This window comes from Micromonospora echinospora (genome assembly GCF_900091495.1).
GTDB classification, from domain to species: domain Bacteria; phylum Actinomycetota; class Actinomycetes; order Mycobacteriales; family Micromonosporaceae; genus Micromonospora; species Micromonospora echinospora.
In genome coordinates this window covers 6,843,954-6,901,624 of record NZ_LT607413.1, presented here as the reverse complement: position 1 = coordinate 6,901,624, position 57,671 = coordinate 6,843,954, and the positions used below count along the sequence as shown (strand labels likewise).

The window sequence follows — 57,671 nt, the reverse complement described above, 5'->3', positions numbered from 1 at the left end:
GCCCACGGGTTGCCGAGGTCCCGGAGCACCAGGTCGATCAGGCCGGCCCGACGTGCCGGTCGGCTGGTGCGACGGACGGTGTACCCGCGTTCGTCGATCAGGGTCTGCACCTTCTGCCGGGTGGCCGCCGCGACGTCCGGGCGGCCGTTGAGGACCTTGGAGACGGTGGGTATCGACACGCCTGCGGCCTGCGCGATCTCCGCCAGCGTCGCCCGTTGCTGATCCACGGCATCTCCTCACCGGTCGGTCCGGCCGCAGCATATCCCGAAACTTTCGACGCTCACCGGTGCCCGGTTGGTCGGCGCGGCGGGTGGCGTCGGACGCGGGACGGCGCACACGCGAGGAACTCCCGGTGGGCGGGGGACCTCGGTCCCCGGACCGCCGGGAGTTCCGTCAGCAGCAAGGCGCCGGTGCCGCCGACCCTGCGACAGGGCCGGGTCCGGTCATGCGGTCAGTCGAAGGTGATCGTCCAGCTCTTGCCGTCGAAGACGGCGGTGGCGTCGGTTTCGCCGTCCGGGAACACCAGCGCGGTGGGACTGGTCAGGATGCTCTCGCTGACGACCGTGCCGGGCTTGTAGCTGCCGAACGCCAGGTAATAGGTCGGGGTGACGCTGAATCCGGCGCCGGTGTCCGACTGGGTGGGGACCACGAACGTTCCCGCCCCCGACATTCCGATGCCCACACTGCCCTGGTCGGGCGAGCCCGAACCGGGGACCGAGTCGTCCTGGTTGATGTCGAGTGATCCGCTGCCGGCCCCGGAGGTCGGCTTGCCGAATTCGAATCCGCCGTTGACGTAGGAGAGGGAAACGGTGTTTCCGTTGTCGAGGTCGGCGGGAATGATCTGCCCCGCGTCGTAGTTCACGCCGGGTTTGAGCGTGCCGGTCTGGCCCCAGACGAAGTTGTAGTCGATGGTCCACGAGAACGTGACCTCGGTGCCCGCGTGGCACATCTTCGACAGCCAGGCCAGGGAGTGGACGTCTGACGGCTGGTTCGGCTGCTGCTGGAACACGATCGCGTTCTCGTCGTCGATCTCGGACTTGTTGACGATCGTGACGCTGTACGCCGTACCGGCGGGAGCGGCGATGTCCCGGCCCTCTGGTGCCGTTTTTCCCGCAGCGTGCGCCGAGGGTGCCACCGCCGTGCCCAGCAGCGTCATGCCCAGGACCACGCCCAGGGCAGCGAGCCCTTTTCGCCGACTCGTCGACATTTCTTCCGTCATGCGTTTCTCCTGGAAACTCCGGGGCACCGCGGCGGTGCATGGGGAACGCAATCAACATCGTCGTCGACGGCTGCGTGGAGTCCTTATGCGGGACCGACCAAAATCCTAGGTGTGATTCATTGATGATCGCAATGGTAAGGCGCTCCGGTTGGTGAACAGCGGGAGAGTATTATGCAGGCTATTCTTGTTTTCAGTGCTGAAATAGCACAAATGAGTGAATTGCTGTCGGGTCGTGATCCGTACCCGTGGCCCCTGGCCGGGGGGTGTCGGGCGTCGCGGGTTCCGGCCCCCGGCGGAGGTCGAGTGCCGCAGGGGGCCGGTGGATCCGCTTGCCGCCGGCCCGGCATCCACCGGGCCGCGCGGCTCAGTCGACGTCGAAGACGCCCTGCCGGACCGCCTCGTTCCAGGTGACCTGGGCGATCTTGTTCTGCCCGCTGAGCGACGGGTGGAAGCCGTCGAGAATCGACAGGTCGGACGAGGTGAACGAGGTGTTGTGCACCGCGCCGTTGTCGTAGAACACGTTGCCGTGCTCCGCGGCGAGCTTGGCCAGCCGCTGGTTGTACTCGTCGACCCGGGCCTCGACCGCAGCGCGGCGTTCGTTCGCGGCGGAGGAGGTGTCGGTCGGGTTGGCCAGCATCACCGGGCAGATGCCGATCAGGGACCAGCGTGCCCGGATGAGGAAGTTGTCCCGGCCGATCCGGTAGAGCGACATCATGCTCGGCACCGAGGCCAACAGGACCCGCGTGTCCGGATTCTCGGCCCTGATGATGTCGAGCGCGCGCCGCACGTTCGCCTCGAAGGTGTCGGGCGAGGTGGTGCCGGCAGGAGTGGAGGCGTAGCAGATGTCGTTGCCGCCGATCAGGATGGTCACGTAGTCGGCGTCGGTGTTGGCAAGGGCGTTGGTCGCCTGGGTGGCCAGGTGCGTCGAGCGGTCGCCGCCCTTGGCGTAGTTGCCGCCGGTCATGTCGACCCCGTACGCCTCCAGCCGCCGCAGGTGCGAGTCGACAGCGGTGCTCGTACCGGTGGACCAGGAGTTCTGGGGTTGGGCGTTCTGGGTGCCGTCGGCGACGGCGGCCCGGGTGATCGAGTCGCCGAGCGCGACCATCCGTGCGCTGGTCGGCACTGCCGCGACCGCGGTCGACGGCACCAGCATCGTGGCGGTCGCGACCGTCACGATGCTGGCGAGGAGAGTCCGGTAGGACATCACGTGGGCTCCGGGGGTGATCGGAAGGGTTCGGACACCGGTGAGGGTAGAACTCGACGATCATCGTTGTCAGCAGTGGCGGATGAACGTTCGGAAACGTGGCGGACCGTCGACGACCGGGGCGTCCGCAGGGCCGGCGCGTTCGTCCCGGAGTGGTCACGGGCGGCCGGACGTCCGGTAACTCCGGTGCCTTCGGTGGCCGACCTCTGAGATGATCATCGGCGTGTCGCCCCAACCTGCCGCCCCGTCCGGTGGCCACGGCCCGGACGGTGCCCGATGACCGCCGGGTCGACCGACCGGCTCGTCGACGAGCACACGATCCTCCAGGTGGTCGTGGGCTCCCGTGCCTTCGGTCTGGCCACCACCGGCTCGGACACCGACCGGCGGGGCGTGTACGCGCTGCCGGCGGCGGCATTCTGGCCGCTGACCAAGCCGGCGACGCACCACGAGGGACCGCTGCCGGAGCAGCTCCGCTGGGAGGTCGAGCGGGTCTGCGTCCTCGGGCTGGCCGCCAACCCGAACGTCCTGGAGGTCCTGCACTCGCCCCTGGTGGAGACCTGCACCCCGCTCGGCGCGGAACTACGTGACCTCACCCCGGCGTTCCTGTCCCGCCGGGTCGCCGACACCTACCTGCGCTACGCCACCGCCCAGTTCGCCAAGGCGGAACGGGGCATCGAGCGGTCGGGCGCACCCGTGTGGCGGCACGTCATGCACCTGATCCGACTGCTGACCGCCGGCGGGCACCTGGTGCGGACCGGAGAGCTGGTGCTCGACGTGGGGGACGACCGGGACCGCCTGCTGGCGCTCAAGGCGGGGGAGCTGCCCTGGGACGAGGTCATGCGCTGGCGGGAGCTGCTCACCGACCGGCTGGTCGCCGGGCTGGAGCACAGCCCGCTGCCGGTCGAGCCCGACACCGACCGGGTGGACCGGTGGCTGGTCTCGGTGCGCCGCCGGTCCGTACGGGGGCTCGCGTGACCGGGCTGGCCGACGCCGGACTGCCCACCGGCGTGGACCTGGCGGCCGTGGTGGGGGAACAGCCGTACCCGCTGCTCTTCGCCACCGTCTCCGGCGCCCACCTGTACGGTTTCCCGTCCCAGGACTCCGACGTGGACTTGCGGGGCGTGCATCTGCTGCCGGTCGCCGACCTGATCGGTCTGGCCGAGCCGACGGAGACCCGGACCGCGATGTGGCACCGGGACGGCGTCGAACTGGACCTGGTCACCCACGACCTGCGCAAGTTCGTACGGTTGATGCTGCGCCGCAACGGCTACGTGCTGGAGCAACTGCTCTCCCCGCTGGTGGTGCACACCTCTCCGGCGCACGCGGCGTTGGTCGAGCTGGCACCGGCGGCGCTCACCCGGCACCACGGTCACCACTACCGTGGGTTCGCGGCCACCCAGCGACGGCTGTTCGACCGGACCGGCGAGCTGAAGCCGCTGCTGTACACCTTCCGGGCCCTGCTGACCGGCGTCCACCTGATGCGGGCCGGCCGGCTGCGCACCCACCTGCCGACCCTGTGGGAGGTCGAGTCGGCCCCGGCCTACCTGACCGACCTGGTCGCGGCGAAGCAGGCCGCCGAGCACGGCGCGCTCGGTGACGTCGTGCCGCGCGCCACGCTCGACCGGGACCTCGACGTGCTGACCGCCCGGCTGGAGCAGGCCCGGGAGGACAGCGCGCTGCCCGACCAGCCGTCCGGCACCCGGGACCTCGACGCCCTGGTGGTCGGGGCCCGGCTGGCGGCGTTCGCCGGATGACGCCGGTCCGGGCGACGTCGACCCGGACCCAGATCAAGGGCGACAACCACGGCATGGGGTCGCCGTCCGGCGGTCAGCGGTTCACCGCCGCGCCGGCCACACCCCGCCATCCTGGCGACCGTGTCGTCCGGCGAGCCGACAGCGGGTCACCACGCCGGGTCGACCGCGCGCAGGCACCGCGCCGCGTGGGCGCGCAGGGCGGTGGTGAGGTCGGGCGGTCCGTCGACCACCGTGAAGCCGACCCCCAGCGAGGTGACCATCCAGACCAGGTCGTTGGCGTTCTCCGCACCGACGTGCAGCCGGCAGCGGTGGGCGTCGACCGCCTCGACCACGCCCATGCCCGGCCAGATGCGCGCGGCGACCGTGGCGGCGGGCTCGTCCAGCACGACGGTGGCCCGCACCGGCCAGGCCCACGTCGACAGCCGCTGGTTCAGGTACGCCACCACGTCGCCGTCCGGGTCCGCGCGGGGAGCGAACCGGGGGCCGGTCGGCGTCCGGGGCTCCATCCGGTCCAGCCGGAAACAGCGCCAGTCGTCCCGGTCCACGTCCCAGGCGACCAGGTACCAGTGCCGGCCGTGGCTGACCAGGCGCTGCGGTTCGACCGACCGTACCGACACCTTCCCGTCCGCCCCGGTGTGGGCGAAGCGCAACCGCTCGTGGCGGTGGCAGGCCTCGGCGACGGCCAGCAGCGCGGCCGGGTCGACCCCCGCTCCGGCGCTGTCGGCCCGCACCGTGGTCCGGTGCAGCGCCGCCACCCGGTGACGCAGCCGGGCCGGCAGCACCTGTTCGAGCTTGCCCAGCGCCCGCAGCGAGGCCTCCTCCATCCCGGTCACCGAGCCGATCGCGGCGGTCCGCAGCCCGACGGCCACCGCGACCGCCTCCTCGTCGTCGAGCAGCAGTGGCGGCAACGCGCGACCCGCCCCGAGCCGGTACCCGGCCGTGCCCGGGGCGGCGTGCACCGGATATCCCAGCTCCCGCAGGCGGGTGACGTCCCGGCGCACGGTGCGGGTGGTGACGCCCAGCCGGGCGGCCAGCTCCGTGCCGGACCAGTCGCGTCGGGCCTGGAGCAGGGAGAGCAGGGCGAGGAGTCGGCCGGCACCGTCGATCACCCGGCCAAGCCTGCCAGCCGGCGCGGACCGGAGCTGTCCGCACCGGCTGGCAGCGTCCTGCGTCATGAGCACCGCACACGACGTCCGACCATTCCGCATCTCCGTCGCCCAGGAGCAGCTCGACGACCTCCGTCGACGGCTGGCCCAGGTCCACTGGCCCGTCGAGCCGACCGGCGTCGGCTGGTCCTACGGGGTGCCCGTGGACTACCTCCGGCGGCTCGTCGACCACTGGCGCACCGGCTACGACTGGCGTGCGGTGGAGACCCGCCTCAACGCCCTGCCGCAGTTCACCACCGCGATCCTCGGGCAGCCGGTGCACTTCCTGCACGTCCGTTCGCCCGAGCCGACGGCGCTGCCACTGGTGCTGTCGCACGGCTGGCCGGGGTCGTTCGTCGAGTTCCTCGACGTGCTCGGCCCGCTGGTCGATCCACGCGCCCACGGCGCCGACCCCGCCGACGCGTTCCATCTGGTCGTCCCGTCGCTGCCCGGGTTCGCCTTCTCCGGGCTGTCCGGCCGGGTGGGCGACGGCGGCACCGAGCACCACGCGGAGGTGGTGGCCGCGCTGCTGGACCGGCTCGGCTACCGGCGCTACGGCGTCCAGGGCGGTGACGCCGGTGGGTTCGTCTCCGCCCAGCTGGGCCGGATCGCCCCGGACCGGGTGGTCGGCGTCCACCTCAACGGCCCGTTCTTCTTCCCCTCCTGGGACGACGACCCCGGGGAGCAGGCGACGTGGTCCGCGACCGACCGGGAGCGCCTGGCGGTGCTGACCGACCCCGGTGGGGAACGCTTCGGGTACGCCGCGATGCAGTCGACCCGCCCGCAGACCCTGGCGTACGGGATGCACGACTCGCCGGTCGCCCTGCTGGCCTGGATCGTCGACCTGTTCCAGCAGTTCACCGACCCGTCCCGGGCGCTGCCCGAGGACGCCGTGGACCGGGACACGCTGCTGACCAACGTCACGCTCTACTGGCTGACCGGGACGTTCGCCTCGTCGGTCCGGCTGTACCGGGAGTCCGCGCAGTGGGGCGCCCAGCCGCCGAACTCCGGCGTGCCCACCGGATGCGCCGTGTTCCCGGGTGACCTGACCGTGCGGGCGCTCGCCGAACGGCAGCACACGATCGTGCACTGGTCGGAGTTCGACCGGGGCGGGCACTTCGCCGCGCTGGAGGCACCGGACCTCTTCGTCGCCGACGTCCGCGCGTTCTTCCGTCCGCTGCGCTGAGCCGGTCCGGTGCGCTGAGCCCGGTCCGGTGCCGCTGAGCGTGCCGCCGGGCTGAGCCCGTCCGGACACCGGGTCGGGCCCGGCGGCTCGCCCCGTCCCGGCGGACGCCACCCGCCGTCGCTTGAATGTCGCCGGGACGGGGTGGATGCTGTATCGATACTTAGCAATATCGATCAGCGGAGGTCCGCATGCGTCGTTCCCCGTTCCCCGTCCTCCTCGCGGCGGTGCTGCTCCTCGCCGCGCCGGCGGCCGCCCACGCCCGACCCGCCGCCCCCGACGCCGTCGAACCGGCCCGGGCGGCGGAGGTCCTGGCCGAGGTGCGCACCGCCGGCACGGCCTGGGGCCTCGACCCGGCCACCGGGCGGATGACCCTCACCGTCGACGACACCGTCGGCGCCGTGGAGGTGGCCGCGTTGCGCGCGACCGCCGCCCGGGCCGGTGCCGTGCTGCGCCACGAGCCGGGTCGGTTGACCACCCTGATCGCCGGTGGCGAGGCCGTCTACGCCGCAGGCGGCGGGCGCTGCTCGCTCGGCGCGAACGTCCGCAGTGGCACCACCTGGTACTTCGTCACCGCCGGACACTGCACCGCCACCGGCGCCACGTGGTACGCCAACGGCGGCCAGACCACGGTGCTGGGCAGCCGTACCGGCAGCAGCTTCCCGGGCAACGACTACGGCATCGTCCGGTACACCAACACCTCGATCCCGCACCCGAGCGCGGTCTACACCTACCCCGGCCTGCTTCCGATCAACGGCGTCGCCAGCGCCTACGTCGGTCAGCGGGTCTGCCGCACCGGTTCCACCACCGGGGTCCGGTGCGGCACCGTGCTCGCCCTGAACCAGACGGTGAACTACGCCCAGGGCTCGGTGTCCGGTCTGATCCGGACCAACGTCTGCGCCGAACCGGGCGACAGTGGTGGTCCGCTCTACGACCCGGCCACCGGGCGGATCCTCGGCATCCTCTCCGGGGGCAGCGGCAACTGCACCTCCGGCGGCACGACCTACTACCAGCCGATCATGGAGATCCTCGCCGCGTACGGCGTGACCCTGCCCTGACTGGTCCGCCCCGCTCCCCACGCGTCGGGAGCGGGGCGGCTCGTCAGCCGGTCAGCGTGGCCCGCAGGCCGGCGACCGGGAAGTCCGGCGCGTGCGGCGGGGCTGACGTTCCCGGGTCAGCAGAACCAGCCGTCCTGCACCCAGCCGCGCCGGTTGATGTCGCCGTAGGCGAAGCCGTAGACGTAGCCCCCGCTGCGGGGACCCTCGACGAGGAAGGTCTGTCCCCGGTAGAGGGTGCCCATCCAGGCGCCGACCGGCTGGGTGCGGACGAACAGGTCGTTGGCGCAGACCGTCTCCCGTACGCCGATGGTGCCGTTGGCGGCCGACGCGGTGGTGGGGGTGAGCGCGACCGCGGCGACCGCCACCGCGACGGACGCGCCGATCCGGCGGACGACCGGGTTCACCATGAGTCGTACCCTCCGATGCACTCGTGCCGCAGATAGCCCCAGTCGTTGGGGCCGAAGTCGAAGGAGGCGGCCCAGCCGTTGTAGACCGGGTGCGCGCCCGGGGTGTGGCCGATCTTGTTGCCGTAGTAGAGGGTGCGCTTGAGCCCGGTCGGCCCGCTCGCGGAGTCGTAGTTGGCGTAGAAGCTGGCGCTCTGGCACACCACGATCGCGTGCCGGGGCACCACCGGGTCGGCGTGGGCGGCGGTGGCGCCGAGCGGGATGGTCAGCGCGCCGGCTGTCAGCGCGGCGGCGAGTCGCAACGTCGGTCGTCTGTCCACGGGGCCTCCGATCAGCGGTGAACGGTGCGCCCAGGTTACCAATTAGATCGAGAAGTATAAATAGATACGGGTCGGTCCAGGAGCCGGCGACCGCCTCCGGGACCGACCCGTCCGGTCACGCGTCCCGTCCGGCCCCACGCGCCCGTCCCACCTGACGGCGGGCCTCCTGCCGGGCACGCGCCTGCCGCTCGGCCGCCGTCGGCCCGGCCGGCGTGGATCCGTTCGCCACGGCGGCCGGCGGGGCCAGGTGGGCGGCCATGTCCCGGATGGTCGGCAGACGGAAGAGGTCCACCACGTCGACGTCCCGGTCGAACGCCCGGCGGAGCACGCCACTCAACCTGATCATCAGGAGGGAGTCCCCGCCCGCGTCGAAGAAGTTGCGGTCGGCCTCGACCGGCCGTCCCAGCACCGTCGCCCAGGCCTGGGCCACCGTCCGTTCCGCCGCCAGCACCGGCTCGGCCCGATCGGACGTCCGCTCCACCTGCGCCGCCGGCGCGCGTTCCGCCCGGGTGACGGCGCCGAGCAGGGCCCGCCGGTTGACCTTGCCGGACGGCAGCAGCGGCAGCGCGTCCAGCAGGGCCACCCGGTCCGGCCGCAGCCGCGCCGGAAGCAGCCCGGCCAGGTGGGACCGCAACCCGTCGACCGTGGTCCCGGCACCCGGGACGGGCACCGCCGCCGCGACCAGGTCCCCGGCGGGGGAGCAGACCACGGCGGCGTCGGCGACCCCCGGGTGCCGGCGCAATGCGGCCTGGGCCTCGACCGGTGGGGTCGGCTCCCCGTCCCGCCGGGGACACTCGTCGACCCGGCCCACCCACCGCAGCACGCCGTCGGCGTCGCGGCGGACCAGGTCGTCGGTGGCGACCATCCGCCGGCCGGGCGTGGCGGTGAACGGGTCGGGCAGGTAGCGCTCCGCCGTCAAAGACGGCTGCCCGTGGTATCCCCGGGTCACCGCCCCGCCGCCCAGGTGCAGGCGACCGACCGCGCCCACCGGCACCGGCCGCAGCGCCTCGTCCAGCACGTGGACGGTGGTGTCCGGGCGGGGCTCGCCGAGCGCCCGGGCATCGTCTCCGACGCACGCGGCGGCCAGCGCCGGCCCGCCCACCTCGGCCGCGCTCCACGCCGACCAGCAGGCCGTCGCGGCCGGCACGGCGGTGAGCGGCCCGCCGGTGAGCAGCAGCGCGACCGCCTCCCCGCCCGGGGCGGGCGGCCCGATCCGGACGCTGGGGGCACCCCCTCCGCCGACGCCGGGCGCGTCGTCTCCGCGACCACCGGGGGCGTCGTCTCCGCCACCACCGGGGCGGCCGGCGGCGTCGCCACCGTGGGGTGGGCCGTCCACCAGCACCGTTCCCCCGACGGCCAGCGGCGCGAGGAGCTGGCAGAGGGCGACGTGCCCGTCCAGCGGCGCGTCGACCCGCACCGCGTCGAAGGTGTCCGCCGGCCAGCCGTCCACCAGCCACTCCACCAGGCCGGCGAGGTTGCCGTGGGTCACCACCACCGGTCTCGGCTCCTCCTCCACCCCGGCGGAGTGCACGACCACCGCGGCGCGCTCCGCGCACCAGTCGGGAGGCGGGACGGTGGCCGGAGCCGACGCCGCGTCGACCAGGGTCACGGGCACGCCGACCGACGCCACGCACTCGGCCGTCGTCGCCGTCGCCAGCACCGTCACCAGCTCCGCGTCCGCGGCCTGGAGACGCAACCGCATCCGTGCCGCCGCCGGGTCCAGCGGCACCGCCACCGCGCCCGCCCACAGCACCCCGAGCAGCGCCGCCACCAGCTCGGGCGAGCGGGGCAGGCAGACGCCCACCGGTGACTCGGCGGCCACCCCACGCTCCCGCAGCAACCCGGCGACCGCCCCGGCCCGGGTGGCCAGGTCGCCGTAGTTCAGGCACCCGGAGGCGTCGCGGACCGCCAGGGCGCGCGGCGTACGGTCGGCGTGGGCCGCGACACGGGCGAGCAGGCCCGGTCCGGTCGACGCGACCCGGCCCGGAGGCGTCGTCTGAGTCCCGCCGCCGGGGGCGCTGTCGCCGCCGGTCACCGGTCCCCGTCCCCGGGCGGCGTCGGCAGCTCCGCCATCGGTCGGTCGGGCGTCGCGACCGCCCCGTGGAGCAGCAGGTCCAACTGCTGCCACATCCGCTCGATGGTGGCGGCGTCGAAGAGGTCGGCGTTGTACTCGATCATGCCGTAGACGTGGTCCTGGTCGGCCTCGTCGAAGTAGCCGATGCTCAGGTCGATGGTGACGGTCTGCTTCTCCAGCATCAGCGGCTCCAGTTCGAGGCCCGCCATCGTCAGAGGGGCCTCGTGCCGGAAATCGACCATGATGAAGGCCGCCCGGTAGAGGGCGCCGAGCCCCACGCCCCGGCCGACGTTCAGCTCGTCGAGGATCACGCCGATCGGGATGTCGTGGTGGTCGAGGGCGCCGGTCATCGTCCGGCGCGTGGCCGCCACCAGCTCCCGGAACGTCAGCTCCGACCGGACGGTGGTCCGCAGCGGCAGCATCGTCAGGAAGAGCCCCATCAGCGGCTCGGTCTCCGCCCGCCGACGGGTGGACGAGTTGGTGCCCACCACCACGTCCTCCGCGCCGGTGAGCCGGTGCAGGAGGAACTTCCACACCGCGAGGAGCACCACGTTCAGCGTGGTCCGCTCCTCGTGGGCGAACCGGCGCAGCTCCTCGGTCAGCTCCGGCGACAGGCGGAAGTAGCGCTGCCCGGACCGGTTGGTGGCGCCCCGCCGCTCGGGGTGGTCGGTCGGCAGTTCCCGCGCCGGTGGCACGTCCGCCAACTGACGCCGCCAGTACGGCAGGTGCCGGACCCGGACCTCCCGCTCGATCCACTGCGGCTGCCACTCGGCGTAGTCGCCGTACTGGATGGGCAGCGGCGGCGGGTCGTACGTCCCACCCTCGACGTAGGCGCGGTAGAAGCCGGCCACCTCCTGCCCGAAGATGCCCATCGACGCCCGGTCCCAGATCATGTGGTCGAAGATGCGGACCAGCACCTGCTCGTCGTCGGCGAGCCGGATCAGCAGCATCCGCAGCAGCGGACCGACGCCCAGGTCGAACGGACGGTTGCCCTCGGCGCGCGCCTCCTGCCACATCCGCTCCTCCCGCTGGTCGGCGGGCAGGTCACGCAGGTCGATCACCGGGATGGTGAACGGCAGGTGCGGATGGACCACCTGCACCGGCTGGTCGCCGTCGAGTTCGTACGTGCTCCGCAGCACCTCGTGCCGGGCCATCACGGCGTACACCGCGCGGGTGAGGGCGTCGAGGTCCAGCCGGCCGCGCAGCCGCCACGCCGAGGGCACGTTGTGCGCCGGGTCGTCCGGCAGGCGCTGGCGGTGCAGCCAGACCCGCTCCTGCGCGTCGGTCAGCCGGGCCCGGTCCCGCCGCGCCCGACGGGGGATGGCCCCCACGCCCACCATGGCCTGCCGGTCGGCGAGCCGACGGTCCAGCAGGGCCCGCTGCGCGGGGGTGAGCCGCTCCAGCCGGGCCGACAGGTCAGTCATCCGTGGGTCCCTCCGAACTCTGGTAACGGTTGCGCAGGTCGGCGAGGTGGTGCAGACCGTCGCGCACGGTGTCGGGCGGCAGGCCGAAGTCGACCAGGCAGGCGATCTCGTCGACGCCGACGTCGACCAGGTCCTCCACCAGGGCCTCGCACTTGTCGGGCGTGCCGAGCAGCGCCAGCGACTGGAAGTAGCGTTCGAAGGTGGCGTCGAGCATCGCCGCGCGGGCGTCGTCGTCGAGCGCGCCGAACCCGCCCTCGATGCCCTGGTGCTGCCGCAGGAACGTGCCGAGGTAGTCGATCAACGGCTCCCGGACCAGCCCACGGACCTCCTCGTCGCTGGTGCCGAGGAAGGTGTGCACCATCGTGGTGACCGTGCCCGCGTCCGGGTCGTGCCCGCCCGCCGCCCGGGCCGCCCGGTACGCGGTGATCTTCTCGCCGAGCTCGACGAGCCGGTGCCCGATCACGCCGGTCAGGATGTTCGCCCCGATCGCGCCGGCCCGCTCGAACGTCTCCACCGAGCCGGCCGCCGACACCCACACGGGGAGTTTCGGCTGCAACGGCCGGGGCAGCGTACGGACCGCCCGGACGCTGCCGTCGGGACGGGACACGTCGATCGTCTCCCCGGCCCAGAGCCGCTGGACGGTCTCGATCGCCTCGAACATGGCGTCCTTGCGCCGGGGGAACCCGTCCGGCCCGCCCGGCGCGAGGACGAAGTCGTCCGGATGCCAGCCGGAGGCCGCCGAGATGGCCGCCCGCCCACCGGAGAGGTTGTCCACCACCGCCCACTCCTCGGCGACCCGCACCGGGTGGTGCAGCGGCAGGACGACGCTGCCGGCCCGCAGCTGCACCCGTCGGGTGGTCACCGCCAGCGCCGCCGCCAGCAGCGACGGGTTCGGGTACAGGCCACCGAAGTCGACGAAGTGCCGCTCGGGCACCCAGACCGCGGCGAAGCCCCGATCGTCGGCGAACCGGGCGCAGTCCAGCAGGAGCCGGTACTTCTCCCCGTCCTGCGTGGAGCCGTCCCCGGAGAAGAAGAACAGGCTGAACGCCATCCGGCTGGTCGGGCGTCGCCGCCGGCCCGGTTGGGCTGCGGCGCGGGTCGTCGGCGCGGCCAGCTCGGGCGGCAGGCTGACGGCACGGGCCCGCATCGCCTGCTCCAGGGCCGCCCGACGTTCCGGCGAGAGGGCGGCGAGCCGCCGGTTCAGGTCCGCCACCGAGGGACGCTCAGACATGGTCACCGCCTCCGACGCCGCCCACGGCCGGGGTGGCCTCGATCTCCGCCAACAGCGCCTCGAACTCGTCGAGCCCGATGCCCTCGCCCTGCCACACCCGGATCGCCGCGGCCAGGCCGGTCACGGTCGGCGCCTCGAAGATGACGCTCATCGGCAGGTCACCGAAGTGCTGCCGCAACCGGGCGATGATCTGCATGGCGAACAGCGAGTTGCCGCCGAGCTGGTAGAAGTCGTCCGCCAGCCCGAAGCCCGACACGCCCAGCACCTCCCGCCACACCTCGGCGACGGTCCGCTCGACCTCGTCCCCGGTCTGTGCGGCGTCCGGCGGCGGATCCCCGGCGGCGACCCCGTCCGGCACCGCGTCGCCGGCCACGTCCGTCGGCGGCGCGGCGACGACCACCTGCGGCACGCCGCCGGCGAGCGCCGCGCGGAGGACCGCCACCGGCCCCGCCGGGCCGTCCGGGTCGACCCCGGGGCGCAGGCGTACGGCCGTCGTGGCCCACCCGTCGGCGGTGCGTTGCTCGGCGAACGCCCCCACCGCGGACGCGACCGCCTCCTCGGTCAGCGGGTCGGCTCCGCCGAGACCGGTGACCAGCACCAGCATGTCGAGGTCGTCGCCGGCCAGCAGGTCGGTCAGGGCCCGGATCCGGTCGACCCGCCGACCGACCGGCTCCGGAACGGACGGTGGACCGGCGACGTGCACGACCCCGTGCAGCGGACCGAGCCGCTCCCGGGCCGTGTCGACCAGCCGGCGCAGCCCGTCGGCGTCGGCCGGGTCGGCCGGTACCCAACTCACCGCGTCCGGTCGGTCGGCGCGCAGCCGCGCCAGCTCCGCCGCGAGCGGGCCGGTGGCGTCCGGTCCGGTCGGATCGGGTGCTCCCGGACCGCCGGCCAGCACCACCCGGGCACCCGAGCGCGCCAGTTCGGCACCGAGGCGCAGCCCGGCCTCCCGGTCGGCCCCGGTCACCAGGTAGCCCCCGCCCGCCACGACACCGGCCGGTCCCGCCGGCACGGGCACGAGGGTCCGCCGGAACCGCCGCGCCCCCCGGTACGCCACGTGCGTGTCGTCCGCGTCCGCCGCCAGTTCGGCGAGCAGCCGGGCGCGCTGCCGGTCGCGGTCCGCGTCGCCGGTCACCGAACCGACGTCCACGACGTGGAAGCGCAGCGTCGGATACCGCGCGGCGAGCACGGCGACGACCCCGTCCAGCGCGGCCCGGTGCGGTGCCCGGATCCGGGCGCCGGCGACCTCCCGCAGGTCCTCGGTCAGCACGTCGACGCGGACCGGGTGGTCCGGCGTCGACGCGTGCAGGGCCCACGCGAGACCCACCAGCGACGCCACCGCGACGTCGACGTCGTCGTCCCCGGCGCACAGCACCCGGTCCACCGGCCCGTCGGCCGTCCGGTCCCGGACGAGGCGCTCCCAGGTCTCCGGTCGTACCGCGTCGGCCACGCCGTCGACGTCGGCCCGGGCGACCCGGCGCACCGGATGGCCGGCGGTGCGCAGCGCCTCCGCGACGTCGTCACCCCACCCGCACCCGTCGCCGAGGACCAGCCAGTCGCACCGGGCCGGCACGCGGGCCGCGTCGCGGGGCAGCGCCGCCGGGAACCAGACCGGCGTCCCGGCCGGCGACTCGGCCGGCCGCGCCGTCGCCACCCGGGGCAGCAGGAAGTCGGTACGGGTGAACGGGTACGTCGGCAGCGGGGTGCGCCGCCGGGGCACGCCGCCGTGTAGCGCCGCCCAGTCCACCTCGACACCGTGCTGCCACAGCTCGGCCAGGGCGGCGAGCACGCTCCGCTGCTCGTCGTGGGTTCCCGTCCCGCCGTGCCGCTCCGCCTCCCCGGGCGGCGGTGCCAGCAGCGCCACCACCGGTGGCCGACCCTCGTACGCGCCGGCCCGCACCAGGTTGCCGAGCCCTCGGCCCGGCCCCACCTCCACGAAGACCGGGTTCGGACACGCCGCCGCCACCGCGACCCCGGCCGCGAACCGCACCTGCCCACGGACGTGGGCCACCCAGTACTGCGGGTCGGTGGCCTGCTCGTCGGTGATCCACGTCCCGGTCAGGTTCGACAGGAAGCGGACCGTCGGCGGACGCAGCCGCACGGTGCGCAGCACGTCGGCGAACGCGCGCAGCGCCGGTTCGGTGTGGACGGTGTGGAAGGCCCGCCGCACCGGCAGGACCCGGGTCACCGCGCCGACCTCGGCGAGCCGCCGCTCGACCACCGCCATCTCCGCCTCGGTGCCCGCCACCACGCACGAGGAGGGCGCGTTGACCGCCGCGATCGTGCCGTGCCCGTCCAGCACCGCCCTCAGCCGGCTCTCGGCGAGGGCCACCGACACCATCCGCCCGGCCGGCAGCTCCTGCATCAACCGGGCCCGGGCCGCCACCACGCGCGCCGCGTCCGCCAGGTCGAACACCCCGGCCAGGCAGGCCGCCACCAGTTCGCCGAGGCTGTGGCCGACCATCGCGTCCGGCTCGACGCCCCAGGACCGCAGCAGCCTCGCGCAGGCGTAGTCGAGGCAGAACATGGCCGGTTGCGCGTAGCCGGTCTCCGCCGACGGGTCGTCGGGCAGTCCCGACGTGCCCCGCCCGACGAGCAGCGCCCCCAGGTCCCAGTCCAGATGCGGGGCGAACGCGGCGACGCACTCGTCGACCGCCGCGCGGAACACCGGCTCGCTCTCGTAGAGCCGCGCGCCGACGCCGGCGAACCGGGTGCCCTGGCCGGGCAGGAGGAACACCACGTGCGGCGGCCCGTCGACGACCGCTCCGGTCGACGCGGCCCGCAGCGCCGCCACGGCGTCGGCCGCGTCGGTGGCGACGACGGCACGCCGGTGTGGGAACCGGGCCCGCCCCACCTGGAGCGTCCACGCCGCGTCGGCCAGCTCGGCCGGGCCGGGCGCGGTGTCGGCCAGGTGGTCGGCCAGGCGCGTGGCGGCGGCGGTCAGCTCGTCGGCCGTCCGCGCCGCCAGGGGCAGCAACTGGACGGGACGGTTCGCGGCGGCGACCGGGCGGGACGGGGCCGCCTCCAACAGCACATGAGCGTTGGTGCCGCCCATGCCGAAGGAGCTGACGCCGGCCCGGGGCGGATGGTCGGTGACCGGCCACGGCTCGCCTTCGGCGGTGATCCGGAACGGGCTGTCGGGCTGCTCCAGGGCCGGGTTCAACTGCCGGAAGTGCAGCGTGCCCGGGACGAACCGGTGCTCGATCGCCAGCGTCGTCTTGATCAGACCGGCGACGCCGGCGGCGACGTCCAGGTGACCGATGCTGGACTTGACCGCCCCGACCCGGCAGGAGCCGGCGGGCACCGCGCCGAGCGCCTCCGCCAGCGCCCGCAGTTCGATCGGGTCGCCGAGCGCGGTGCCGGTTCCGTGCGCCTCGACGTAGTCGACGGTCTCCGGGGCGAAGCCGGCCACGGCCAGCGCGTCCCGGATCACCGCCACCTGACCCGTGGTGGACGGCGCGGTGATGCCCACCTTCGCGGACCCGTCGTTGTTGACCGCCGACCCCCGGATGACGGCGTGCACGTGGTCGCCGTCGGCGAGCGCGTCGGCGAGCCGCTTGAGCACCACCACCCCGACACCGTCACCGGCGACCGTGCCGGTGGCGTCGGCGTCGAAGGGCCGGCACCGCCCGTCCCGGGACAGGATGCCGCCCTCCTCGTGCCGGTAGCCGGTGGGATCGAGCTGCCGGACCGTCGCGCCGCCGGCGAGCGCCGTGTCGCACTCGTGGGTGAGCAGGCTCTGGCAGGCCAGGTGCACCGCCACCAGCGACGACGAGCACGCCGAGGAGACGGTGAGGGTCGGGCCGGTGAGGTTCAGCTTGTACGCGACCCGCAACGCGAGCATGCCCGCGTCGTTGCCGACCGCCACCTGCAACGGATGGGCGATGCGCGCGGCCCGCTCGGACGGCACGACCCGCTCGGCGAGATGCGTGCTCGCCGACGCGGCGGCGAAGACACCGACCCGACCGTGGTCCCCGCCCGGGGCCCGCCCGGCGTGTTCCATCGCGGTCCAGCAGCACTCCAGGAAGAGCCGGTGCTGCGGGTCGGTCACCTCCGCCTCGGCCGGACCGACGTCGAAGAACTCGGCGGCGAAGAGGCCGGGCGCGACGAGCGGGTAACCGATACGCACGTACGACGGGTCTGCGATCTCCGCCGCCGGCACGCCCGCCGCGGCGAGTTCCCCGTCCGCGTACGTGCGCGAGCCGTCGACCCCGGCAAACAGTCCCCGCCAGTACTCGTCGACGGAGTCGAACCCGGCCAGACGGCCACTCATGCCGATGATGGCCACGCTGTCGTGGACGGTGAACTCCTCGTCGTCGCTCATGTAGGGCCTCGCTCCGTGTGAGTAGGTGGATCGGAGGGGCTGCCGCCACGGTCGATGACGGCAGGTCCGGCGGGTGACAGGTCAGCTGTGTGCCGGCAGTCGCGCGTCCAGGGCGGCGACGGTGGGGTGGTCGACGAGAAGCTGGGCGTCCATGTCGACGCCGAGGATCGCGCGGACCCGGGTCGCCAGCCTCCCGGCGAGCCGCGCGTGGCCGCCGAGGTCGAAGAAGTCGTCGTCGGCGCCGACCTCGGGCAGGCCGAGGACGGCGGCGAAGAGTTCGCAGAGCACGTCCTGGCGGGGGCTGCGGGTCGGGGTGTCGGTCGGCTCCGGCAGGGCGTTGCGGTCGAGCTTGCCGTTGGCGGTGATGGGTAGGGCGGTCATGGTCACGTAGGCGCTGGGGACCATGTAGTCGGGCAGTTTCGCGCCGAGGTCGCGGCGGAGTTGGGCCAGGTCGATCGGGTTGCCGTCGTCGGTGGGGACGAGGTAGGCGACGAGGCGTTTGTCGCCGGGTTGGTCTTCGCGGGCGATGACGGCGGCGTGGCGGATGTCGTCGCGCGTGGTGAGGGCGGCCTCGATTTCGCCGAGTTCGATGCGGAAGCCGCGGATCTTGACTTGGTCGTCGGTGCGGCCGAGGAAGTGCAGGTTGCCGTGGGTGTCCCAGCGGGCGAGGTCGCCGGTGCGGTACATGCGGGTGCCGGGTGGGCCGTAGGGGTTGGCGACGAAGCGGGTGGCGGTGAGGTGGGGTTGGTTGACGTAGCCGCGGGCGGTGCCGGCTCCGGCGAGGTAGAGCTCTCCGGGGACACCCACGGGGACGGGTTGGAGGTGCTGGTCGAGGACGTGGAGGTGGGTGCCCTGGAGGGGGTGTCCGAGGGGGACGGTGGCGCCGGCTTGTTCTCCGTGTCGCCAGGGGTACTGGGTGACGCAGAGGGTCATTTCGGTGGGGCCGTACGTGGTGCGGACGATCGTGTTCGGGCAATTGTCCAGGGTGTGGTTGACGGCTTGGGCGGAGATGACGTCGCCGCCGGTGGTGACTTCGGTGAGTTCGGTGAAGGCGTCGACGAGTTCGTCGGCGATGACGCGGAAGAGGCCGGCGGTGAGGCTGAGCCGGGTGATCTTGTGTTTCCGGAGGAGAGCCCGGAGCGTGGCGGCGTCGAGTTCGCGGGATGGGGCGACGACGACTTGTCCGCCGGCGAGGAGGGGTCCCCAGAGTTCCCAGGTGGAGGCGTCGAAGGCGTGGGGGGAGTGGAGGAGGGTGCGGTCGTTGGTGTGCATGGCCCAGCTGGGGTCGCGGACGAGGTCGACGACGCCTTGGTGGGTGATCTGGATGCCCTTCGGCTCACCGGTGGAGCCGGACGTGTACATCACGTAGCAGAGCTGCTGTGGATGCACCCTCGGCAGCGGCCCGTCGTCCACCACCGGGTCGGCATCGCAGCCCAGCACCCGACGTCCGGCGGCGACCTGTTCGGCGACCAGTTCGTGGGCGCGGAACGCGTCGTCGACGACGATTACCGGAGATCCGGAGGCCGCGACCACCGCCCGCATCCGGGCCAGCGGGTAGGCAGTGTGGATGGGCAGGTACGCGCCGCCGGCCTTGAGGACCGCGAGGAGAGCGACGACGAGGTCCACCGAGCGTTGCATGAGCATCGGTACGGGCGTCTCGGCGACCACCCCGGCCGCCCGTAGCGTCCGGGCCAGCCGCTCGGTGCGCTCCCGCAGTTCCGCGTACGTCAGGACGGTCGAACCGTCGGTGACCGCGAGCGCGTCCGGCCTGCACGACGCCTGGGCGTCGAACGCCTCCACGACGCTGCACGCCACGGTCGCCGGAGCGGACGCCTGCGGTCGCCGTGCCCGCTCGCCCTCGACCAGCACATCGAGCCGGCTGATCGGGGTGGCGGGATGCTGGGCGACCTGGCGCAGGATCGCGTCGAGGCGCTGCCCGAGCAGTTCGACGGTCTCCTGGACGAAGAGATCCCGCGCGTAGCCGATCGCGATGTCCAGATCCCCGTCGACCGGCTCGTCCATGACCGTGAACTCCAGGTCGAACTTGGCGATGGCGAGCCGGGTCGGTTCCGGCGTGCAGTCCAGCCCCGGCAGGGGAGTGGCGCTCGGGGCTCGGTCGGCCCGGGACAGGGCGACCTGGAACAGCGGATGCCGACCGAGGGATCGCGCCGGTTGTAGGTGCGTGACCAGTCGCTCGAAGGGGAGGTCTTGGTGGTCGTAGGCGGTGAGGTCGGTGTCGCGTACGCGGTGGAGTAACTCGGTGAAGGTGGGGTTGCCGGTGGTGTCGGTGCGCAGGACGAGGGTGTTGACGAAGAAGCCGATGAGGTGGTCGAGGGTGTCGTCGGTGCGTCCGGCGACGACGGTGCCGAGGGGGATGTCGGTGCCGGCGCCGAGTCGGGTGAGGAGGGTGGCGATGGCGGCTTGGACGACCATGAAGAGGGTGGCGTCGTGCTGGCGGGCGACGGCGCGCAGTGCGGTGTGGGTGGTGGGGTCGATGGTGAGGTCGACGCGTCCGGCCCGGTAGGTGGCTTGGGGTGGGCGGGGGTGGTCGGCGGGCAGCGGCAGTTCGTCCGGCAGCCCGGCCAACGTGGTGCCCCAGTAGCGCAGTTGGCGGTGGAGCTCGCTGTCGGGGTCGTCGTCGGTGCCGAGGAGTTCGCGCTGCCAGAGGGTGTAGTCGGCGTACTGGACGGGGAGGGGTTCCCAGTCGGGGGCCTCACTGGTCGTGCGGGCGGTGTAGGCGGTGGCGAGGTCGCGGGCGAGGGGTGTCATGGAGGCACCGTCGCCGGCGATGTGGTGCAGGTTCACCAGCAGGAGGTGGTCCTGTTCGCCGGTGGTGATGAGGTGGACGGCGAGGGGTGCCTCGCGGGTGAGGTCGAAGGGGTGGGCGGAGGCGGTGGTGAGGATCTGTTCGGCCTGCTCGGCGGGAATCCGGTGGTGGGTGAAGGTGGCGATTCCGGGTGCGGGGTCGAGGATGCGTTGGGTGGGTTCGCCGTTGGTCTCGGTGTAGAGGGTGCGGAGGATTTCGTGTCGGTTGACGAGGTCGTCGACGGCGGCGCGGAGGGCGTCGACGTCCACGGTGCCGTGGAGGCGGGTGGTGACCGGCACGTTGTACGTCGCCGACGGACCCTCGATGCGGTGCAGCACCCAGAGACGACGCTGGGCGAACGACACAGGCAACGGATCCGGTCGCGGAGCGACGGTCAGCGCCGCGCGTGTGATGCCCGTGGTCAGGTGTGGTTCGAGGGTGGCGACGGTGGGGTTTTCGAAGAGGTGGCGGACGCTGAGTTCGACGCCGAGGGTGCCGCGGATGCGGTTGACGAGGCGGGTGGCGAGGAGGGAGTGGCCGCCGAGGTCGAAGAAGTTGTCGGTGGTGCCGATCTCGGGTTGGCCGAGGACGGCGGCGAAGAGTTGGCAGAGCACGGTTTGTCGGGCGTTGCGGGGCGCGGCGTGGGTGCTGGTGGTGGTGTGGGTGGGGGCGGGCAGGGCGCTGCGGTCGAGTTTCCCGTTCGCGGTCATGGGGAGGGCGGCCATGGTCACGTAGGCGGTGGGGACCATGTAGTCGGGCAGGTGGGTGGCGAGGTCCCGACGGAGGTCGGCCAGGTTCACGGTGGTGTCGTTGTCGGTGGGGACGAGGTAGGCGACGAGGCGTTTGTCGCCGGGTTGGTCTTCGCGGACGATGACGGCGGCGTGGTGGATGTCGTGGCGTGCGGTGAGGGTGGTTTCGATTTCGCCGAGTTCGATGCGGAAGCCGCGGATCTTGACTTGGTCGTCGGTGCGGCCGAGGAAGTGGAGGTGGCCGGTGGTGTCCCATTGGACGAGGTCGCCGGTGCGGTACATGCGGGTGCCGGCCGGGCCGTACGGATCGGCGACGAACCGGGCGGCGGTCAGGCCAGGTCGACCGAGGTAGCCACGGGCGAGCCCCTCCCCGGCGACATGCAGTTCGCCCGGCACACCGACGGGGACGGGCTGGAGGAACTCGTCGAGGACGTAGAGGTCGGTGTTGGCGACCGGGACGCCGATGGTGACGGGTTGCCCGGCGGGTAGGGGTCCGCCGCTGGCGCAGACGGTGACCTCGGTGGGGCCGTAGGAGTTGACCAGGCGGTAGTCGACGGACCAGGTGTCGACCAGCCACTGCGGACACGCCTCGCTCGCGGTGATCACCATCGCCCCGGCGGGTAGACCAGCGGGTTGGAGCGAGGCGAGCAGCGAGGGCGTGACCGTGACGTGGGTGGTACGGGAGATCAGGGCCGCGTGATCGCCCTCGGGATCGAGCAGCTGTTCCGGGGTGAAGGGGATGACGGCGCCGCCGGCGAGCAGGGCCATGAGCATCTCCCAGACCGAGCCGTCGAAGCCGATCGAGGCGATCTGGAGGACGTGACTGCCGGGGCGGACCTCGAAGTCCCGCTGGTAGCGGTGGGCCAGCCGGCTGATGCCCCGGTGGGTGACCGTGACACCCTTCGGCGCACCCGTCGACCCCGACGTGTAGATCACATAAGCGGCGTTGTCCAGGGACGGCGTCGGGAGCCGGTAATCGGTGGGCGGATCCGTCGGCCCTTCCCACGCCGCACCACCGGCCACGACGACCGCTGCCGCTCCGGGTGCGGGTCGGGTTGAGTCATGGTCGACGATCAGGACCGCCGGTGCGGCGTCGCGGAGGACGTACTCCTTGCGGGCGGTCGGGTACGCCGGGTCCACCGGCACGTAGCAGCCGCCGGCCATGCTCACCGCGAGCAGGGCGACGACCAGGTCCGCCGACCGTCGCATGCAGACCGCCACCGGCACGTCCGGCCCGACCCCGAGCCCGACCAGGTGGTACGCCAGCCGACCGGCCCGCGCATCCAACTCCCGGTACGTGATCTCCCTGCCGTCGTGGACGACCGCGACGGCGTCGGGGTGCTGCCGGACCTGCCGGTCGAAGAGCGCCGGGAGGGTCTCGCACGGCACCCGGGGCGTGGCGCGCTGGAAGCCGCCGAGAACCTGACGACGCTCCTCGGCGGTCAGCACCTGCACCCTGCCGACCCGCAGTGCGGGGTCGGCGGCGAACTGGGTGAGCAGGGTGATCAGTCGTCGCCCCAATGCTTCCGCGCTCGTCCGGGTGAACAGGTCCTCCGCGTAGATGAGGCCCAGCGCGAGTTCCCCCGAGCGGTGTTGCGGGACGAACCCGAAGTAGAGGTCGAACTTGGCCGTCTCGAACGGTGGCTTCTCCGCGACGACGTCGAACACATCCAGGTCGAGGACGAGTCCGCCGTCGACGGCGAACGCCACCTGAACCAACGGGTTACGCCCGGGCGACCGGGTCGGCCTGAGGTGTTCGACGAGGCGTTGGAAGGGGAGGTCTTGGTGGTCGTAGGCGCTGAGGTCGGTGTCGCGGACCCGGCTGATCAGGTCGGTGAAGGTGGGGTCGCCGGTGGTGTCGGTGCGCAGGACGAGGGTGTTGACGAAGAAGCCGATCAGGTGGTCGAGGGTGTCGTCGGTGCGTCCGGCGACGACGGTGCCGAGGGGGATGTCGGTGCCGCAGCCCAGTCGGGTGAGGAGGGTGGCGATGGCGGCCTGGACGACCATGAAGAGGGTGGCGTCGTGCTGGCGGGCGACGGCGCGCAGTGCGGTGTGGGTGGCCGGGTCGATGGTGAGGTCGACGCGTCCGGCCCGGTAGGTGGCTTGCGGTGGGCGGGGGTGGTCGGCGGGCAGCGCCAGTTCGTCGGGCAGTCCGGCCAACGTGGTGCCCCAGTAGCGCAGTTGGCGGCTGACCTCGCTGTCCGGATCGTCGTCGACACCGAGGAGTTCGTGCTCCCAGAGGGCGTAGTCGGCGTACTGGACGGGGAGCGGTTCCCACTCGGGGGCGCGACCGGTGGTGCGGGCGGTGTAGGCCCGGGAGAGGTCCCGGGCGAGCGGGCCGAGCGACCCGCCGTCCCCGGCGATGTGGTGCAGGTTCAACACCAGCAGGTGTTCCCGCTCGGTGAGGGTGAACAGCCGCGCCCGCAGCGGCAACTCGGTCGCCAGGTCGAACGGCCATCGGCAGGTCTCCAGGACCGCCGCGTCGACATGGTCGGCCGTGATCGTCACGTGGGCGGCGTCGACGGACGCCTCGGCGGCCGGTAGGACGCGCTGCACCGGTTCCCCATCGACCTCCACGTACACGGTGCGCAGGATCTCGTGCCGGCCCACCACGTCCGCTACGGCGGCGAGCAGCGCGTCGGCGTCCACCCGGTCACGGATGCGGGTGACGATCGGGATGTTGTACGTCGCCGACGGCCCCTCCAGCCGGTACTGGAACCACAACCGCCGTTGCGCCGACGACAGGGGGAACTCGGTGCTCGCGTCGGCTTCGGCGGGGTCCATCCCGGCAACACCTCGTACTCTCCGTGAATGGCCAGCTTCCCTGCGCCGTCGGAGTAAGGATCGAGGTGGGCACTCACCGGGAGCTTCCCGGATCCTTCCCGCCGAACCGCCGGGCGATCACGTCACGGTTCGGGCGGGAGTGTTCAACCGCCGTGCCGGTCGAGCCTCGCCCGTAACGTGGCGGCGAAACCCTCGGCGACGGCGAGTTCGTCGCGGAGCGCGGTGACGCGGGCGTCGGCCGCCTCGTGGAACATGGCGAGCCGGTCCACCAGGGCGGCCCGATGCTCCCCGTCTGCGACGGTGTCCAGATCGTCGAGCAGGACGAGCAGGTCGCGCATCTCGTCGAGGGTGAACCCGAGCGGCTTCATCCGTCGCACCACGGCGAGCCGGTCGAGGTCGGCCTCGGTGTAGAGGCGGAAGCCGCCCTCGCTGCGGGCCGAGGGGACGATTAGGCCGACGTCCTCGTAGTGCCGGATGGTGCGGATACTCAGGCCGACCCGCTCGGCGGCCTCACCGATCTGCATCAGCCGGTCCGGGCCGGGTACCGGGGCGTCCGGCCCGGTGTGTGCCCCCGGCCCGGACGCCCGGTCGGGACGCGCCATCAGTGGCCGACGCCCAGTTGACCGGCGAGGGCGTCGTGGATGCGTGCGCTGGACGGATTCAGCCCGATGATCTCGACGGTCTTGCCCCGGGCGGCGTACCGGGTGGTGACGGCGTCGAGGGCGGCCACCGAGGAAGCGTCCCAGACGTGGGCGTGGGTCATGTCGACGATGACGTGCTCTGGGTCGCCGGTGTAGTCGAACTGCTGGACCAGGTCGTTGCTGGAGGCGAAGAAGAGTTCACCGTGCACCGAGTAGATGCGGGTACCGCCTTCGGGATCGAGAACGCTGGTGACCTGCACGAGGTGTGCCACCCGGCGGGCGAAGACGACCATGGCGGTGAGTACGCCGACCAGCACGCCGATGGCCAGGTTGTGGGTGACCAGGGTGGTGACGACGGTGGCGACCATGACGGTCGTCTCGCCGTACGGCATCCGCCGGAGGGTGGCCGGAGCGACCGAGTGCCAGTCGAACGTGGACACCGCGACGACGACCATCACGGCGACCAGGGCGGCCATCGGGATGAGCGCCACGACGTCGCCGAGCGCGACCACCAGGACCAGCAGGAAGACACCGGCCAGGAAGGTGGAGAGTCGGGTGCGTGCGCCGGACGCCTTCACGTTGATCATCGTCTGGCCGATCATCGCGCAGCCGCCCATGCCGCCGAAGAACCCGGTGACGACGTTCGCCACGCCCTGGCCCCAGGACTCCCGGGTCTTGTCCGACGGCGTGTCGGTGATGTCGTCGACCAGTTTGGCGGTCATCAGCGACTCCATCAGGCCGACCAGCGCGATTCCCAGGGCGTAGGGAGCGATCAGTACGAGGGTGTCCAGGGTCCAGGGGATCTGCGGCAGGCCGAGGGTGGGCAGACTGTCCGGCAGCGCGCCCTCGTCCCCGACTGTCGGCACGGTCAGCCCGACGGCCACCGTGGCCACGGTCAACAGCACGATGGCGACCAGGGGAGCGGGCACCGCGCGGGTCAACCGGGGCAACCCGACCATGACCGCCAGGGCGGCGGCGACGAGCGGGTAGACCAGCCACGGGACCCCGAGTAGGTGCGGGATCTGCGCGGCGAAGATCAGGATGGCCAGGGCGTTGACGAAGCCGACCATCACGCTGCGGGGGACGAACCGCATCAGCTTCGCCACCCCGAGCGCGGCCAGGACGATCTGGAACAGCCCGCCGAGGATCACGGCCGCGACCAGGTGGTCGAGGCCGTGCTCCTTGGCCAGCGGCGCCACCACCAGGGCGATCGCGCCGGTCGCGGCCGAGATCATCGCCGGTCGGCCACCACAGATGGCGATGGTCACCGCCATGGTGAACGAGGCGAAGAGCCCCACCCGGGGGTCCACCCCGGCCAGGATCGAGAACGAGATCGCCTCCGGGATCAACGCCAGGGCGACGACCAGGCCGGCGAGGACCTCGGTGCGGAACACCTTCGGCGACGACAGCCAGGAGGGGCGGGACAGGCGCGACCGGCGGGCCGCGGACAGGAGAGAGGACATGCGGCCATTTCCGGTCGGTACGTGAGGAAGCCCGGCCGACCCTACTCTCACGTCAGGGGAGAGTTCGCCGATCGTGATCATCGCCACGCGGCGCGGCGGTGCCCACTGACGATCTTGCGGACAGTTGTGAAGCAGATTGCGGTTTTGGCTCGGATGGTGCGAGTGCGGCTGCACACTGTCGAAGTAGGTGGCATGCGCCTGACCAAACGGGAGGCCGACGATGAAGGTGCGCACCCTGCTGCTGACCCTCGCGGTGCCAGCCGTCATAGCGCTCACGGCAGGCGCGCAGCCCGCCACCGCGCAGCCCGCCGCTGGGCAGCCCGAACCGGTGATCATCGATTGGCCGACCCAGGACAAGCTCCTCGGCTGGGCGGCGGCCGTGGAGCACGAGGGTCAGCAGCATCACCCCGAGGTGTATGCCGGGGTGGCAATCGATCCCATCCTCGGCACGGTGGTCGTGCACCGCGTCCCCTCGGCCGCGTTCGACGACGCGGTACGCCGACTGCTGCCACCGTCGGCCGCCGTCCGGTACGTCGACGCCGTGTATCCGGAACGGGAACTCGCCGCCTGGGCGGCCGAGGTGGTCGCCGACATCGACTACTGGCGGGAGCGCGGCGTCGAGCTGAACCTCGTCGGCAGCAGGCCCGGCCAGTGTGTCCTGGTGGGCACCGAGGACCCCGTGCGTGACGCCGCTTCGATCGGTGCGCGGTATCCGGGGTGGCCGCTCTGCGTGGAGCACGACGGCGGTGCGGTGACCCTGGTCGGTGAACAGGGCTGAGGTTCCCCCGCCCGCCCGCCCGCCCGACCGGCTGGCGAGAAGAGACCGGCTGCGGGAGAAGGAGCGGCGCTGCCCTTGGACGCGGTGCACCCGGCGGACTGCTGCCGGGCGCGCCGGTCGTCGTCAACCAGCCGGACGGAGCAGGTCGTCGAGGTGGTGGGCGAGGGTGGCCCGGACCCGGTCGGGCGGCATCACGTCGGGGTGCAGCAGGGCGTGCAGGGCGAGCCCGTCGACCAGGGCGTGCAGCCGGGCCGTCTCGCTCGGCACGTCCCGGTCGGCGGCCACCAGGCCGGCGTCGGCGAGCGTGACGACGGCGAGTTCGGTGGCCCGCCGTACGCCGTCGTCGGCCTCGGCGATACGGGCCCGCGCCACCGGGTCGGTCGGGCTCCGGGCGGCGAGCAGCAGCCACACCTCCATCTCCCGGACGCGCTGCTGGTCCAGCGGCAGGACCTCCTCCAGCATCCGTTGGACGACCTCGCGGACCGGCCCGGTCCAGTCCCCGGCGTAGAAGCGCCGGGTGGCCTTGGCGACGACGTGTTCCATGGCGAAGGCGAGCAGCTCGGTCTGGGTGGTGAAGTAGTGCCGCAGCGCGCCGGGTGACCAGCCCGCCTCGGTCGCGATGCTGCGGACGGTCGCCGCGGCGGCCCCGTCCCGGTAGACGACGCGCCACATCGCCTCGGCCAGCTCGGCGCGCCGGGCCTCGTGGTCGACGATCTTGGGCAATGGCCCCTCCGGTCGGTGTGTGCGACCCGCTGCTACGGTTATCGCACAGCGTACTAAAAACGGGGTGGGAGATGCTCGTCGGACTGATCATCGCGTGTGAGGTGGCCTTCTGGGTGGTGCTGGCGGCCGGGCTGATCGCCCGTTACCCGCTGCGGCGCCCTCGACTGGGTGCCGCCCTGCTGCTGGCGGTACCCCTGGTCGACGTCGTGCTCCTGGTCGCCACCATGATCGACCTACGCTCCGGGGGAACCGCCACGCTCGCGCACGGCCTCGCCGCCGCGTACCTCGGCTTCTCGGTGGCCTTCGGCCACAGCGTGGTGCGCTGGGCCGACCAGCGCTTCGCGCACCGCTTTGCCGGTGGCCCGCCGCCGGTCAAACCGCCCCGCTACGGCTGGGCCCGGACCCGGCACGAGTGGCGCGAGTGGGGCAAGGCCCTGCTCGGCTGGGCCGTCGCCTGCGCCCTGCTGGTCGGCGGGATCGTCCTGGTCGGCGAGCCCGACCGGACGCGGGAACTGGAGGCCTGGATCGGCCGGCTCAGCCTGGTCGTCGTGGTCTGGCTGGTCTTCTGGCCGCTGTACTACACGGTCTTCCCGAAGCGGGAGCCGCGCCACTGACCTCGGTCGTCAGCCCTGGTAGGCCTCCTCGGCGGTGTTCTTCGCTGATCAGCCGGGCGACGGGAGGGGCGGCGCGACCCTGGCGCGGTTCGCCGGCACCGCTGCGGTGCTCACTCCGGTCGCGGCGGCCTGCCTGGCGGTCGTCATGGTCCTGGCCGCCGCCATCCACATCTGCCGCAGGGAGCCCTCCGCGGTCGCGTTCAACGCCGTCCTGTTCCTGCTCGCTGCCCTCGTCGTCTGGGGTCGATCCCGCCCCTACGGCTGGTGACCAGGCCGCGCCCTGACCCTGATTCAGCTGGCTGGACTCATCGGGCGTGGCTACCCTGCCGCCGTCACGGACCAGCGGCGGGCCAGCGCCGTCGCGGCGAGGAAAGCGGCCAGGACGATCGCTGCCTCGGTCCCGATCGCCAGTGGGGTGAGCGGGAAGCCGAGCGACCGGCCGAATGCGGCCGCAGCGGCGATCCCGGCTGCGACAGCGAACGGCAGCAGCATTGCCATCCGCGCCGCGGTGTGTCGGATGCGGGGCGCGTCGCGTAGGGCGACGCGTACGGCGAGGACGGCGCCGCCGACGACAACCGCCGCGACGCCGCCGTAGAAGACACCGGCGGCAAGCCACACCGGCACGCGCACCTCTCGCGGCAGGTCGAATGCCGCCACGAACGCATGGTGCAGGCCGATGGCCACGACGTATCCCACGACGAGGGCGAGCACCGCGCCCGCGCTCGCCACACCAACCACCTGGCCGTACCGCGGCGGGGTCCGCTCCATGCCGGCTTCCTCGGCGATCCTCAGGGCGAACTCGGCAGGGTCGGTGCCGAGAAGCTCTGTGGGATCGAGCCCGTCGGCGGCTGCTGCCTCGAGCTCGGAGCGCAGATCGGCAGTGAGGGTCGCCCGGTCGCGACGGTGAATGCCGAGAGCGCGCCACTGTCGGTCTGCGGCGGCGAGGGTGTTGTCAACGGCCCGCGTCGACGTGCTCATGGTCGTCTCCTGGAATCGGTGGACGGACGGTGTGGTTCACGACGCTCGCGAACTGGGCCCACTGCTCACGCCAGGCGCGCAGACGGTCATGGCCCGTGTCGGTCAGTCGATAGACCTTGCGGGGCGGGCCGCTGGGGCTGGGCTGGAGCACGTTGACAACGAGCCCCAGGCGGTGCAGCCGGGTGATCAGCGGATAGACGGTGCCGTAGCTCACCGTTCCGAATCCGGCGGCGTCGAGTCGGTGGACGAGTTCATAGCCGTGCGCTGGCTCGGCGGCAAGCAGCGCGAGCAGGCACATGTCCAGGCAGCCGCGCAGGAGCTGGGCCTGCCGCTCGGCCGAATCGTCCGACCCACGCGTTGCCCCTATCATGCGACGCATAATACTGCCGGTATTATGCGTCGTCCAGTAGTGCTCCAGTCGGGAGTCGGCCCACGGTCACCCGTTGACGATGGCGAGGCCGATGGTGGTCTCGTGTAGATGCGGGTGGCCCCGTGATACGTTCGGCCTCGCTGTGCGTCGCTGCGAACTGAGGAGGTGAGACCGATCAACGGTGTGACAGGTCGGGGCTCCCTCCCTCGCGTGGCCTAGGGAGTGCCCGCACAAAGCATCCCGAAAGGCTTGCAACGCTGTGCGCTTCAACTCTCAAACGTCGTGCGACGGCGTCTCCGAACAGCTCTTCACCCTCGGTGAGATTCCCGGTGTGCTCTGGACGCCGGAAGGCGCCGTCGGCACTCGTCCGCTGATCCTGATGGGACACGGCGGTGGCCAGCACAAGAAGGCCCCCGGCATCGTCTTCCGGGCGCACCGCTTCGTCGTGGAGCGCGGGTTCGCGGTGGTGGCGGTGGACGTGCCGGGCCATGGCGACCGGCCGACGGACGAGGAGTACCACCGGATCGCGACCGAGAACCAGGCCCGCGTGGAGGCCGGGGAGGAGCTGGCTCCGCTGATCGCCGGTTTCCAGGCACTCGTAGCCCGTCAGACCGTTCCGGAATGGCGGGCGGTCCTGGACGCGGTCCAGCAGCTCGAACACGTCGGGGTCGGTCCGGTGGGCTACTGGGGGGTGTCGTTGGGGTGTGGACTCGGCGTGCCGTTCGTCGCTGCCGAACCCCGGGTCCGTGCCGCGGTGCTGGGCCTGGGCGGGGCGCTGGCATCGGCGGAGGCCGCCGGGCGGATCACCGTCCCGGTGGAGTTCCTGATGCAGTGGGACGACGAGCGGGTGCCACGGGCCCAGGGCCTGGCGCTGTTCGACGCCCTGGGGTCAGCCGAGAAGACCCTGCACGCCAACCCCGGCGGGCACGGGGAGATCCCGGCGTTCGAACTGGACAGCACGCTACGGTTCTTCGCCCGGCACCTCATCTGACGAACACGCGGCGGTCGTGGTGGGAGAGGGCCCTCAGGGGGCCACTTCCCACCACGATCCATGCCGGTGGGGTGTCAGCGTTCCGGCTTGTGGGCGACGACCAGCTCCCAGCCGCCGGGGAGCACCTCGATCTTCTCGAAGCCGGTCTCGGTCAGCAGGCTGGTGTAGAACTCCACCTCCCGCAGTCGGCTGACACAGCTGTCCACCCCGATCAGGAAGTACGACCAGAAGAACTGCATGGCCAGCCGGTCCGGCGTGCGGAACTCCTCGCAGATCAGCAGCATCCCGCCGGGCGGCAGCGCCGCGTACGCCTTCTCCACCAGCATCCGGGCGACGTCGTTGGGCCAGTCGTGCAGCACTCGGACGAAGGAGATCGTGTCGTACCCGGTGGGCAGCGGCTCGGCGAAGAAGTCTCCGCCGACGAAGCCGAGCCGGTCCGGGGCGACGCACCCGGTCCGGGTCTGCTCGACCAGCGGCCCGACCGCCGGCAGGTTGTAGACGTCGACCCGCAGCTCCGGGGCGTCCCGGAGCACCCGGGCGGCGAGGGTGCCGTCGCCGCCGCCGACGTCGAGGAAGCGGCGACGCCCCGACCACAGCCGGTCGGCGTGCCGGCCGAAGACCTCGAGCACCGGGCCGAGCCCGACCGACATGCTCTGCTCGAACGACGCCGTCTGCTCGTCGGTCTTCGGCGGCCAGGCGAAGTCGTCGTCGGTCATGCTGACCTCGCCGCGCAGGCTCTCGGCCAGCCGGCCGTGCAACCGCCGCCACGGGTACTGGTCCCGGTCACGTTCGAGCGAGCCCGGCCCGACCACGGCCCGCACGGCGTCCCGCAACCCGGGCACCGCCCGGTAGCTGGCCTCGGTGATGTCGTCGCTCTTCTCCTCCCGTTCGACGACGCCGACGCTTTCCAGGCAGTCGAGGAACTTGTAGAGCCGCAGCGGCCGTACGTCGAACCGGGTCGCCAGGTCACCCAGGCCCACCGGGCCGGGCTCCAGGGCGTCGAGCAGCCCCATGGTGAGCGCGGTCTCCAGCACGTCCATCGCCTTGCTGGCGTTGAACAGCAGACTCATCAGCGCGCGCGGTGACAACGACGGTGTGCTCATCGGTGGCTCCCCTGCCATTCCTGTTCGAGTGCGTCCATGAACTCGTCGATCTCGTCGAGGGTGTTGTAGACGTGCGGGCCGATCCGCAGGTAGCCACGCCAACTACAGATCAGGTTCCGGGCGGCGAGCCGGTACTTGACCGCCTCCCCGTCGGGGACGTCGAGGCAGACCACGCCGCCCCGCTCCGGGCCGACCGGGCTGACCACCGGGATGCCGGCCGCCCCGGCCCGGTCGACGACGCGCTGCGTGCAGCGCAGCGAGTGCGCCCGGATCGTCTCGATGCCCACCCCGGCCAGCAGGTCCAGGCCGACCTGGGAGATGAGCGAGGTGAGCGGGTACGGGGTGCCACCCGCGAACCGCTGTGCGCCGTCCGCGAACCCGGTCGACGGCTGGAAGGTCAGCGCCCGGTCGCCCGCCTGCCAGCCGGTCGCCGCCGGTTCGAGGTCGGGCAGCAGGTCGGGGCGGACGTAGAGGAAGGCCGTCCCCGCTCCGCACATCCACTTGTGCGCGCCGCCGAGCAGGAAGTCGACACCGAGCGCGGTGACGTCCAGCGGCATGATCCCGACGGTCTGGAAGGCGTCGACCACCACCCGGGCCCCGACCGAGTGCGCGTGCTTCACCAGCCGGGCGAGGTCGACGGTGGCCCCGGAGGTGAAGCTCGCGTGCGGTACGCACACCAGCAGCGTCCGCTCGTCGATCTGCTCCTCCAGGGCGTCCTGGTCGATCCGGGGGCCGCCGGTGCCGACCACGACGGGCTGCGCCCCGTGCCGGCGGAACGCGTTCCAGATGAACGGCACGGTGGGGAACTCGAGGTCGGTGGTGACCACCCGGTTCCGGGGCGTCCGGTAGTCGAAGCAGGAAGCCACCCGGACCAGCAGGGTGCTCAGGTTGGCGTCGGTGACCACGCTGCCGGCGGGTGCGCCGACGAAGGCGGCCACCCCGTCGGCGTACCGGTCGAGGCCCTCGTGCCAGCCGCCCCAGACGTCGTCCCGCCAGGTGCGCAGGGTCTCCCAGTAGCCGGCCAGGACCTCTTGGACGCCCCGGGGCACCGCGCCGGTGGAGTTGCTGTTCAGGTAGACGCAGGTCTGCAGGACGGGGAAGTGCGCGCGGAAGGCGGCATCCACGTCAGCCCTCCGCGTCCGGGGTCACCCCGGTCGGGTCCTCCGGTCCCCCGACGAGCGCGGTACGCGCCTGCCACAGCTCCGGGAAGAACCGGTGGTCGATCAGCTTGGCCAGCCAGTTCGCCGGGCTGCCCTGGGTGCCCGTCGGGCCGTGGCTGCCGATCCGGATCGCGATCTTGTAGTGCCGTACCCGCCACAGTGCCACCCGCTCGTCCCAGTCGACCATCGCCTCGGCCATCCGGTAGACCGGGTCGGCGGGGCTGCCCGCGTAGAGCTTCCGCAGGTCGATCTGCCGGTCGGCGAGGTACCGGGCGAACGCCTGGTCGAGCCGGCGGCTGGCGGCCTGCGCCTGCTTCCAGCCCGGCGACTCCGCGCCGGAGCCGTTGCCCAGCGCGGGCACCAGGGCCTGGAAGGTGGCCGGCGGCAGGTGCCGGAACATGTCCAACTGGTCGGTGACGAGCCGGACGGCGAGCGAGGCCCGACCCAGCAGGAGTTCGGCCTCGGACAGCTCGCCGTCGTCGACACGCCCGGCCGCCTCGGTCAACTCGGCCACCGCGAGCTTGAACCACAGCTCGGCGGACTGGTGCACCACCTGGAAGAGCAGTTCGTCCCGGTGGACCATCTCCGCCGGTTCCCGTTGCAGGGTGAGCAACTCGTCCGTACGCATGTAGCGCGCGTAGTCCGTGGCACCCTCGCCGGGGAGCACGGGCGAGTGGTCTCGCTTCACAGAATCGTCCCTTCCGTGGGTTTCGGCGCGGCCGTTCCCGGTGCGCCCGGGATCATCGCGCGGCTCATTATCCAGTGATGTCCGGCAATCGAAAGGACGCCCCGGCGTCTGGATGCCCGGCCGGAAGGGGTGCCTCTCGGCGCATGTGCCGGAATCGGCCGGGGTAATTCGCGGGCGTGGCGTGTGCGTACCTGTGGCCTCGGCGTGGCGCGGGGGCGGTGGGCGGAGGCGCGCCGGCGGCGACGAGGTGGAGCCGTTCGGCTGACAACCGGCTGGCCGTCCGATGAGGACCCATCGGGCGGGTCGGCCGTCGCAGGGGAGCCGGACGGGTTGATGTCGGATGGTGGACACCGGGGCGGCGTCGTGTCCTGTCGGGCGGCCTCGCCCGGCCGGCGGGAGTCGGCCGCGGGGAGGGCGTTTCACGCGCGTAAACCGCAGGTGAAACCCTTGCTCCACAGTGGCAAGCGCGGTGGGCGGGACTCCGGCCGGGTGGGGTGGTGAGGGGTAGGGCGGGTGCCGAACCCCGTGGCGGGCGGTGCCCTGGTCAGAGTCGGTAGGCGGCCTTTAATCGAGATATGTGCATTGGCCGAAATTGTGAGGCGGTAAGTCATTCCACTGTGGACCTGACTGGCCACTTAGTATCCGTGATCGACAAAAGAGTCCCAAAACCGACGTATCGAAAGTGGTTGCCTCGGCAAGGACTCCCGCTGCTAGCATTCCGGTGCGATCCGCTGGGGTTGCGTGAAAGAAGCCGCCGGGTCGATGCTGTGGCGGAATTGTTCATGGCTGTTCCGGCCCCCGGGCCGGTGGTGGACCGTGCCCATTTCCGAGCTGCTGGGACAGGTCGGTCGGGCCGGGACCGGATATTGGGGTGTGCTGTGGGTGGGGTTCCTGAACGGTCGACGTCCGACCGTGTGTCATGGGCCGGAATCGGCATGCCGACGACGAATTCCGCCGTTCCTGAAGCGTTGGACGAAGCTGTTTTCCGTCCGTCGCCACGACGGGGCCCGGACCGGACCGCGCGCCAGCGGCCCCGGCCGGTGCCCGGGGCCGTCGTAGCGGCCGGGGGCGCCTGCACCTGCTGACCCGAGTACCCGAGCCTGCTTCCCACCGCGTCGGCACCTCCCCCGACCGGTCGACCCGCGCCACCTCGACGACGAGGCTGGCCGGGCCCGGTCGACGGAGCACTCTCCCGTTGAGGACACGTCCATGCAGCATCCCGATCAGGCAGCGTCGCGTCACGACTCGCCCACCGCGCCGGCGGTGGAGGAATGGCTTCGGCAGCACCTGGCCGTCCAGCTCGGTCTGGACGCCGCTGGTCTGGACGCGCACGAGCGTTTCCACCGGTACGGTCTCACGTCCCTGCGCGCTGCGGGGCTCATCGCCGGCCTCTCCCGATTTCTCGGGCGACCACTTCCGGCGACCCTTGTCTGGGACCATCCGACCATCGATTCGCTGGTGCGGTTCCTCAGCGAAGGCGACCGCACACCATCTGTCACGGATTCCCGCCCCGTTCTGGGCGAGTCGGAACCGATCGCGATCGTCGGAATGGCGTGCCGCTTTCCCGGGGCGCGGAACACCGACGCCTACTGGCAATTGCTGACCGAGGGTCTCGACGCCATTACCGAGGTGCCGGCCGACCGGTGGGACGTCGACCATTTCTACAGTTCCGCTCCGGACGCTCCGGGCCGGACGAGCACCCGTTGGGGCGGTTTCCTCGACCAGGTGGACCGTTTCGACGCCGGGTTCTTCGGTCTGGCCCCGCGCGAGGTGATCCAGATGGACCCGCAGCAGCGGCTGTTCCTGGAGCTGGCGTGGGAGGCCCTGGAGGACGCCGGCATCGTCCCCGGGACCCTGAAGGACAGCCCCACCGGCGTGTTCTGCGGCGCGATGTGGCAGGACTACGCCCGGCTCGCCGCCTGCCGTCCCGAGGACGTCACCGCGCACACCGCGACCGGCCACGACCTGAGCGTGATCCCGGCCCGGGTGTCGTACCTGCTCGGACTCCAGGGGCCGAGCCTCGCCGTCAACACGGCCTGCTCGTCCGCCCTGGTCGCGGTCCATCTGGCCTGCCAGAGCCTGCGCTCCGGCGAGTCGACGGTGGCGCTCGCCGGCGGCGTCAACCTGACCATCGCCCCGGACAGCACGGTGGCGATGTCCAAGTTCGGGGCGATGGCACCGGACGGCCGCTCCAAGGCCTTCGACGCGCGGGCCAACGGCTACGTACGGGGCGAGGGCGCCGGCATCGTCGTGCTCAAGCCGCTGTCCCGGGCGCTCGCCGACGGCGACCCCGTCCACTGCGTGATCCGTGGCTCGACGGTCAACAACGACGGCTTCAGCAACGGACTCACCGCCCCCAATCCGCAGGCGCAGGTGGCCATGCTCCACGCTGCCTACCAGCGGGCGGGCGTGGCACCCGAACGGGTCCACTACGTGGAGACGCACGGCACCGGAACGTTCCTCGGCGACCCGATCGAGGCCAACGCCATCGGCGCCGTGCTCGGCGCGAACCGCCCCGCCGACCGACCCCTGGTGATCGGATCGGTCAAGACCAACATCGGTCACCTGGAGGCCGCCGCCGGCATCGCCGGCCTGATCAAGACCGCGCTCGCGATCCGGCACCAGACCATCCCACCGAACCTGCACTTCACCCAACCGAACCCGCACATCGACTTCGCGCGGCTCCGACTGCGCGTCCCCGGTGCCGTCGAGCCCTGGCCGCACCCGGAGGAGAAGCCGCTCGCCGGCGTCAGCGCCTTCGGCTTCGGCGGCACGAACTGCCACGTGGTGCTGGAGGGGACCACCCCGCAGCCGGTCCACCTGCTCCCGCTCGCCGCGCCGGATCCCGCCACGCTGCGCACGGCCGCCCAGGCCGTACGGGAGGCCGCCACCGGCCCGGTCGCCCTGGCCGACCTCTGCCACACCGCCGCCCGCCGGCTCACCGACCAGCCGTACCGGCTCGCCCTGCCCGCCCGTACCCGCGACGAGCTGGTCAGCCGACTCGACCAGTGGCTCGACACCGCCCCCGACTCCGTTCCCGCGCCGTCGTCGCCCCGGGTGGTGTTCGTGTTTCCGGGTCAGGGTGGTCAGTGGTGGGGGATGGGTCGGGAGTTGGCTCGTTCGGAGCCGGTGTTCCGTGGGGTGTTGGGGGAGTGTGCGGCGGCGTTTTCGGGGTTTGTGGACTGGTCGTTGGTGGAGGTGTTGGAGGGGGAGTCGGTTCCTGAGGGGATCGATGTGGTGCAGCCGGTGTTGTTTGCCGTCGAGGTGGGGTTGGCGGCGTTGTGGCGGTCGTGGGGTGTGGAGCCTGCGGCGGTGGTGGGGCATTCGATGGGGGAGGTCGCGGCGGCGTATGTCGCTGGGGCTTTGTCGTTGTCGGATGCGGCTCGGGTGATCTGTGAGCGCAGTGGTTTGTTGCGGCGGATTTCGGGTCGTGGGGCGATGGCGGTGGTGGAGTTGCCGGCTGCCGAGGTTGAGGTGGTGGTGGCTCCGTTTGGTGGTGCGGTGGTGGTGGCGGCTCTGAATGGGCCGGTGACGACGGTGGTGGCGGGTTCGTCGGAGGCGGTGGACGCGGTGGTGGCGTCGCTGTCGGGTCGGGGGGTGTTCGCGCGGCGGGTGCAGGTGGATGTGGCGTCGCACAGTCCGCAGGTGGATGGGTTGCGGGAGGAGTTGGTGGCGCGGTTGGTGCCGTTGTCGCCTCGTGCGGCGGTGGTGCCGTTGTATTCGACGGTGCGGGCGCGGGTGCTTGCGGGTTCGGAGTTGGATGCCGGGTACTGGTGGGAGAACCTGCGGGAGCCGGTGCGGTTCGCGCCGATGGTGGACCGGTTGCTGGATGACGGCCTGACCTGCTTCCTGGAGATCAGCCCCCACCCGGTCCTCGGCACCGCCATCGAGCAGAGTCAGGCCCGACACCCCGGCCGGGGCGTGACGCTCGCCTCGACCCGCCGCGACGAGGACGAACGCGCCGCGATGCTCGACACGGTGGCCCGGCTTCACGAACTCGGGCAGCCGATCCACTGGCCGGCCCTGTACCCGCAGGACGTCGTGCCGGTGCCGCTGCCGTCCGCACCGGACACCGCTGCCTCGACCGGCCCGGCCCGGCCCACCCCGCAGAACGCGCCCGACGAGGCGGCCACCGTCTCCGACACCCGGGCCGCGGTGGATGGTCGAGCCACCGGGGACGCCGTGCTGCTGCCGCTGTCGGCGCACACGCCGGAGGCGCTGACCGACCTGACCCGGCGCACCCTGGACCTGCTCCGCCGCCACCCCAACCTCGACCTGCGCGACCTCGCCCACACCGCCGCCGTACGGCGCACCCACCACGGCGTCCGGCTCGCCGTCGCCGCCACCTCCCACGCGGACCTCCTCGCCCAACTCGAAGCGCACCTCGCCGACGGCCGCCCGTCCGACCCGGTACCCGCCGGCCCGGCCCGCCGGGTGGTGTTCGTGTTTCCGGGTCAGGGTGGTCAGTGGTGGGGGATGGGTCGGGAGTTGGCTCGTTCGGAGCCGGTGTTCCGTGGGGTGTTGGGGGAGTGTGCGGCGGCGTTTTCGGGGTTTGTGGACTGGTCGTTGGTGGAGGTGTTGGAGGGGGAGTCGGTTCCTGAGGGGATCGATGTGGTGCAGCCGGTGTTGTTTGCCGTCGAGGTGGGGTTGGCGGCGTTGTGGCGGTCGTGGGGTGTGGAGCCTGCGGCGGTGGTGGGGCATTCGATGGGGGAGGTCGCGGCGGCGTATGTCGCTGGGGCTTTGTCGTTGTCGGATGCGGCTCGGGTGATCTGTGAGCGCAGTGGTTTGTTGCGGCGGATTTCGGGTCGTGGGGCGATGGCGGTGGTGGAGTTGCCGGCTGCCGAGGTTGAGGTGGTGGTGGCTCCGTTTGGTGGTGCGGTGGTGGTGGCGGCTCTGAATGGGCCGGTGACGACGGTGGTGGCGGGTTCGTCGGAGGCGGTGGACGCGGTGGTGGCGTCGCTGTCGGGTCGGGGGGTGTTCGCGCGGCGGGTGCAGGTGGATGTGGCGTCGCACAGTCCGCAGGTGGATGGGTTGCGGGAGGAGTTGGTGGCGCGGTTGGTGCCGTTGTCGCCTCGTGCGGCGGTGGTGCCGTTGTATTCGACGGTGCGGGCGCGGGTGCTTGCGGGTTCGGAGTTGGATGCCGGGTACTGGTGGGAGAACCTGCGGGAGCCGGTGCGGTTCGCGCCGATGGTGGACCGGTTGCTGGATGACGGCCTGACCTGCTTCCTGGAGATCAGCCCCCACCCCGTGCTGGCGGCGGGCATCGAGCAGAGCTGCCGGGCGCGGGGCGGCGACGGCGTGGTCCTCGCCTCCACCCGCCGGGACAACCCGGAGCGGCTGGCCATGCTGGACACCGCCGGCGAGCTGTACCGCCTGGGCGTACCGGTCGACTGGACCGCGCTGCACCCGACCCCCGGCGCGGTCGTCCGCCTGCCCGACTACCCCTGGCAGCGGGAACGGTACTGGGCCGACGAGCCGGTCACCGCGCCCGCCCGCGCCCGGCACACCGGCGGCCACCCGCTCCTCGGTGGGCACGTCGAGTCGTCGCTGGGCGCCCACCTCTGGACCACCGAGATCGACGTCGACGCGCTGCCGTACCTCGCCGACCACCGGGTACGCGGCCAGGTCGTCGTCCCCGCCGCGGCGTACGTCGAGATGGCCCTGGCCGCCGCCGGTGAGCTGCTCGGCACGCCGGCCCGGACGGTCGAGCGCCTCGACGTCGTCGCGCCGCTCGCCCCGTCCGGGGAGCGGCCCGTCACGGTCCAGGTGACCCTCACCGGAGACCCGTCCGGTCGGCTCGCCTTCCAGTGCGCCAGCCGGCAACCCGACGAGGACGGACAGCCGGGCGGCTGGCAGGTGCACGCCCGGGGCGACGTCCGCGCCGGTGGAGCCGCCGTCGCCGACCACGAGGCGGACGGCATCTCCCGGCCGGACGGACCGGGGCTGACCGGGGACGAGCACTACGCGGCGATGCGGGTCCGGGGCCTGGACTACGGCCCGCGCTTCCAGGGCGTACGGCAGCTGTGGCGGGCCGACGGCGAGGCGTCCGCGCGGATCGACCTCGCGGCGGACCTGTCCGGCGGGTACGGCGTGCACCCGGCGCTGCTGGACAGCTGCCTCCAGGTGGCGATCGCCGCCCTGCCCGGCGCGGCCGACGACACCTGGGTACCGGTCCGGATCGAGCGGCTCGACCTGCGGGAACACCCCGGTACGACGCTGTCCTGCCGGGCCCGGCTGCGGCCCGCCGAGGCCGGCGACGCGCGGTCGCGCACCGTCGACCTGGTGGTCCGCGCCGCCGACGACGACCGGGTCCTGCTGGTCGTCGACGGCCTGCGCCTGCGCCGCCTGGCCCGCGACGCGTCCGACGCCGGCCTGCTCCACGAGATCCGCTGGGAGCCCCTCGTCACCCCGCCCGGCGACGCCGACTGGACCGGCCGGTGGCTGCTGCTCGCCGACCGGGACACCACCCTCGACGCCGCGCTGGCGGCCCGGGGCGGTCGTTGTGTCGTCGTCCGGCCGGGTCCGACCTACCGACGGCTCGCCGCCGACCGGTACGAACTCGACCCGGCCCGGCCCGAACAGCTCCGGGACCTGCTCGCCGACGCCTTCGGCGCGGACCGCCCCTGCCGGGGTGTGATCCACCGCTGGGCGCTGGACGCCGGGGGCGCGAAGCCCGACCCGACCGCCCTGGAGGACGCCCACCGGCTGGTCGCCGACAGTGTGCTGCACCTGGTGCGGGCGCTGCACGACCTCCCGCCGGCGCAGCGGCCCCGGCTCTGGCTGGTCACCCGGGACAGCCAGGCGGCGGTGCCGGGCGACCGGGTCTCCGCGCCGTTGCAGGCCCCACTGTGGGGACTCGGCCGGACCATCGCCCAAGAGCACCCCGACCTGCGCTGCACCCGGATCGACCTCGGCGCGGACCTGCCCGACGAGGACACCGCCCTGCTCACCGCCCTGCTCACCCCGGCCGAGGAACCCGACCTGGCCCTGCGTGGCGACGACCTGCTCGTCTCCCGCCTGGTCGCCGGTGCCTCCGGCGCGGCGCCCGCCGTCGCCGAACCGGCCGGCGACCGCCCGTTCCGGCTCGAACTCGACCGGGCCGGCACCCTCGACGGGCTCCACCTGCGTCCGTTCACCCCGGCCGTGCCGGGCCCCGGCGAGGTGCTCGTCGAGGTGCGGGCCAGCGGCCTGAACTTCCGGGACGTGCTGAAGACGCTCGGCGCGTACCCCGGCCTGGACGGCGCGGAGGCCACCCTGGGCGACGAGTGCGCCGGGGTGGTGGCTGCGGTCGGGCCGGACGTGACCGACCTGCGGGTCGGCGACGCCGTGGTGGCCGTCGGCAGCCGGTGCGTCGGCACCCATGTCCGGGCCGACGCGCGGCTGGTCGCGCCGAAGCCCGCCGGCCTCGACTTCGCCGACGCCGCGACCATCCCGATCGCCTTCCTCACCGCCGCGTACGCCCTGGAACACCTGGCCCGGGTCGAGCCGGGCGAGCGGGTGCTGGTGCACGCCGCCGCCGGTGGGGTCGGACTGGCCGCCGTGCAGCTCGCCCGGGCCGCCGGGGCCGAGGTGTTCGCCACCGCCGGCAGCGCCGAGAAACGCGCCTACCTGACCTCGCTGGGCGTGCCGCACGTGCTGGACTCGCGCAGCACCGCCTTCGCCGAGCAGGTGCGCGCCGCCACCGGCGGACAGGGCGTGGACGTCGTGCTGAACTCCCTGGCCGGCGAGTTCATCACGCACGGCATCGCCGCGCTCGCCCCGTACGGGCGGTTCGTGGAGATCGGCAAGCGGGACATCTACCAGGACCGGCCGATCGGCCTCGGTGAGTTCCGCCGTAACCTGGCCTTCTTCGCGGTCGACCTGGACCGGATGTTCACCGAGCGGACCGTGCTGCTCGGCGCGCTGCTGCGCCGGATCGTCGCCCGGGTCGACGCCGGTGAGCTGCGTCCGCTGCCCACCCACCGGTTCCCGGTCGCCGAGGTCCGCGACGCGTTCCACCTGATGGAGCAGGCCGGCCACATCGGCAAGATCGTGCTGACCGTGGCCGACCGGCAGGACGTCCCGGTCGTCCCGACCCCCGGTGCCGCCCGGATCCGCCCCGACGCCAGCTACCTGGTCACCGGCGGCTTCGGCGGGCTCGGCCTCGGGGTCGCCCGCTGGCTCGCCGACGCAGGCGCCCGCCAGCTCGTTCTGGTCGGCCGCACCGGCGCGCCGGAGGACGCCCGGCCGGTCCTCGACGACCTGGCCCGGGCCGGGGTGGAGGTGATCGCCCTCGCCGCCGACCTCACCGTCGCCGACGAGGTGGCCCGGGTGCTCGGGCACGTCCGGGAACACCTGGCGCCGCTGCGCGGCGTGGTGCACGCGGCCGGGGTGCTGGACGACGGCATCCTGCTCCAGCAGACCGCCGAACGGTACCGGCGGGTGGCCCGCCCTAAGGTCGACGCCGCGTGGCACCTGCACGACCAGACCCGCACCGAGGCCCTGGACTTCTTCGTCCTGTTCTCCTCGGTGACCTCCGTGCTCGGCTCACCCGGCCAGGGCGGCTACGCGGCCGGCAACGCCTTCCTCGACGCGCTGGCCCACGCCCGCCGGGCCGCCGGCCTGCCGGCGCTGAGCGTCAACTGGGGACCCTGGTCGGCGGTGGGCATGGCGGCCCGGCTGGAACAGGGCGGCCAGGAGGCGCTGCGCGGCCTGCGTGCGATCAGCCCGGACCAGGGCGTCGCCGTCCTCGGCGGGCTGCTCGGGCGGGACACCGCCCAGGTCGCGGTGATGCCCTTCGACGCCGCCGAGTGGGTGGCCGCCTACCCGGCCGCCGCCCGGAGCAACCAGCTGGCCCGCCTCGGCACCGACGCGGCCGGGCAGCCGGCGACGGCCGGCGCTCGCGCCGACTTCCTGGCCGCCGAGCCGGGACGCCGCCGCCGGACGGCGATGGAGGCGTACGTCCGCCAGGAGGCCTCCCGGGTGCTGCGCCTGGCCCCGGCCCGGATCGGCGTCGACACCCCGTTGCGCAGCCTCGGCTTCGACTCGCTGATGTCGCTGGAACTGCGCAACCGCCTGGAGGCGGGCCTCGGCGTCCCACTGTCCTCCACGGTGCTCTGGAACTACCCGACGATCGAGGTGCTCGTGCCCTACCTCGCCGAGCGGATGGCGATCCCGCTCGACCCGCCGGCCGGTCCGGACGACCCCGACGGCGCCGGCCCCGGCCCGGCCGCGCCCGGCCCCGCCGGCGATCCGGGTGACCTTTCGGTCGACGACGACCTGGGCGAACTCTCGGTCGACGACCTGGAGGCGCTGCTCGTGCAAGAACTCAACGACCTCGATTCCTGACGGCGGACAAGGAACCGACATGCCCTCAGCGGAACACTCCTCGGCGGCGACGCTGCACCGCGCGTTGACCGCGGTGCGCGACATGCGCGCCAAACTCGAGGCCAGCGAGCGTGCCCGGACCGAGCCGATCGCGGTCGTCGGCATGGCCTGCCGGTTCCCGGGCGGGGCGAACAGCCCCGAGGCGTTCTGGACGCTGCTGCGCGACGGCGTCGACGCGGTCTCGGAGGTGCCCGCCGACCGGTGGGACGCCGACACCCTCTACGACCCGGACCCCACCACGCCCGGCCGGGTCAGCAGTCGCTGGGGTGGCTTCCTGGACCAGGTGGACCGGTTCGACGCGGCCTTCTTCGGCATCTCCCCCCGGGAGGCCGACCAGATGGACCCGCAGCAGCGGCTGATGCTGGAGGTCGCCTGGGAGGCCCTGGAGAGCGCCGGGCAGACCACCGACCGGCTGGCCGGCAGCGCCACCGGGGTCTTCGTCGGCGTGCACAGCCACAGCAACGACTACACCTGGCTCCAGTACGCCGATCCGGAACGGATCGACACCTACACCGGCACCGGCACCTCGCACAGCGTCGTCGCCGGCCGGATCTCGTACCTGCTCGACCTGCGCGGGCCGAGCGTCGCCCTGGACACCGCCTGCTCGTCGTCCCTGGTCGCGGTGCACCTGGCCGTGCAGAGCCTGCGCACCGGGGAGTGCCGGACCGCGCTGGCCGGCGGGGTGAACCTGGCGCTCGGCCCGCACTTCGCCATGGCCACCACCAAGATGCGGATGATGGCCGCCGACGGCCGCTGCAAGACCTTCGACGCCGCCGCCGACGGCTTCGTGCGCGGCGAGGGCTGCGGCGCGGTGGTGCTCAAGCGCCTCTCCGACGCGCGGCGCGACGGCGACCCGGTCCTGGCGGTGATCCGGGGGTCGGCGGTCAACCAGGACGGCCGGACCAACGGCCTGACCGCCCCGAGCGGACTCTCCCAGCGGCAGATCGTCGCGCAGGCCCTGACCAACGCGGGCGTCGAACCGGCGGCGGTCGGCGCGGTCGAGGCCCACGGCACCGGCACCGCGCTCGGCGACCCGATCGAGATCGAGGCGCTGACCGAGGTGTTCGGCCCGGCGACCGGGCAGAGCCGACCGGTCGTCCTCGGCTCGGTCAAGACCAACATCGGTCACCTGGAGGCCGCCGCCGGCATCGCCGGCCTGATCAAGGTGGTGCTGTCGCTGCGGCACGAGGCCGTCCCGGCCCACCTGCACTTCCGTACCCTCAACCCGAACGCCTCGCTGGCCGGGACCCGGTTCGTCATCCCGACCGAGCTGCGTCCCTGGCCCCGGGGCGAGCACCCCCGGTACGCCACGGTCAGCTCGTTCGGCTGGTCCGGCACCAACGGCTGCCTGGTGGTGGCGGAAGCCCCCGCCGAAGGCACCCCCACGCCCGCCGGAGAAGCCTCCGCGCTCCCCGGGGAGGCTCCCGCGCCCGCCGCCGAGGAGGCCGACCGGGTCGAGCTGCTGCCGCTGTCCGCCCGCAGCCCGCAGGCGCTGCGCGCGCTGGCCGGCGCGTACCGGTCGATGCTGGCCGACACCGACGTGCCGCTGCGCGACCTGTGCTGGACGGCGGCCGTCCGGCGCAGCCACCACCCGTTCCGGGCGGCGGTCACCGGCCGCGACCACGCCGAACTGGCCGACCGGCTGGCCGCCGTCGTCGACGCCCCCGCCCCGGCCGAGGCGGCCGTCCCGGACGTCCCGGCCGGACCGGTCTTCGTCTTCTGCGGCCAGGGCGCGCAGTGGGCCGGCATGGGCCGCGACCTGCTGACGACCGAACCGGTCTTCGCCGAGACGCTGCGCCGCTGCGACGAGCTGTTCCACGCCCTCGCCGGCTGGTCGCTGGTCGACGAGCTCCTCGCCGACGAGGACCGGTCCCGGCTGGACCGCACCGAGGTCGCGCAACCCGCGCTCTTCGCGGTGCAGGTTTCCCTCGCCGCGCTCTGGCGCTCGTGGGGCGTCGAACCCGAGACGGTGATCGGGCACAGCGTCGGCGAGGTCGCCGCCGCCCACGTCGCCGGGGTGCTCACCCTCCAGGACGCGGTACGTGTGGCGTACCACCGGGGCCGGGTCATGCAGCCGGCGCACGGGCTCGGTCGGATGGCCACCGTGGCGCTGCCGGAGCACGAGGCGGCGCAGGCCGTGGCCGGGTACGGCGACCGGCTGACCGTCGCGGCGGTCAACAGTCCCACCTCGACCGTGCTGGCCGGCGACGCCGACGCGCTGGCCGAGATGCTGGTCGCGCTCACCGAACGGGGCGTGGCCAGCCGGCCGCTGCGGGTCGAGTACGCCTTCCACAGCCCGCAGATGGCCCCGTTCCAGGAGCCACTGATCGAGGCGCTGCACGGCGTCACGCCCCGCCCCGCCGTGGTGCCGATCGTGTCCACGGTGACCGGACTTCCCGCCGCCGACGGGGACTACGGCCCGGCGTACTGGGCCCGCAACATCCGGCAGCCGGTCCGGTTCGCGGCGGCCCTGGCCCAGCTCGACGGGGCGGGCACCGGCTGCACCGTGATCGAGGTCGGCCCGCAGCCCGTCCTGGCCCGGCCGATCGTCGAGCAGTTCGAGTGGCACGGCCGCCCCGGCGCGGTGCTGGCGTCGATGCGGGCCGGCACGGACGGCCGCACCACGCTGCTGACCGCGCTCGGCGGGCTCTACCGCGCCAACCACCCCCTCGACTGGGCGCGTGTGCACCCGAGTCCCGGCCGGTGCGTGCCGCTGCCCGGCTACCCGTGGCAGCGCCAGCGGCACTGGCTGCGCGCCACGCCCCGCCCGGCCCACCGGACCCCGGCCCCGGGCGGGCACCCGCTGCTCGGCCGGCGGATGCGTACCGCCGTGCCGACCTTCGACAACGTCCTCGACGCCGGCGGCTTCCTCGGTGACCACCGGATCCACGGCGCGGCGCTGCTGCCGATGACCGCGTACCTCGAACTGGCCCTGGCCGCCCACGGCGGCACCACCCCGGCCCAGGTCACCGACCTGGTGCTGCACCAGCCGCTGGTCCTTGCGGACGACGCGCCCCGCGCGGTGCAGGTCGTGCTGACCCCCGACGCCGGTTGGTTGCAGGGGCCCCCTGCTACGCGGAAAGCGGTAACAGGGGACCCCGCCAGGCACCCCGGCGGCGGCGTACAGGTGTTCAGCCAGCCGGCCACCGGCGGCGACGACCAGCCGTGGAACCGGCACGCGACCGGGAAGGTGGCGGAGTACACCCCGCCCCCGGCCGACCACCGCGACCCGGCGACGCTGCCCGACGGGCTCACGCCGGTCGACGTCACGTCCTTCCACCAGCGACTCCGGACGGCCGGCATCGCGTACGGCCCCGCCTTCACCGGCCTGCGTGAGCTGTGGCACGGCACCGACCAGGCCCTCGGCTGGGTCACCCTCGCCGACGACCTGGAGACCGCCGCCTACCGCTGGCATCCCGCCCTGCTCGACGCCGCCCTCCAGGTGGCCCTGGCCGCCTTCCCCGACGACCCGGCCGACGCCTGGCTGCCGATCGGCCTGGACCGCTTCGCCCCGGTCACCGCTCCCGGCCGGCAGGTGTGGAGCCACGCCCGGCTGCGCAGCCGCAGCGCCGAGGCGGCCGTCGCCGACGTCGACCTGCGCACCGCCGACGGGGTCCTGGCCGCCCGGGTCGAGGGCCTGCTGCTGCGCCGCGCCGACCGGCACGCCCTCCCCGGCACCGCCGCACCCGAGATCCGGTACGAGATCGCCTGGGAGCCGGCCGAGCCGACCACCCCGACGACCGGCACCGGTGACTGGCTGCTCCTGGCCGACCAGGGCGGCACCGGCACCGCCCTCGCCGAGCTGCTGCGGTCCCGGGGTGAGCGGGTCGAACTGCTGCCCCCGGACGCCGACCCGACCGGGCCGCTACGGCACCGGACCTGGCGCGGCGTGGTCGACCTCGGCGGTCTCGACGCGCCGGCCGGCGAGCCGGCCCTGGACGAGGTGCTGGCCGCCCACGAGCGGGCCGTCCGCCGGACGCTCGACCTGGTGTCCACCCTGGCCACCGACGACTCTTCGGCGCCCCGGCTGTGGCTGGTCACCCGGGGCGCCCGGGCCGTCGTCCCCGGCGACCCGGTCGCCGTCACCCAGGCCCCCGCCTGGGGGCTGGCCCGCGCGGTCAACCGGGAACGCGCCGACCTGCGCTGCGGCTGTGTCGACCTCGACCCGGCCGACCCCCGGCCGGTGGCCCCCGAACTGGCCGACCTGCTGCTCGCCGCCGACGGCGAGGACGAGGCCGCGCTCCGCGACGGCGTCGTGCACGTGCCCCGGCTGGTGCCCGCCACGCCGCCGGCCGGGGACACCCGCCCGGTGCGGCTGCGGATCCGCGAACGCGGCGTGCTGGAGAACCTCACCCTCGAACCGGCCGCCCGCCGCCAGCCGGAACCGGACGAGGTGGAGATCCGGGTCCACGCCACCGGCCTCAACTTCCGGGACGTGCTGAACACCCTCGGCATGTACCCGGGCGAGGCGGGCCCGCTCGGCCTGGAGTGCGCGGGCGAGGTCGTTGCCGTCGGCGCGCGGGTCGACGCCCTCGCCGTCGGGGACCGCGTCCTCGCGCTGGCCCCGGCGAGCTTCGCCAGCTATGTCACGGTGTCCGCCGCGCGGGTCGCGCCGATCCCCGCCGGGCTGGACTACGCCGAGGCGGCGACCGTCCCGGTCACGTACCTCACCGCCGCGTACGGGCTGCACCACCTGGCCCGGCTCAAGCCCGGCGAGCGGGTGCTGATCCACGCGGCGGCCGGCGGGGTCGGGCTGGCCGCCGTACGGCTGGCCCACGCCGCCGGGGCGGAGGTGTTCGCCACCGCCAGCCCCGCCAAGTGGCCGGTCCTCACCGAGCTGGGCGTCCGGCACGTGTTCCACTCCCGCACCCTCGACTTCGCCGACGCGGTCCGCGACCGCACCGACGGGCAGGGCGTGGACGTGGTGCTGAACTCGCTGGCCGACGAGTTCATCCCACGCAGCATCGACGTGCTCCGCGAGGGCGGCACCTTCCTGGAGATCGGCAAGCGCGGCATCTGGGACGCCGAGCGGGTCGCCGGGCTGCGGCCCGACGTGCAGTACCACCCGTTCGACCTGGGCGCGGTCGCCGACGCCGACCCGGAGCTGATCCTGGCGACGCTGCGCGAGCTGACCGACGCGCTCGGCGCGGGCCGGCTCGCCCCGCTGCCGCTGCGGGCCTTCCCGCTCGACCGGGCGGTGGACGCGTTCCGCCACATGGCCCAGGCCCGCCACGTCGGCAAGGTCGTGGTGACCCACGACCACCCGCCCGTGGTACGCCCCGACGCGACGTACCTGATCACCGGTGGTCTCGGCGGGATCGGCCCGGCGGTGGCCCGCTGGCTGGTCGAGCAGGGCGCCCGCCACCTGGTGCTGCTCGGCCGCAGCGCGCCCTCGGCGGAGACCGCCGCGACCCTGCGCGACCTGCACCCCGACGCGCGGATCCACATCCGACAGGCCGACGTGGCCGACCCGGACGCCCTGGCCGGTGTGCTCGCCGAGATCGTCGCCACCCTGCCGCCGCTGCGCGGGATCGTGCACGCCGCCGGGGTGCTCGACGACGGGGTGCTCGCCCAGCAGACCTGGTCGCGGTTCGCCGGGGTGCTCGCCCCCAAGGTTGCCGGCGGCTGGAACCTGCACCTGCTCACCCGGGACCTGCCGCTGGACTTCCTGGTGTTCTGCTCGTCAGTGGCCGCGCTGCTCGGCTCGGCTGGCCAGAGCAGCTACGTCACCGCCAACACGTTCCTCGACACGCTCGCCCACCACCGGCGGGCCCGGGGCCTCGCCGCGACCAGCGTCGACTGGGGACCGTGGGCCGACGGCGGCATGGCCGCCCGCCTGGACGACCGGCAGCGGCAGCGCCTCGCCGCGCAGGGCTTCCGGGCGATCCCGGCAGACGAGGCCACCCACGCCCTCGGCCGGCTGCTCGACGCCGGGACCGCCCAGGCCGGGGTGTTCGCCGTGGACTGGTCGACCCACCTGCACGGATACGGCGACCGGCCACCGGCGCTGCTGGCCCGGCTGCGCCGCACCGAGACGCCGCCCGCCGGACCGACCGGGAAGGCCCCGACCGGCGGGGCCCGGGAGCGCATCGAGGGCGCGCACCCCACCGAGCGCCGCCAACTCCTCCAGGAGTACGTGCAGTGCGTCGCGGTGACCATCCTCGGCCTGCCCCCGGCCCAGCCGGTCAACCCGCAGCAGCCGCTGCGGGAACTCGGCCTGGACTCGCTGATGGCGGTCGAACTGCGCAACGCGCTGGGCGGGTTCGCCGGGCGGCACCTGCCCAGCACCCTCGCCTTCGACCATCCCACGGTGACCCGGCTGACCGACTACCTGCTCCGCGAACTGTTCCCCGAACCCGCGACGCCGGCCCCGGCGTCCGGCCCCCCGCCGACCCCCGACGTGCCGGACGACCTGGTCGCCCGGGTCGCCGCCCTGGACGACGCCGACGTCGAGGCGCTGCTCGCCGCGAAACTCTCCGCCCTGGAGGTGAGGACCACCCATGAGTGACACCGGAGCCGCCGCGGCGACGCTGTCCCCGCTCAAGCGCGCCCTGGTCGCGATCGAGACCCTCCAGGCCCGCCTGGACGAGATCGAACGCGCCCGGACCGAACCCATCGCCGTCGTCGGCGTGGGCTGCCGGCTGCCCGGCGGCGCGAACAGCCCCGACGAGTTCTGGACCCGGCTGCGCGACGGCGTGGACCTGATCTCCGAGGTGCCCGCCGACCGCTGGGACGTCGACGCCTACCACGACCCGGAGCAGTCCACCCCGGGCACGATGAGCAGCCGCGACGGCGGCTTCCTCGACCAGGTCGACCGGTTCGACCCGGGCTTCTTCGGCCTCTCCCTCGGCGAGGCGGCCAGCATGGACCCGCAGCAGCGGCTGCTGCTGGAGGTCGCCTGGGAGGCCCTCGAACACGCCGGGTGCGTGCCGGCGAAGCTGGCCGGCACGCACACCGACGTGTACGTGGGCATCAGCACCTGGGACTACTCCCTCCTGCTCGGCGGCGCGCCCATCCGGGGGCTCTCCGGCACCGCGTTCAGCATCGCCGCGAACCGCCTCTCCTACGTCTTCGACCTGCACGGCGCCAGCCTCGCGGTGGACACCGCCTGCTCGTCGTCGCTGGTCGCGGTGCACCTGGCCTGCCAGAGCCTGCGCGCCGGCACCGCCCGCACGGCCCTCGCCGGCGGCGTCAACGTGATGCTCTGGCCGGAGACCACGGCGGCGTTCTCCCAGGTCGGCATGCTCTCCCCGGACGGACGCAGCCGCACCTTCGACGCCAGCGCCAACGGCTACGTGCGGGGCGAGGGCGCCGGCATCGTCGTCCTGAAACGACTCTCCGACGCGCGCGCCGACGGCGACCGGGTGCTGGCCGTGATCCGGGGCTCGGCGGTCAACCAGGACGGACACAGCAACGGCCTCACCGCCCCCAACAGCGTCGCCCAGGAGGCGGTGCTGCGGGCCGCCCTCGCCGACGCCCGGATCGCCCCGCACCGCGTCGACTACGTCGAGGCGCACGGCACCGGCACCACCCTCGGCGACCCGATCGAGGTGCGCGCGCTCGCCGCCGCGCTGGGCTCCGGCCGCGACCCGGACCACCCGCTGCTCCTCGGCTCGGTCAAGACCAACACCGGGCACCTGGAGGCCGCCGCCGGCATCACCGGGCTGATCAAGGTGGTGCTGGGCCTGCACCACGGCGAGATCCCCCCGCACCTGCACCTGCGCGAGCTGAACCCGCACGTCGAGTGGCACGAGCTGCCGCTGCGGGTGACCACCACCCGCACCGCCTGGCCATCCCCGGCCGGGCAGCGGGTCGCCGGGGTCAGCTCGTTCGGCTTCGGCGGCACCAACGCCCACATCGTCCTCGGTGACGCGCCGGCCCCGACCGGCGAGGCCCCGACCGACGACCGCCCGCTGCGGCTGCTGACCGTCTCCGGCCGCAGCGAGGAGGCCCTGCGCGACCAGGCCCGCCGGTACGCCGACCGGCTCGCCGTGCCGCCCACCCCGACGCTGGCCGCGCTCTGCCACACCACCAACACCCGGCGCACCCACTTCGCGCACCGGGCGGCGGTGCCGGTGGCCGACCTGGCCGCCGCCCGCGCCGCGCTGACCACGCTCGCGGCCGGCGACACCCCCGACGGGTTGCACCGGGGCGCCGTCCCCACCGGCACCCGGCGTCGACTGGCGTTCGTCTTCCCCGGCCAGGGCGGCCAGCACATCGACATGGGCCGCGAGCTGTACCGGACCGAACCGGTGTTCCGGCGCACCATCGACCGCTGCGCCGAACTGTTCGACGTCCACCACCCGTGGCGGCTGCGCGACGTCATGTACCCCGCCGAGGGCGGCGTCCGGTACCCGATCGACGAGACCGAGTACGCCCAGCCGACGCTCTTCGCGATCCAGTGCGCGCTGGCCGAGACGTGGCGCTCCTGGGGCGTGCGCCCCGACGCGGTGATGGGCCACAGCCTCGGCGAGTACGCCGCCGCCTGGGTCGCCGGGGTGTTCAGCCTGGAGACCGGGGTCCGGCTGATCGTGGAACGCGGCCGGCTCACCCGGACCCTGCCGCCGACCGGCATGATGGCTGCCTGCTCGGCCTCCGCCGAGGACGTCACCGCCCTGCTCGACGGGTACGCCGGCCAGGTGGCGGTCGCCGCGGTCAACGGCCCCGAGCACACCGTGATCTCCGGCGAGAAGACGGCCGTGCAGGCGGTACTGGAACGGCTGGAGGAGGAGTTCGTCCTCACCCGTCCGCTGCGGGTGTCGTACGCGTCGCACTCGCCGCTGCTGGAGCCGATCCTCGACGAGTTCGAGAAGTCCATCACCGGGCAGGAGTTCGGCGAACCGCAGATCCCGTTCATGTCGACCTACCGGGCGACCATGCTCCGCTCGGGCGTCTGCCACGACCCGGCGTACTGGCGGCAGCAGCTCCGCGAGCCGGTCCGGTTCCTGGAGGCCACCCGGGCGCTCGCCGCCGAGGGCTACGACACCTTCCTGGAGATGGGCCCGAAGGACACCCTGATCGAGATGGGCAAGCGCTGCCTGCCCCGGGGCACCGGCCGGTGGCTGCGCTCGCTGGACCCGGAGACCGGCAACTGGCAGACCCTGCTGGACAGCGCGGCCGGCCTGCACACCCACGGCATCGAGTTCGACTGGGACGCCTTCGAAGGCGTCGCCCACCCGCCGGTCGACCTGCCGACCTACCCCTTCCAGCGGCGCCGCTGCTGGCTGGACCCGGAGCAGATCCGGGCACACCGCCTGACCACGGAAGACCAGAGGTGACCGCCATGCCCGACGTACTTCAGGTGACCGCCGACGGGTCGGGAATCGTCCGGGTCGCGATCTGCGACCCGGAGCGGGAGAACCGGCTCAGCTACGACCTGGTCGACCAGCTCATGGCGACCCTGGACAAGCTGGCCGGCGACGAGTCGGTGAAGGTGCTGCTGGTCACCGGCACCAGGGAGATCTGGTGCGCCGGGGGCACCCTCCAGATGCTCAAGGAGATGGCCAGCGGCGTGTACGACGAGCGCCGCCTGCTCGCCCTCTCCGACCGGCTGCTGAGCTTCCCGGTGCCGGTGATCGGCGCCCTGGAGGGGCACGCCGTCGGCGGCGGCCTGGCCCTGGCGCTCTGCTGCGACCTGACCGTCGCCGCCGAGAACCGCCGGTACGCGGTCAACTCCGCGAGCATGGGGTTCACCCCGGCGATGGGCCTGTCGGTCCTGCTGCCGGCTGCGGTCGGTCACCACGTCGCCGCCGAGATGATCTTCACCGGCAAGTACTACAAGGGCCGCGAGCTGGCCGACCGGCGACTGTTCAACGCGGTCGTCCCCGCCGACGAGGTGCTGGCCCACGCCACCGACCTCGCCGAGCAGATCGCCGAGAAGCCCCGCTACGTGCTGGAGCTGCTGAAGGAGACGCTGGCCCTGCCCAAGCGGCACCTCCTCCAGGACGCCATCGCCCGCGAGCCGCTGATGAACCGGGTCTGCTTCGCCCAGCCCGGCAGCGACGCCCTGCTCGACCAGACGTACCTGAACTGACCCGAGACGAGGAGAACACCCCCATGCGGGTAGGTATCGAGAAGCTGAACCTGTACGGCGGTCGCGCGTACCTGACGATCGCCGACCTCGCCTCCGCGCGCGGCGGCTCCCTGGACGAGCTGGAACGCCGCCAGATGGTGCCCTACGAGGCCCGGTCCATCATCCCGCCGTACGAGGACCCGGTGACCCTCGCGGTCAACGCCACCGAGCGGCTGCTCACCGACGCCGACCGCGAGCAGATCGAGCTGGTCGTGGTCGCCACCGAGTCCGCCGTGGACTTCGGCAAGCCGATCTCCACCTGGGTGCAGCGGCACTCCCGGCTGCCCGCGCACAGCCGCAACTTCGAGGTCAAGCACATGTGCTACGGCGGCACCGCCGCGCTGCGCGTCGCCGCCTCCTGGGTCGCCTCGAACGTCCGCCCCGGCAAGAAGGCCCTGGTCATCAACAGCGACCTGAGCCGTACCCGCAACCACGTGCAGACCGAGGACGACGACCTCGGCGAGCTGATGGCCGGCGGCAGCGCGGTCGCCATGCTGGTCAGCGCCGAGCCGACCGTGTTCGAACTGGAGCTGGCGAAGGCCGGCTACTGGACCAACGAACTCTCCGACGCGTTGCGCCCCAACTCGCGTACCGAGATCATCACCGGGCAGACCAGCTTCTACTCGTACCTCGACGCGCTCGAGGAGACCTACGAGCGGTACGAGCACCTGGTCGGCGAGGTCGACTTCGACGCGTACTTCCGGAAGAACATCTACCACGCGCCGTTCCCCGGCATGACCAGGATCGCCCACAAGACCCTGCTCAACCGGATCGGCGTGTTCGACAAGGCGGCCATCGAGGCGAGCTGGCGGGACCGGGTCGCCGACAGCACCCACTTCGCCCGCCGGATCGGCAGCGCGTACGGGGCGTCCACCTTCATCTGCCTGCTCGGCATGCTGCACGCCGGCAGCGGCTTCGCCGCCGGGGACCGGTTCTCCGTCTTCGCGTACGGCTCCGGCTGTCAGGCCGAGTTCTACAGCGGCCTGGCCGGCGCGGACGCGCAGACGTACGTCCGGGGCCTCGACGTGGACGCGCACCTCGACTCCCGGGTCCGCCTCGGCGTCGAGCAGTACGAGCAGATCGAGAAGGCGTGCGAGTCGAACATCGACGAGCCCAGCTACGAGCCGCTGACCCAGGACGTCGGCGACCTCTACGCGCAGCGCTATGACGGCCAGCGCCTGCTCGTCCTCGAAGGCGTCCGCGACTACCAGCGCCACTACACCTGGAGCTGATCGTGGACCGCGCGGTTCGCTCCGAGATCGCCGACGGCGTCTGCTTCGTGACGCTCGTCGCCGCCGCCAACGGCAACGCCATCAACTTCGACCTGATCGACGGGTTGGAGGAGGCGCTCGACGCCGTGGACGCCGACCCGGACTGCCGGGCCCTGGTGCTCACCGCCGAGGGGGACACCTTCTGCCGGGGGCTCGACCTGGAGGCGTTCTTCGTCCACGGTCGACTGCCGGAACGCGAGCAGCTCCGTCGGCTGCCGGCCTGCCTGGCCCGGCTGCGGCGAGCCCGCGTACCGGTGATCGCCGTCGCGGACGGCGAGGCCATGGGCGGCGGCGTCGGTCTCCTCGCGGCCTGCGACCTGGTGCTGGGCACCCCGAACGCCCGGTTCATGCTCTCCGAACCGATCGTCGGCCTAGTGCCCGCCACCATCGTGCCGTTCCTGCTGCTGCGCATCGGCCCGGCCCGGCTGCGGGCGATGACGCTGAGCACCCGGGGCGTCGAGGCCGCCGAGGCGCACACCTACGGCCTGGTCGACGAACTGGTCACCGGCGGCGTCGAGCCGGCCCTGCGGGCCCAGCTGCAACGGATCTTCCGGTCCGCGCCGGCGGCGCTGGCCGAGACCAAGCGCTACTACGACCGGTGCAGCGCCGCCGACCTCGACGAACAGATCGAGGCGGGCCTCGACCTCTTCACCGGCTGGCTGGCCCGGCCGGACGTCCTGGCCGGGGTCACCGCGTTCGGGGAGGGCTTCGCACCACCGTGGTTCGCACGCTATCGAGGGCGGATGGATGTTCCAGGTCATTCGGGTACGTGAGGTGGAGCCCGGCATCGCCGAGCTGACCCTCGACGACGCCGAGCACGACAACCGGCTCAGCGACCGGCTCTGCGACGAGCTGCTGGCCGCCCTGGCGCAGCTCGCCGCAGACCCGCAGCTCAAGGTGTTGCTGCTGCGCGGCCGGCCCGAGGTGTTCTGCGCCGGGGCCACCATGGACGCGCTGCAACGGGTGCTCTCCGGCACCCTGCACGTCAAGGACCTGCTGCTGTCCCGGCCCATGCTGGACTTCCCGGTGCCGATCGTCGGCGCCCTCGAAGGACACGCGGTCGGTGGCGGCCTGGTGCTCGCGCTCTGCTGCGACCTCGTGGTGGCCGCCCGCAACCGGCGGTACAGCACGAACTTCGCCCGGATGGGCTTCACCCCGGCGATGGGCACCACCACGCTGCTGCCGGCCGCCGTCGGGGCCGCCACCGCCGCCGAGATGACCCTCACCGCCCGCTACTACAAGGGCGCCGACCTCGACGGACGCGGCTTCTTCAACGCGGTCGTCCCGGCCGCCGAGGTCGTCGACACCGCCCTGGAGTACGCCCGCCGCATCGCCGAGAAGCCCCGCCACGTGCTGGAGCTGACCAAGGAGAGTCTCGCCCAGCCCCGACGGCAACTGCTGCGCGAGGCGATGTCCCGCGAGCACCTCATGCACCGGGTCTGCTTCGGCCGACCCGAGGTCGCGGACATCGTCGCCGAGACCTACCTCACCTGAGAAGTACCACCGAGAAGGAGCAATGACATGGAACGCCAGCAGGTCGTCGACGTGGTGACCAAGCACATCCGACTCAACGCCGAGGGCCTCGACGGCAAGCCCGTCGACACCTCGAAGTCGATGAAGGAGTTCGGCCTCGGCAGCCTCGACATCGTCGAGATCGTGTCGGCCTCGATGCGGGAACTCAAGATCCGGGTGCCCCGTACCGAACTGGCCAACCTGTCCAACGTCGACGAACTGGTCGACCTCTTCCTGAAGGTCAAGCAGGAGCAGTAGGTCCCGGTCCAGCAGGAGCAGTAGGCACCACGCGAGGAAGGGTTGAGCCGAATGGCGCCCGAGCGCAGTCACCCGTCGGACCCGACACCCCGGTCCGCAGCCGAGCCGATCGCCGTGATCGGTCTGAGCTGCCGTTTCCCCGGTGCCGGCGACGCCGACGCCTTCTGGCGTCTGCTCGTCGGCGGCGAGGACGCGATCACCGAGGTGCCCCGGGACCGCTGGGACGCCGACGCCCTCTTCGACGCCGACCTCGCCGAGCCCGGGACGACGAACAGCCGCTGGGGTGGCTTCGTCGACGGGGTGGACCGGTTCGACCCCCACTTCTTCGGCGTCTCCCCGGGTGAGGCGGCCAGCATGGACCCGCAGCACCGCCTGCTGCTGGAGGTCACCTGGGAGGCACTGGAACGGGCCGGGGTCGTCCCGGGGCGGCTCGCCGGCAGCGCCACCGGGGTCTACGTCGGCATCGGCACCGACGACTACGCCCAGGTCGCCTTCGACGACCCGGCCAACCTCAACGCCTACTACGTCACCGGCAACGCGCTCAGCATCGCGGTCAACCGGCTGTCGTACCTGCTCGACCTGCACGGCCCGAGCCTGGCCCTGGACACCGGCTGCTCGTCGTCTCTGGTCGCCGTGCACCTGGCCTGCCAGAGCCTGCGCTCGGGCGAGACCACCGTCGCCCTCGCCGGCGGCGTCAACCTCATGCTCTCGCCGAAGGCCACCATCGGGCTCTCCCAGACCTGGATGATGGCCGCCGACGGGCGCTGCAAGAGCTTCGACGCCGCCGCCGACGGCTACGTGCGCGGCGAGGGCTGCGGGATGGTCGTCCTCAAGCGGCTCGCCGACGCGCGCCGCGACGGCGATCCCGTCCTCGCCGTCATCCGCGGCACCGCCATGAACCAGAACGGACGCGGGGAGGCGCTGACCGCCCCGCACGCCGGCTCCCAGGAGGCCGTCGTCCGCGACGCCCTGCGCGACGCCGGGGTCACCCCCGACCAGGTCGACCTGATCGAGGCGCACGGGGTCGGCACCCCGCTCGCCGACGTGGTCGAGGCGACCGCCCTGACCAGCGTCTTCGGCCCGGGGCGGGACGCCGACCGGCCGTGCGCGCTCGGCTCGGTCAAGACCAACATCGGCCACCTGGAGATGGCCGCCGGCATCGCCAGCCTGATCAAGGTGGTGCTCACCCTCCAGCACGGGACCATCCCCCCGCACCTGCACCTCGACACGGTCAACCCGCAGACCGGGCTGGCCGACGCGCCGTTCGTCCTCCCGGCCACGCCGCTGCCCTGGCCGCGCGCCGACCGCCCCCGCCTCGCCGGGGTCAACTCGTTCGGCCTCGGCGGCGTCAACGTGCACCTGGTCGTCTCCGAACCCCCGGCCGACGTCGCTCCGGTGCCTCCGGCCGGTCGGTCGTCCGGGCCGGCGGCCGTGCTCCCGTCGGTGCGACCGGGCAGCGTCGATGCCGGCGAGCCGGGTGCCGGCGGTGGGCGGCTGGTGCTGCCGCTCTCGGCGCGGAGCGCCGCCGCGCTGCGCGCCCTCGCCGAGCGGTACGTCACCCTGCTGACCGGCCCCGACGCGCCCGACTTCACCGCCGTGTGCGCGACCGCCGCCACCGGCCGTACCCACTTCGCCCACCGGCTCGCCGTCGTCGCCCCCGACGCGCCGACCGCCGCCGACCGACTCACGGCCTGGCTCGCCGGCACCGCCGACCCCGACGTCCACCACGGCGTCGTCGACCCGGCCGAGGTGGTAGCAGGGGACCCCGCCTCATCAAAAACCGGTAGCAGGGGACCCCTGCATACACCCGACGCGAGCAGCCAGGCGGCCCGTTACGTCCACGGCGACGACCCGACCGGACTGGACGCCGGACGGTCGCCCCGGGTGGTCCTGCCGACCTACCCGTTCCAGCGCAAGCGGTACTGGATCGAGTCCCGCCCCGTCGACCGTGCCGAGCGGACGGCACAGGTGCCGGAACTGGTCCGGCTGGTCGCCGGGGCCGTA

General features: G+C 73.1%; 36 protein-coding genes (2 of these 36 cut by a window edge). 17 read left to right on the top strand and 19 right to left on the bottom strand.

Going from position 1 to position 57,671, the window contains the following annotated elements; all coding sequences use genetic code 11:
- The 3 genes from GA0070618_RS29345 to GA0070618_RS29335 form a co-directional block, all read right to left on the bottom strand.
- Positions 1–227, bottom strand: the beginning of a protein-coding gene (locus GA0070618_RS29345) for a LacI family DNA-binding transcriptional regulator (RefSeq protein ID WP_088984528.1). 790 nt of this gene lie to the left of the window's left edge; the window shows 227 of its 1,017 coding nt (coding positions 1–227); the start codon lies at positions 225–227; the stop codon falls past the left edge of the window.
- A 224-nt stretch (positions 228–451) separates the two neighbouring features.
- A complete protein-coding gene (locus GA0070618_RS29340) occupies positions 452–1,219 on the bottom strand; it encodes a hypothetical protein (RefSeq protein ID WP_197701681.1) in 768 nt (255 codons plus the stop codon).
- 364 nt (positions 1,220–1,583) lie between these two features.
- On the bottom strand, positions 1,584–2,423 hold the full coding sequence (locus tag GA0070618_RS29335) for an SGNH/GDSL hydrolase family protein (protein ID WP_088984527.1): 840 nt from the start codon (positions 2,421–2,423) through the stop codon (positions 1,584–1,586).
- 276 nt (positions 2,424–2,699) lie between these two features.
- Here GA0070618_RS29335 and GA0070618_RS29330 point away from each other — a divergent pair, with 276 nt between their 5' ends.
- On the top strand, positions 2,700–3,398 hold the full coding sequence (locus tag GA0070618_RS29330) for a nucleotidyltransferase domain-containing protein (protein WP_088984526.1): 699 nt from the start codon (positions 2,700–2,702) through the stop codon (positions 3,396–3,398).
- 5 nt (positions 3,399–3,403) lie between these two features.
- A complete protein-coding gene (locus GA0070618_RS29325) occupies positions 3,404–4,177 on the top strand; it encodes a nucleotidyltransferase domain-containing protein (protein WP_231931968.1) in 774 nt (257 codons plus the stop codon).
- Between the two features lie 146 nt (positions 4,178–4,323).
- On the opposite strand, the gene GA0070618_RS29315 is transcribed toward GA0070618_RS29325, so the two are convergent.
- Entirely contained in the window at positions 4,324–5,286 is a 963-nt protein-coding gene (locus GA0070618_RS29315) for a helix-turn-helix transcriptional regulator (protein WP_170107789.1), read from the bottom strand.
- 64 nt (positions 5,287–5,350) lie between these two features.
- On the opposite strand from GA0070618_RS29315, the gene GA0070618_RS29310 reads away from it, so the two are divergent.
- Both GA0070618_RS29310 and GA0070618_RS29305 read left to right on the top strand, forming a co-directional pair.
- Entirely contained in the window at positions 5,351–6,508 is a 1,158-nt protein-coding gene (locus tag GA0070618_RS29310) for an epoxide hydrolase family protein (protein ID WP_088984523.1), read from the top strand.
- 188 nt (positions 6,509–6,696) lie between these two features.
- Positions 6,697–7,563 carry a S1 family peptidase gene (locus GA0070618_RS29305; protein ID WP_088984522.1) on the top strand — a complete coding sequence of 289 codons (867 nt, stop codon included), beginning with the start codon at positions 6,697–6,699 and terminating at the stop codon, positions 7,561–7,563.
- A 116-nt stretch (positions 7,564–7,679) separates the two neighbouring features.
- Here the strand turns inward: GA0070618_RS29305 and GA0070618_RS29300 are convergent, their stop codons facing one another.
- The 9 genes from GA0070618_RS29300 to GA0070618_RS29260 all read right to left on the bottom strand — a co-directional run bounded on the left by GA0070618_RS29300 (position 7,680) and on the right by GA0070618_RS29260 (position 25,783).
- Positions 7,680–7,970: a hypothetical protein gene (locus GA0070618_RS29300; RefSeq protein ID WP_088984521.1), complete on the bottom strand. Its 291-nt coding sequence runs from the start codon at positions 7,968–7,970 to the stop codon at positions 7,680–7,682.
- On the bottom strand, positions 7,964–8,287 hold the full coding sequence (locus GA0070618_RS29295) for a hypothetical protein (protein ID WP_231931498.1): 324 nt from the start codon (positions 8,285–8,287) through the stop codon (positions 7,964–7,966). The genes GA0070618_RS29300 and GA0070618_RS29295 overlap by 7 nt, the downstream gene beginning before the upstream one ends.
- 115 nt (positions 8,288–8,402) lie before the next feature.
- Positions 8,403–10,322, bottom strand: coding sequence for a non-ribosomal peptide synthetase (locus GA0070618_RS29290; RefSeq protein ID WP_170107790.1), 1,920 nt, complete (start codon positions 10,320–10,322; stop codon positions 8,403–8,405).
- On the bottom strand, positions 10,319–11,785 hold the full coding sequence (locus GA0070618_RS29285; protein ID WP_088984518.1) for a condensation domain-containing protein: 1,467 nt from the start codon (positions 11,783–11,785) through the stop codon (positions 10,319–10,321). The genes GA0070618_RS29290 and GA0070618_RS29285 overlap by 4 nt, the downstream gene beginning before the upstream one ends.
- Entirely contained in the window at positions 11,778–13,016 is a 1,239-nt protein-coding gene (locus GA0070618_RS29280; protein WP_197701680.1) for a MupA/Atu3671 family FMN-dependent luciferase-like monooxygenase, read from the bottom strand. Before GA0070618_RS29280 ends, GA0070618_RS29285 begins: the two co-directional genes overlap by 8 nt.
- On the bottom strand, positions 13,009–17,340 hold the full coding sequence (locus GA0070618_RS29275) for a type I polyketide synthase (protein WP_088984516.1): 4,332 nt from the start codon (positions 17,338–17,340) through the stop codon (positions 13,009–13,011). The genes GA0070618_RS29280 and GA0070618_RS29275 overlap by 8 nt, the downstream gene beginning before the upstream one ends.
- Before the next feature lie 81 nt (positions 17,341–17,421).
- Complete coding sequence (locus GA0070618_RS29270) at positions 17,422–23,679, bottom strand: non-ribosomal peptide synthetase (RefSeq protein WP_088984515.1); 6,258 nt, start codon at positions 23,677–23,679, stop codon at positions 17,422–17,424.
- Positions 23,680–23,822: 143 nt separating this feature from the next.
- Positions 23,823–24,281, bottom strand: a complete 459-nt coding sequence (locus GA0070618_RS29265) for a MerR family transcriptional regulator (protein WP_088984514.1) — start codon at positions 24,279–24,281, stop codon at positions 23,823–23,825.
- Positions 24,281–25,783, bottom strand: coding sequence for a SulP family inorganic anion transporter (locus tag GA0070618_RS29260; RefSeq protein ID WP_088984513.1), 1,503 nt, complete (start codon positions 25,781–25,783; stop codon positions 24,281–24,283). Before GA0070618_RS29260 ends, GA0070618_RS29265 begins: the two co-directional genes overlap by 1 nt.
- 220 nt (positions 25,784–26,003) lie before the next feature.
- On the opposite strand from GA0070618_RS29260, the gene GA0070618_RS29255 reads away from it, so the two are divergent.
- On the top strand, positions 26,004–26,561 hold the full coding sequence (locus GA0070618_RS29255) for a hypothetical protein (RefSeq protein ID WP_088984512.1): 558 nt from the start codon (positions 26,004–26,006) through the stop codon (positions 26,559–26,561).
- A gap of 123 nt (positions 26,562–26,684) precedes the next feature.
- Here the strand turns inward: GA0070618_RS29255 and GA0070618_RS29250 are convergent, their stop codons facing one another.
- Positions 26,685–27,284, bottom strand: a complete 600-nt coding sequence (locus GA0070618_RS29250) for a TetR/AcrR family transcriptional regulator (protein ID WP_088984511.1) — start codon at positions 27,282–27,284, stop codon at positions 26,685–26,687.
- Between the two features lie 71 nt (positions 27,285–27,355).
- On the opposite strand from GA0070618_RS29250, the gene GA0070618_RS29245 reads away from it, so the two are divergent.
- Complete coding sequence (locus GA0070618_RS29245; RefSeq protein WP_088984510.1) at positions 27,356–27,898, top strand: hypothetical protein; 543 nt, start codon at positions 27,356–27,358, stop codon at positions 27,896–27,898.
- Between the two features lie 34 nt (positions 27,899–27,932).
- Entirely contained in the window at positions 27,933–28,166 is a 234-nt protein-coding gene (locus GA0070618_RS29240; protein WP_088984509.1) for a DoxX family protein, read from the top strand.
- Between the two features lie 50 nt (positions 28,167–28,216).
- Here the strand turns inward: GA0070618_RS29240 and GA0070618_RS29235 are convergent, their stop codons facing one another.
- Together GA0070618_RS29235 and GA0070618_RS29230 are read right to left on the bottom strand one after the other, a co-directional pair.
- Entirely contained in the window at positions 28,217–28,876 is a 660-nt protein-coding gene (locus GA0070618_RS29235; RefSeq protein WP_088984508.1) for a hypothetical protein, read from the bottom strand.
- On the bottom strand, positions 28,851–29,246 hold the full coding sequence (locus GA0070618_RS29230; RefSeq protein WP_088984507.1) for a PadR family transcriptional regulator: 396 nt from the start codon (positions 29,244–29,246) through the stop codon (positions 28,851–28,853). Before GA0070618_RS29230 ends, GA0070618_RS29235 begins: the two co-directional genes overlap by 26 nt.
- Before the next feature lie 322 nt (positions 29,247–29,568).
- Between GA0070618_RS29230 and GA0070618_RS29225 the strand changes: the two genes are divergently transcribed.
- On the top strand, positions 29,569–30,237 hold the full coding sequence (locus tag GA0070618_RS29225) for a dienelactone hydrolase family protein (RefSeq protein WP_414467618.1): 669 nt from the start codon (positions 29,569–29,571) through the stop codon (positions 30,235–30,237).
- Between the two features lie 74 nt (positions 30,238–30,311).
- Here the strand turns inward: GA0070618_RS29225 and GA0070618_RS29220 are convergent, their stop codons facing one another.
- The 3 genes from GA0070618_RS29220 to GA0070618_RS29210 are packed head-to-tail and all read right to left on the bottom strand — an operon-like array spanning position 30,312 to position 33,188.
- A complete protein-coding gene (locus GA0070618_RS29220) occupies positions 30,312–31,340 on the bottom strand; it encodes a methyltransferase (protein WP_088984505.1) in 1,029 nt (342 codons plus the stop codon).
- Positions 31,337–32,464, bottom strand: a complete 1,128-nt coding sequence (locus GA0070618_RS29215; RefSeq protein ID WP_231931497.1) for an aminotransferase class V-fold PLP-dependent enzyme — start codon at positions 32,462–32,464, stop codon at positions 31,337–31,339. Before GA0070618_RS29215 ends, GA0070618_RS29220 begins: the two co-directional genes overlap by 4 nt.
- A gap of 1 nt (position 32,465) precedes the next feature.
- A complete protein-coding gene (locus GA0070618_RS29210) occupies positions 32,466–33,188 on the bottom strand; it encodes a tryptophan 2,3-dioxygenase family protein (RefSeq protein WP_088984504.1) in 723 nt (240 codons plus the stop codon).
- A gap of 1,209 nt (positions 33,189–34,397) precedes the next feature.
- Between GA0070618_RS29210 and GA0070618_RS29205 the strand changes: the two genes are divergently transcribed.
- The 9 genes in view from GA0070618_RS29205 to GA0070618_RS34405 are tightly spaced (at most 51 nt apart) and all read left to right on the top strand, a layout consistent with a single transcriptional unit that may run on beyond the window.
- The gene (locus GA0070618_RS29205; protein ID WP_088984503.1) at positions 34,398–42,515 is read left to right on the top strand and encodes a type I polyketide synthase; all 8,118 of its coding nucleotides are present in this window, start codon (positions 34,398–34,400) and stop codon (positions 42,513–42,515) included.
- 19 nt (positions 42,516–42,534) lie between these two features.
- Positions 42,535–49,062, top strand: a complete 6,528-nt coding sequence (locus GA0070618_RS29200; protein ID WP_088984502.1) for a type I polyketide synthase — start codon at positions 42,535–42,537, stop codon at positions 49,060–49,062.
- Positions 49,055–51,832, top strand: a complete 2,778-nt coding sequence (locus tag GA0070618_RS29195; RefSeq protein ID WP_088984501.1) for a type I polyketide synthase — start codon at positions 49,055–49,057, stop codon at positions 51,830–51,832. The genes GA0070618_RS29200 and GA0070618_RS29195 overlap by 8 nt, the downstream gene beginning before the upstream one ends.
- 5 nt (positions 51,833–51,837) lie before the next feature.
- Positions 51,838–52,587: a polyketide synthase gene (locus GA0070618_RS29190; protein ID WP_088985920.1), complete on the top strand. Its 750-nt coding sequence runs from the start codon at positions 51,838–51,840 to the stop codon at positions 52,585–52,587.
- Between the two features lie 23 nt (positions 52,588–52,610).
- Complete coding sequence (locus GA0070618_RS29185) at positions 52,611–53,858, top strand: hydroxymethylglutaryl-CoA synthase family protein (protein WP_088984500.1); 1,248 nt, start codon at positions 52,611–52,613, stop codon at positions 53,856–53,858.
- 2 nt (positions 53,859–53,860) lie between these two features.
- Positions 53,861–54,670, top strand: coding sequence for an enoyl-CoA hydratase/isomerase family protein (locus GA0070618_RS29180; protein ID WP_157749037.1), 810 nt, complete (start codon positions 53,861–53,863; stop codon positions 54,668–54,670).
- On the top strand, positions 54,645–55,391 hold the full coding sequence (locus tag GA0070618_RS29175) for a polyketide synthase (protein WP_088984498.1): 747 nt from the start codon (positions 54,645–54,647) through the stop codon (positions 55,389–55,391). Before GA0070618_RS29180 ends, GA0070618_RS29175 begins: the two co-directional genes overlap by 26 nt.
- Positions 55,392–55,418: 27 nt before the next feature.
- Entirely contained in the window at positions 55,419–55,667 is a 249-nt protein-coding gene (locus GA0070618_RS29170; protein ID WP_088984497.1) for a phosphopantetheine-binding protein, read from the top strand.
- Positions 55,668–55,718: 51 nt separating this feature from the next.
- Positions 55,719–57,671: the 5' end (the start) of a type I polyketide synthase gene (locus GA0070618_RS34405; protein WP_088984496.1), read on the top strand. It continues 5,043 nt past the right edge of the window; the window shows 1,953 of its 6,996 coding nt (coding positions 1–1,953); the start codon lies at positions 55,719–55,721; its stop codon lies beyond the right edge, outside the window.

Excerpts from the sequence above, each read along its gene's own strand:
- GA0070618_RS29340 (WP_197701681.1), bottom strand. The coding sequence starts at position 1,219 with ATGACGGAAGAAATGTCGACGAGTCGGCGAAAAGGGCTCGCTGCCCTG.
- GA0070618_RS29335 (WP_088984527.1), bottom strand. The coding sequence starts at position 2,423 with ATGTCCTACCGGACTCTCCTCGCCAGCATCGTGACGGTCGCGACCGCC.
- GA0070618_RS29330 (WP_088984526.1), top strand. The coding sequence starts at position 2,700 with ATGACCGCCGGGTCGACCGACCGGCTCGTCGACGAGCACACGATCCTC.
- GA0070618_RS29310 (WP_088984523.1), top strand. The coding sequence starts at position 5,351 with ATGAGCACCGCACACGACGTCCGACCATTCCGCATCTCCGTCGCCCAG.
- GA0070618_RS29305 (WP_088984522.1), top strand. The coding sequence starts at position 6,697 with ATGCGTCGTTCCCCGTTCCCCGTCCTCCTCGCGGCGGTGCTGCTCCTC.
- GA0070618_RS29300 (WP_088984521.1), bottom strand. The coding sequence starts at position 7,970 with ATGGTGAACCCGGTCGTCCGCCGGATCGGCGCGTCCGTCGCGGTGGCG.
- GA0070618_RS29285 (WP_088984518.1), bottom strand. The coding sequence starts at position 11,785 with ATGACTGACCTGTCGGCCCGGCTGGAGCGGCTCACCCCCGCGCAGCGG.
- GA0070618_RS29280 (WP_197701680.1), bottom strand. The coding sequence starts at position 13,016 with ATGTCTGAGCGTCCCTCGGTGGCGGACCTGAACCGGCGGCTCGCCGCC.
- GA0070618_RS29275 (WP_088984516.1), bottom strand. The coding sequence starts at position 17,340 with ATGAGCGACGACGAGGAGTTCACCGTCCACGACAGCGTGGCCATCATC.
- GA0070618_RS29270 (WP_088984515.1), bottom strand. The coding sequence starts at position 23,679 with ATGGACCCCGCCGAAGCCGACGCGAGCACCGAGTTCCCCCTGTCGTCG.
- GA0070618_RS29265 (WP_088984514.1), bottom strand. The coding sequence starts at position 24,281 with ATGGCGCGTCCCGACCGGGCGTCCGGGCCGGGGGCACACACCGGGCCG.
- GA0070618_RS29260 (WP_088984513.1), bottom strand. The coding sequence starts at position 25,783 with ATGTCCTCTCTCCTGTCCGCGGCCCGCCGGTCGCGCCTGTCCCGCCCC.
- GA0070618_RS29255 (WP_088984512.1), top strand. The coding sequence starts at position 26,004 with ATGAAGGTGCGCACCCTGCTGCTGACCCTCGCGGTGCCAGCCGTCATA.
- GA0070618_RS29245 (WP_088984510.1), top strand. The coding sequence starts at position 27,356 with ATGCTCGTCGGACTGATCATCGCGTGTGAGGTGGCCTTCTGGGTGGTG.
- GA0070618_RS29235 (WP_088984508.1), bottom strand. The coding sequence starts at position 28,876 with ATGAGCACGTCGACGCGGGCCGTTGACAACACCCTCGCCGCCGCAGAC.
- GA0070618_RS29230 (WP_088984507.1), bottom strand. The coding sequence starts at position 29,246 with ATGATAGGGGCAACGCGTGGGTCGGACGATTCGGCCGAGCGGCAGGCC.
- GA0070618_RS29220 (WP_088984505.1), bottom strand. The coding sequence starts at position 31,340 with ATGAGCACACCGTCGTTGTCACCGCGCGCGCTGATGAGTCTGCTGTTC.
- GA0070618_RS29205 (WP_088984503.1), top strand. The coding sequence starts at position 34,398 with ATGCAGCATCCCGATCAGGCAGCGTCGCGTCACGACTCGCCCACCGCG.
- GA0070618_RS29200 (WP_088984502.1), top strand. The coding sequence starts at position 42,535 with ATGCCCTCAGCGGAACACTCCTCGGCGGCGACGCTGCACCGCGCGTTG.
- GA0070618_RS29195 (WP_088984501.1), top strand. The coding sequence starts at position 49,055 with ATGAGTGACACCGGAGCCGCCGCGGCGACGCTGTCCCCGCTCAAGCGC.
- GA0070618_RS29190 (WP_088985920.1), top strand. The coding sequence starts at position 51,838 with ATGCCCGACGTACTTCAGGTGACCGCCGACGGGTCGGGAATCGTCCGG.
- GA0070618_RS29185 (WP_088984500.1), top strand. The coding sequence starts at position 52,611 with ATGCGGGTAGGTATCGAGAAGCTGAACCTGTACGGCGGTCGCGCGTAC.
- GA0070618_RS29175 (WP_088984498.1), top strand. The coding sequence starts at position 54,645 with ATGTTCCAGGTCATTCGGGTACGTGAGGTGGAGCCCGGCATCGCCGAG.
- GA0070618_RS29170 (WP_088984497.1), top strand. The coding sequence starts at position 55,419 with ATGGAACGCCAGCAGGTCGTCGACGTGGTGACCAAGCACATCCGACTC.